Below are 57,671 nucleotides of genomic sequence, written 5' to 3' on the forward strand. Positions count from 1 at the left end.
ATCCCCCAAAGTATTTCAGGATCGGTTATTATAAAATTGTCAATATTATACAAGTCTGTTAGACAAGATCCTTCGTTCTTCAGAAGAATAACAAATAGTTGGAATGACAAAAATCGCTAAAACAATACTCTAGCCTTGTCATTCCGGCGTAGGCCGGAATCCAAAATAGGAGTAGATACTATTCTCGATAGCGCTGCTGAGCTGGTTCTCGATAGTCCTGCTGAGCCCTTCGATAAACTCAGGACAGGCCCTGTCGAAGTACAATTTTTCTCCTGTCATCTCGAGCGTAGTCGAGAGGACATTACGAAAAACCACTACCATTGACGTATTTCATAATGATTTGTTTTTCATAAACTTATATGCTCATAAATTTCATCTAATTTCCTTTGATTTGGCTTTCTGTTCATTTTAGTTCACAAGGTTTTTATTTGATAATATTGTGTTCATGAATCTACGATTTCTTTGCTCGCCCGGCAGCAAACAGAACCAAAAGAAAAGGCGCTTTTTTCAAGGTATTTTTCAGTTTCACTGAAAACCAGATTTATTGTGCTAAAATCTTTCCAAGGCTTCAAGATTTTTTAACGCAAAACAAATCTTATACTGGTGAAAAAAGATAATCAAAGCTCTGCTTTGGAACGTCAGTTCATTCACTGGATAAAATTTTATTGGATGTCTCGAACTGACGCTTTTTTAAACATTTTGGCTTCGGTCGCACTCAGATTATAAAATTGTCAATATTATACAAGCCTGTTAGACAAGATCCTTCGTTCTTTGTAGAAATCAGTTATATATGAAGCATCTTATTGCAATCCTTAGTATCATTCTTCTTTTTTCATGCAAAGCTGAAAAAAAAGATCCGCTATTTGCTATGACCCCCGATCAAATGGAAGAAGATTTTCAACTCTTTCAATCTATCTATGAAAAAGCGAATGCAGGGCTTTATAAATATCGAAAAAAAGAACAGGTAGATAGTGCTTTTGCTGCCAATAAAGCTCAGATTTCTGATACCACATCGTATCGCGAGTTTTACACCCTGCTATGGAATGTAATCGACTATACAGGGAGTTGCCATAACGGTCTAACTTATCCCGAGGCTTTGGACGAGGCATTAAATGAAAAAGACATTTTCTTTCCTATCCCATTAAAATATATCGATGAAAAGCTTTATACGAATTACGCCTATAACGATATTGCTATGGGTAGTGAAGTTTTATCTATAAACAAAATGCCTATAGACGAAGTTGCAAAACGCTGCGGGCATTTTATAAGCACCGATGGGTATAACCAAACCGGTAAGTATGCCGATCTGGATTCTGACTGGTTTGCTTTTTATATGTACCTGGTCTTTGGGGAGCAGCAGCAGTTTACATTGCAGTACAAAAATAAAGCAGGGGCTACATCTGCTACGGTGCAAAGTGTAGATTATAATACCTTTTTTAATACCTATCAAAAGCGTCATTCTGCTACCTATGATAACCGCATTACCAAAGACTATTTCTTTATATACAAAGACAGTATTGGGTATCTAAACATCAACACCTTTGCTATGGGAGGACCCGAATCTGAAGGCCATAAGCAATACGCCACCTTTTTGGATTCGACATTTACGGCGATAAAAGAGAACCATACTCAAAAACTTATCGTAGATGTAAGAGGCAATGGCGGCGGTAATGACCCAAACGACTTATTGCTGTATTCTTATCTCACCCAGCGAAGTTTTAGAGAAAACACAACGGCACATACCCTTTTTCAGGAAATCCCTTTTTCTGATTATTATCTCGATGATGATATCGACGAACTACCCGGGGAATTAAAAGAAGAACATTCGATTTTTAAGGATGGTAAATATTATCAAAACGCTACCTTTAATACTGCCTGGCAACCCAAACCAAATGCTTTTACAGGCAACCTGGTACTTTTGATCGATCCTGCTGTAGCCTCGGCCGGCTCTCTATTTGCCAGTTTGGTAAAAAGCGATGATAATACTACCGTAATCGGCGAAGAAACACTGGGTGGGTACTATGGCCACACGGGACATATCCCTGTACATTATGAGTTGCCCCATTCTAAATTAGAACTTAAATTCTCGATAGTCGATCTGGAGCAGGATGTTCGACAACTACCCGATGAGCAGCATGGCGATGGCATACAACCCGATGATAAAGTGGTACAAACCTACCCCGATTTCCTTACCCATAGAGACACACAACTAGAGTATGCGATCAAAAAGATGAGTTCGAAGTAAAAAATGCCTGTCAGTTCGAGTGATTTTTCGTAATGTAATGGAGAAAAATTGTATCGAGAACCCATCATATTATCGTTTTCAAATCCATCTCGATAGCTCTGCTGAGCTTGCCGAAGTACAACGCTCGTTCCTCACGCACTCGATGTGACATACCCATACTGTACCCTTCGACGTGCCTGTCCTGAGTGTATCGAAGGGCTCAGGACAGGCGTAGCCGAAGGGTACGCCTAACACCTCACACCTCACACCTGATACCTACCACTTCACACACCTAATCCCCCACAATCACATCTCCCTTTTATAAAAATACCCAACACAGGGTATTGAATGCCTCTAGAAGAATTACAACTTTTGAGTGTTCAATAAAAGTAACATCACAGAACCGGTAATGAGGCTAGGCAATTGGCCGAATTAGAATGTTCTGAATAATCATAATTCAAATTATCATATCATGGATATAAATTTAAACACAAGTTTCGACTACCAATCTTTAGAATTTCAACAGTATCTTTTTAAAAATAAAAATGTTTTTAAGCCAAGTCATTCTATTCCTGTAGATTTTGATTTTGATGAAAACGATGCTAGAATAAGTGATGATTCAAAACAAGACAATGTCATTTTTCTTGTAGAAGAAGAATATGTTATTGAAAAAGGAGAGTCCAGAGTTCTTGGTGATAACCCAAGACAATGTATAGCAGATGGAACAATAGAATATCAAGGTACGGTCAAAATCAATATCGTATATAGTCATGACCTAGATATAAAACTTGAATATTTACTTTATTTAAAAAAGAATATTCCACTCAGTGCGGGAAAACTAGCAAAGTCACTTTTTAAGCAATATAATAGAGTTACACACGGTGATAATATAATTAAATGGATTGAAAGTCAGCTTCGAGATGGTTTAACTAAGGATATGTTTATCATTGACACTCATCCTACCTTTGAAAAACTATCAGACAGGATCGAAGTAGACGCAAGCCAAAGAGAATCATTATTTCGACTGTATTGTAGTGACGAGGGAGGTTTGATTTTTGATGAAAATGGAGAAAGAATACTTGGTTATGGTAAATGGGCAAATCAAGAAAATATTGCATGCCGAAAAATTGGTGAAAAACTACTTTTTGGCAGTAATCAACCCGAAGAATCTTTAGAAGTAAGAGAATATCCTTCTAATACTCCTCCATCAAAGCAAGAACTTGATTCTATTACAGAGGCACTAATAAATAGGATCATACCTCCAACTAATAATTGTGGCAAAATGCAAAGGTATAATCAAAAACTATTGCAATTACTAGAATGGCCAGAATTTAAAATCGAATGGAAAACTAAAAGGATTAAAATTGGTTGTTCAAAAATCACAATTTCATATCCAGTTCTAAGAATACGAAAATCTGAAATCGTATTCTACGCATATATTTCTGTACCTCAAAATGTAGGAGTTACAGCTTTTAATATTGCAAAAGCTTGTGCTTTTAGTTCGGCATTAAAGGGAGCAGTTATTGGTGTAGTATTGGGTAACTTACCATTGGCTATATCTACATTCAAAATATCATTTAAAGATTGCATAGAACGTGAAATTAAAAAATGTATTTACCCAGGTCTTTTTACCGTTAAAGAAGTAGGCTCTTGGAAATAATAAATGCTCGTCAGTTCGAGTGGTTTTTCGTAATGTAATGGAGAAAAATTGTATCGAGAACCCATCATATTATCGTTTTCAAATCCATCTCGATACACGCTCGTTCCTCACGCACTCGATGTGACATACCCATACTGTACCCTGAGCCCACCACGTACCCTGAGCCCTTCGACAAACTTGTCCTGAGTGTATCAAAGGGCTCAGGACAGACGTAGCCGAAGGGTACGCCTAACACCTAAAACCTGATACCTGATACCTGATACCCGATATCTGATACCCGATATCTGATACCTGATACCTGACACCTGATACCTGACACCCCAAAACCTAGATCGCATGCAAAAAACTTTCTCCTTCACTATGTGGTTTCCCGCTATTGTATTAAAAAAGGTAGCTGTAATTTTAGGGAACTAAATAATAGACGTGAGTTTTTAATATAAATAGTATTTGGTCAGAAATAGATCACTATCAGAACTGTTTCTTTTTACATAATTTAAGAAAAGCCACACATTTAAAATAAATGACAGACTATTACAAAACACTGGGGATTGAAAAATCAGCTTCTCAAGAAGAGATCAAGAAAGCGTACCGAAAATTATCAATAAAGTTTCATCCAGATAAAAATAACGGAGATGTATTTTTTGAAAATATGTTTAAACAAATTCAAGAGGCGTATGAAACTTTAAGCGATGTTCAAAAAAGAAATGAGTATGATAGCAAAACAAATCATCAGGCTAATCAAGAGAATTCATATTCAGATTTTAAACCAATAATAGATTTTTTCAAATCTAATAAAACTTTATTTTATAGTGGAGACGAAATAAGATTTGAATGGAGAACCTTTAATGCAGACTTGGTTGAAATTAAACCATTTGGAATAGTGAGTGCAAATGGCAGTAAAACATTAAAGCTCAACAACATTAATAAACAATTCATAACGATTGAACTAAAAGCCACAAATACAAATATCTCTAGATATGTATCTAAACAGATTATTCTAGAAAATAATGTATTTAGAGATGCTAAAACACAATCAACTCATAAAAGTGGATTTTCTGGCACCTATAAAAAAACAACTTCATATAGTTCTGCTAATAACATAAAACCAGAAACGTTTTGGTCGGCAAAAGGTAGATTAAGAAGGAAGGATTATCTTATTAGATTAATTTTATTAGGACTACTCTCTGGAATTGTAATGGCAGTTATTGAAAATTCTCGTAATGAAGTAGTTTTGTTTTTTTCTTCAATTATAGCGATTGTTTGTTGGGTAATACTAACAATTCAAGCAATAAAAAGATTACACGACATTAATATGAGTGGTTGGTGGTATTTTATTCTCTTAATTCCTTACATCAATGTAGTTTTCGGGCTATATGTTCTATTTGCAGACGGAACAGAAGGAACTAATAAATATGGAGCCGACCCAAAGAATCGATAAAAACGGTCTATTCTTATCTAATCTCAAAGTAAAGGCAGATTTATAATCCATGCAATCCCTCCACGTACCCTGAGAGCAGCCGAAGGGTACACCTAATACCTAACACCCAAAACCTAAAACCCAAAATCTAGTTCCATATCGTATCCTGAGCCCCGCCGAAGGACATACCTGACACCTGATACCTGACACCTGACACCTGACACCTGATACCTGATACCTGATACCTGATACCTGATACCTGATACCTGACACCTGATACCTAAATCACATACAAAAAACTTTCTCACCCACCATGTGGTTTCCCGTAACCGTATTAAAAAAGGTAGCTGTAGTTTTAGGGGGTTAAAACATAAAAAAGTGTTGATAGGTGAGAGTTTTTATGATAAAATAAATGCTTGTCGATATGTATAAACAGGTGTATGCGTGCTGGTAACATATATCCTTATTAGGTAAAATTTGAAAAATGAAATACACCTCCATAGAACAAATTAAATCCGATTTTGATTTGAATTTGGACTCTATAGACCAAATAAGAAATGAATTAAAATCTAAAATAAAAAAGTGCCATCCTGATAAAGTTGATTCAACTGAATGGGATAATGGATTGAAAAATGAATTCCTAAACTTAACTGAGGCCATTGAATTTATAGACACTTCAAAAAAAGAAAACTCCTCTCTTGTGCCTGTTGATCAAGTTACGGAATTGGTTAAAGTTATAAAGGATATTCTACCTAAAAATGAAATTATTACTCAAGAAACTAAGTTTGAAAACCAACTAGATTCGTTTTTGCAAGAGCGGAAAGATGTAATGAGGTTTCCGAAAATTTCATTATCAGTTATCACTGGACTTATTTCTTTTGTTTGGTTATTTCCACAAACAGTTGCTGACCATCCTGTTCTAAAGAACTATATAAGTTTTGAAAATGGATTTTTTCTCATAGGATGGGTAATAGCATTGTTTTATGCAATAATGTTTTGGGTTCTAATATCGAGAAAGGAAAGACGTGAAAAATCTTTAATAAAATATATAAAAACTGAAAGGGCTCAGAACAAGATATTTCAAAGATTTTTAGATTATAACTCCAATAACAAATTTAATAAAGAAGAATTGATTGAATTTATCCTTGATGAATATGGAAATCGAAGAAGAAAAGCTTCTCCATTTCTTTTATTAGCTCTCGGCTCCTCTGGAATAGATGAAGAAACGGCTGAATCTCTTGCTAATTTATTAATTCAAAAAGCAATACAAAACTCACTTATTGAAAAGGATGAAATTAGAACTTCATACCTAGATTCTTATAAAATAAAAAGCTTTGTTTAACAAAGTATATAGTGCATACCCTACGGGGCACGCACCATCCACGAATCATTATGGGCAAACAAAACGAACCGTAAAAAACAAAATGAAGCCAAATAATATGATACACTATTTAGTTATTCTAGGACTAATTCTAATGCTTTTTAGTGGATATTTAATCCATTTAGGAACTAAGAAAAGTGCAGATAACAGGGCAAAAAATATCATAGATAACATCACTTTAAGCAAAGACCAAGTTCTAGAACAAATAAATTTATTAGATCCGGTTAGTAAGGCAGAAATAATAACCATTTTAACTCCAGAGTTTAAAAAAATTAAAAAAGAAATAGGATATAGTGTTAAAGAAATAAAAATGCATTTTAATCAACTTTCAAAAGAAAACAAAAAAGAGTTTTACCATACTATTTCTCCACAATTCAAGGATTTAAAAAAAGAGGTTAATATCTCTAATGACCAACTCTTTGAAAGAATCAAATTATTAGACAAAGATTCTAAAAATAGAATATTAAAAATTCTTAGACCAAAACTTGAACTAATACCTAGTAAAACTCAAATTATTAAAGAAAGTGATGGATTGACAAAAACAACATTTCGTTTTGAGGTACCGACAAATTATGACGTACCTCAAACTGATATTTTAATTAGGTTTAATAAAGTTATTTCAAAAGCAGAAATGTGGAGAAAGGATCAAAATAGAAATACAATGATTGAGACAAGGTTTCAAATAAAGTCAAATACCGATGGATTAATTCATAAAATTTTTAATTTAGCTATGAATCAATATATTATATTAGAAGTTTGGTCTGACTCCAATTTAGAAATAATTGAATTGGCTATAAAATAAAGACGCCATATAACAAAGACCTATATAAAATATAGCTAGTTCTAGCCTACTTATGAAATACCCTTCCTGATTTTTAACTAGGTATTTATTTGTTAAATTAAGTTATAACCCACGCAACTACTCCTAGCCGAGACCGTTTGCAACAATTAAATAAATGATTGAGAATAATTTTCACATATTTCAAAATATTGCAACAAACGAAAATCAAATAACAGAGGTTCTTTGTAATTTTTTGCATTTTAAAAATTTCAGGAACTCCTTTTTAGAAAAGTTTTTACCTGATATAAATAAGAATTTGGTTAGCAACCAAGACCTACAAACTCAGACAAGAATTGAAGATTTTCAACCTGACTTAATTATGAGTAATGATATTGTTGAATTATTTTTTGAAATAAAAGTTGGTGATGCTCCTTTACAAGAAACTCAAACAAACAATTATCATAAATATATCAAAAAATTAAACAAGATAACATCTCTCTGTTTTATCATTCCAAAAGAATACCATAAAATCAATGAGATAAAAGCATTAGTATCTTCGAATGAAAAAGTAAGTATCATATATTGGCCTGAGATTATCACCCTTATAGAAGAGCAAGAATTAAATAATTCAAGTCAACTTTTTAATGAGTTTAATAAACTTTTGAAAGATTGGTTTGAACACAAAAAAATATCATTCACCTATAATGAAATAAAAACTATGTTTAACAAAGAAGTTCCTAAAATACTCCTTGAATTATTTGAAGTTATTGACCAAGTAAAAAGTAATCTTGGATCTAATAATGAAATTGTAATTAGTAAAGCAAAAACATCATATGAGCACGGGTTTTATGTTAGAGATAAAAAGGGCAAGCAATTATTTTTCTTTGGTATTTGGTATGAATTGTGGAAAGAAAAGGAGAAACCTTTATGTATTGCTAATTTAACAAACCAATCTACAAGAGATTATGCAGAAATATTTGGCAACTATTATAATAATAACATTGATTACAAATCTTGGAATTGCCAGTTACTATCTGAATCTTTGTTCAATCCAGAATTAATAGCAAATATCTCTGATGATCTAAATAACTTAATAGAAAAACAACTAAATAATATATAACGAATAGAATGCTAATTGGTATATGAAAGTTCAGTACTATATACAAACTACACTAATCGTTGATTTGGTTTTAAATAAGAAAAGATAAATCAAAATATAAAAATTCGGTTCTGTGTTTATCCGAAAAGTTAGTGTCTTTTTATACACTACGTTTCATATACAAGACCGTTAGGCACAATTAGTTTACAAGATGAAAATTAGAGATTGGAATAAAATAAAGTTTTTAAAAAAATCCAAAATTGAATGGCCTTGTCCAAACTGTTACAGTTCCTCATTAAAAATTGAGAAGGATAAATTTCATTCTACTGAAACTGCAAATTCTTTAGATTCTCGCAGTCACGAATATTGGGAAATAGAATGGTTGCATCTTATTTTTAGCGGAATTTTAAAATGTAATAGCTGTGGTGAAACTATAACAATGACTGGCTATGGAAACGTAGAACATGTCCATTATTATGATCAAGTTACGGACGAATATGAAGAAGCTTTAATTGAAGAATTTATCCCAACTTTTTTTCACCCAACTTTAAAAGTTTTTCGAATTTCGGATAATTGTCCGGAATTAGTCAAAAATGAAATAATTGACTCCTTTAAACTATTTTGGTTTGACTTACCATCTTGCGCTAATAAAATAAGAACTTCACTTGAATTATTATTAAATGAGCAAAAAGTGAATAAAATAATCACTACTAAAAAAGGTAGGAGAAGGTTAAAACTTCACGAACGAATTATTGAATACAAGAAAAAAAACGAACAAGTTGCCGATTTTCTTTTAGCCATAAAATGGATTGGAAATACAGGTAGTCATGTTGGAAAGTTAGAGCGGAATGACCTTTTAGACGCTTACGAACTATTGAATTTCTCATTGAGCAAACTCTTTGACAACAAGGAAACTGAATTAGAAAAGTTACAAAAAGAAATAAATAAAAGGAAAGGTGTTCGAAAGAAAACTGTGAAAAAAAAAAGAAAATAACTGTGCCTAACACTATAGGACGATTAGTGTTTAATCGAAAGGCCATTATCTAATTGCTAAGATCGCTAAATATAAAATTTGACGTTTATAAAAGAAAAGATAAAAGCAAAATATTTATATTTAGCTAAGTAATAAACCGAAACGATAGTGCTTATCTCCTGCCCTACGTTTTTTAGACAAACTGACGTTGTATAGCATTAGAAAAAACATATGAAATACATATTTTTAGATACTAACATTTTTTTACATTTTCAAGATTTTGAAAAAATTGACTGGTTATCTGAATCATTTTCTAAAGCCTGTAAATTGATTATTCCACCTGTAGTAATTGATGAATTAGACGAAAAAAAAATAGGTACCAACAAAATCGGAAATCGTGCGAGAAACATACTCAATCGATTTGAGCAACTAGCTGAAATAGAAGATGTTAAAATCAAAGAAAATATTGAGTTTGAAATTCTTTTATCAAAACCAAATCGCGAAATTTACGAAACAAACAATTTAAACTTCGACGAGAAAGACCATCGACTTATAGCTAGTCTAATTCAGTTTAGCCAAGAAAATGATTTAAAGGAAATTCTATTATGCTCAAATGACATTGGTCCAAGATTAAGAGCAAAAATGTATGGAATTAAATCGTTAAAATTAGATTCTAAATACTTAATACCAAATCAAGTATCTGAAGAAGAAAAAAAGATTAAGAAACTTGAAAGAGAAAATCAAATATTAAAAACAAGAATCCCCAAGCTAGATGTTTTATTTTTAAATGAAAATAAATATCAAAAAATAAAAGTTCCTAAAAGAGATTATTCAAATTTTGAAGACTTTAAAACTCAAAAGTTAAAAGAAATCAAGATAGAAAACCCTTATATGGAACATAATGAGCATATAGGGAATCTATTAACTCAACTAGGTCCTTTATTCTCTTCTAAAATTAATGAATACAACAATAATCTAGATGAATTCTATTCTGAATACGAAAACACATTAGACAAAATATTTGAATATGAAAAGAAAGAGTTATTGTCTTTCAATATTCAACTAATAATCAAAAATTCTGGAAATATTCCAGCAGAAGATATTGATTTACATCTTCATTTTCCGGACGGTTTTGAGTTAATTGAAAGTTCAGAAAAAGAAGAATACCCATCTTTACCAGAACCACCATACAAACCAAAAAATGCTTTTGATTTTGGACATTCAGCATTTCCGATGTCAACATCTTTTCACAATCAGATAACACCAATCACATCATTGAATTTAAATTCACCAAGTATAAAAAAGACGAATAGTTATGATGTTGATTTTAGTAGAAAAAACTTAAAACACGGATATTCAGAGCAGTTAGAGGAATTAACAATCATCTTTGATTCTAATTCTAGCATTAATAATTTTCAAATTGATTACGAATTGAGTTCTGCAAATATGCCAGAGAAATTGATTGGAAAATTAAATGTTCTATTCGAAAAATAACGCTCTACAACAAAGATGTGTATAAAACATAGCTAGTAATTGCTAAATAGAAAGATTTATGCTTATTTGCAAAGACAGCCAATTTTTTAAATTTGGATTTTAAGAATGATATGTTAAAAACAAAATATAAAAATTCGGCTCGAGTTCAATCGAATGGACAGTGCTCTTTTTTTACGCTACTTTTCATATACTCGACCGTTACTTGAATAAAATTGACTAAAATTAAATATGATTTTTGAACATAGAAATCATTGCCAACCACAAGATGTATTTGATGACCCAAATCAAAGACAATGCATTTATTGTAAAGAAAATTTACTAGTTATAGATTTAAAACAAGATTATTGGTATATCGATGATAACGAAATATTGAATTCTCATTATTCCAATAAAGTGGAATTTATTAAAGAAACTGGTATAGATGAAGAGCATTACAATTTAGACTTAGCTTCAAAAGAATTTTATACTTGGCTAGAATATTGTAATACTTGTGGATGGTGGAGAATATTAAAGCAACTATTAGTAAATGCAGAAGCACATCAAATGTGGACAATGTTTTTTGGATCTAGTGGAACTTTAAGAAATCTGGATATTAGTGATATAAATACTCCTATTCAAGAAGCTACGAAATACTTAATAGCTAAATATGATAGTAGATTTGATATCAATCCTAAATTATTTGAAGATGTAGTAGGAAATGTATTCAAAGGCATAGGATATAATGTACACGTTACTGGTTATAGTAATGATGGCGGAATAGATATTGTTCTTGGTAATTCTTCAGAAAAAATGATTGGCGTACAAGTAAAGAGATATAAAAACAAAATCAAAGTAGAACAGATTAGAGCATTCGCTGGGGCATTACTACTTAATGGATATAAAGATGGAATCTTTGTAACAACATCCGACTACCAACCTGGTGCAATTAAAGCATCAGAGGTATTCAAAACAAAAACATTTCCTATAAAATTAATGAATTCGGACAAGTTTTATGATGCCTTAAAAATTTCCCAAAAATCAAATTCTGACCCTCAATATATTATAGAAATGATTAATGAAAATAAAATTGATAGTTTAAAATATTATGGATGGAGTCAACCAAACGCAAGTCTTTAGTTGAACCTAAATAAAAACACCTTGTCAACTTTTTGTATGACAAGAATGTGGTGTGATTGGCTGATATTTGTTTTGTCATAAAAACAGATACCATGCACCAAAACAATGAGCAGCTTATCATCGATTTGATACAACAAGATCTAAAACATTGCCAATTGGTATACGGCTTAGCGCAATTGGGATTAGAGGGATCAAATACACATCATCTAGAGATATTAGAAATCATTTACCAGCTTATGCATATCCCCAGTGAGAAAAAAAACGATTACCTGGCCGAGACCTATGCCGCTTTTATGAGTATGGCTACCGATTATGACATCACCCCTCTGGGAGAATCCCTGCGCCCCCTGGCAAAACAGTGTTATCATCGGTTAAAGTATCTTATAGAATTGGTGTGATTGTACCCTTCGAGAGCCCATCATATTATCGTTTTCAAATGCATCTCGATACACGCTCGTTCCTCACGCACTCGATGTGACGTAGCGTGTTTGCCCGTCAGTTCGAGTGGTTTTTCGTAATGTAATGGAGAAAAATTGTATCGAGAACCAGTTCAGCAGAACTATCGAGAACCTTTTTAATCAAAAACTCTTTTTAGCAAGGTTAGGAAGAGCATCATAATCATTGTTTATTAAAGCTTCTTTCTTTGCTCTTGACCATTTTTTAATCTGTTTTTCTGTATCTATTGCCATAGTGATATTTGTAAACTCACATTTAAAAACTAATTCAACAGGTCTTCTTTTATATGTATAACAATCTTTATAAAAGCCTGATGAGTGCTGAAACAGTCGTAGATTTAAATTTGATGTAACTCCTGTATAATAGGAGCCATCAGAGCATTTTAAGATATAGACATAAGATAATTTCATTGTCATAAATATATGGTTTTTCGTATAGCATTGCATCTCGATACATTTTTTATACGCTATGCTTCAAAAAAACACTCGATCCCGAGGAAAATTCGGGATAAACTATGACGTAGCGTTTGTGTTGTGACGTAGCGTGTTTACCCGTCAGTTCGAGTGGTTTTTCGTAATGTAATGAAGAAAAATTGTACTTCGGCAAGCTCAGCAGGACTATCAAGAACTCATCATATTATCGTCTTTAAAAATGGATCCCAGCCTACGCTGGGATGACAAGTTGTGGTGTACCCTGAGGTATCATACTAAGCTGTCGAAGCGTACCCTTCGAGTGTCTCAGGGTACGTGAGTACGTGTTTTTGATTACTCATACCGTGCCCTGAGCGTAGCCGAAGGGCACAATCCTAACAAAATCAAAAAGTTAGCTAAACCTTTCTTAAAAAAATCCCAGTTCCGAAAAATGAAACTGGCATCCTATATTCTTGTGTTATAAATATTTATAAACCATAAAATATAGTAAACATGGCATTAGAAAATTTAATTAGTGTAACCTTTACAGAAGACGAATTAAACAAATTAACCCAGGGGATCCATACCATAAAAGAGGTACTCTTGGGTAAAACGGTAAATCTTACTCCCGAGCAACGGGCACAATACGGGCGTATCGCCAATCAAAACAAACTTATCGTAGATAAAGCCAAAAACTATATGGAGCAACATCCTACCTGGATTCCTAATTTTTTGGATAAAGAAGAGTTTGATCGCGATTATACCACTCGTAAACAAATAGAATCGCATGTACAGCAGTTAGAATACCTGGCACAACAACTACTAGACACCAAAACTTTGCTAGATCACGATAACTACTCTAATGCATTAAGTTTTTATCGTATGATGCGATACCTGGCTGGTGAAAATGAACCGGGTGCCAAACCGGTTTACGAGGATATGAAAGTACTTTTTAAGAGAAACGGAGCGACTCCTAAAGAAACCGATACAGAAGTATAACTCGAAGCCTTATCAAGGTGCTTGTAAGGATCATTTAGATACATCAACGTATTAAAATCATAGCTCGAACTACCACACAAGGTGACTCGAAGAGGTACCGAAGTGCTTCGAAGGATTAAAAAGGTAGTTCGAGCTACCTTTTTTTGGATCATCACCCATCGATGTATCAAAAAAAAGCCTTAAAGTATCGCTTTTAGTCTGTAATCTATCGCTTCGAAAGATCAATGTACGGCTTCGAAGCGCTATTGTATCAACTCGAAGCATTACAATATCAACTCGAACTACCTTTTGATACATTCGACCCCATGTCGACAAGGGGGTACCTCCCTTGGTAGAGGTTGTGTACTCTTCGAGAACCTCAGGGTACATACCTGTCAGTTCGAAGGGTACAACCTTAAAAATAAAAAAGCATCTACTGTAACGGTCACCTTTCTAATGTGTCCAAATGATAAAGCAGGTACTATTATTAACAAATAAAGAAACTTTATCATGTACAAAACACATTTCAAATTACTAATGATCATACTAGTATGTATGACCTCGACGATTATTAACGCTCAAACAAAAAAGGAAAAAAAGATGACAACAGCACAGAAAAATGTAGTAAAAACTATCGAAAAAATGACAGAAGCCTTTCAAAACAAAGATATCCCCGCAGTTATGGCCAGTTATGAGCCAAATGCAGTAGTGGTATTTGAGCCCGAGACTCCCATATCTGATGCAAGGGTTTTACAAGAAATGTTTACCAAAATGTCTATGGTAAATCCTATTTTTACGTATAGTGGACACGAGGTCTTTATCACCGGAAATATCGCTACCCATATTGCTCCCTGGCAAATGACCGCAAAAGCACCAGACGGCACAGAAATCAAACAAAGTGGATTATCTGTTGCTATTTTAAGAAAGCAAAAAGATGGACAATGGTTAATGATATTAGATAATCCGCACGGTCAATATCTAATGGAAAAATAGTATATTTCTCATAAAATGCTGTCCTTGTGAATGCAAGGACAGCATTTTATATTGAAAGCAGTGTAAACTTTTTTCAAAAAACACAAAATGACAAAAAAATCATATACTATAAAAACTTCGGATTCTGAGTTGATAGCACAATCACTTGCTGGTCATAAGATCGCCCTCGAAAATCTAATTAAAAAACATCAGGATTGGATTTATAATGTTGCCTTATCATTTGTAGGAGATAAAGATGAAGCAGCAGACTTGACACAAGAGGTATTAATAAAAATTGTGACAAAATTAGACTCATTTAAACAAAAGAGCCTTTTTAAAACATGGGTATATCGTATTGTAAAAAATCACTTCTTAAATATGAAAAGAGGAAAATACGAAATCAATTCTCCCACATTTGAAGAATTTGGGCAAGGACTTGATCAATTACCAAATGAGTCCCTTTCTGACTATTCGTTTGAGGTCGAAAACAAACTTTTGGTAAAAGAAGCAAAAATAAGTTGCATGAAAGGAATGCTATTATGCCTTGATCGTGAGCAACGAATGATTTACATCATAGGGGAATTGTTTGAATTTACAGACACTATAGGTAGTGAAATCATGGAAATCTCTAAAGAAAATTTTAGAGTTAAACTACATAGAGCAAAAAAGAATCTATATAGTTTTATGGATAACAAATGTGGGCTTATAAAAAAAAGTAATCCATGCCGTTGTGCGAGAAAAACGGCAGGGTTTATAAAAATGGGATTTGTTGATCCCGTACATCTACATTTTCAGAAAAATACCATTACTACCATCAATACTGTAATTGATAAGAAACTAGAAACTTATGATGATGAGGTATTAGTACAGTATAAAGACCTGTTTCAAGAACATCCGTTTTTACAAAGCCCCGACAAGCTAAAATCTATAAAGAATTTACTTTCTTCAAAAACCATAAAAGAAACCTTTAATCTCGAATAAGCCTGTTTTAATATGTCTGCAAAGACAGTGAAGTACCCTTCATCTACGTCTGTCCTGAGCCCTTCGATAAACTCAGGACAGGTTTATCGAAGGGCTCAGAGTACATGCCCGTCTGTTCGAGTGGTTTTTCGTAATGTCCTCTCGACTACGCTCGAGATGACAGGAGAAAAATTATATCGAGAACCAGCTTAGCAGAGCTATCGAGAATTCATCATATCATCGTTTTTCAAATGCATCTCGATAGGTCTGCTGAGTCCTTGCCGAAGTATCGAATCACTCGATCCTGAGGAAAATTCGAGACACGTTATGATGTAGCCTGGCTACCTGGCCAGTAGTTCTGGTTCTTATTTCTTTTTTGGGGGGAGTTCGACTTCTCCGTTTGGGTGAATCCTACAAATAACTTTACTTAATTGATCAATTAAGTTTATAACAAATACTACAGGACCATCTTTAGGTAACTTTTGAAATTCGTCGCTATTGGAAATTGATGTAAGTGCTGCTAAAACTGCAGAGCCAGCTTTTTCGATACACTTCTCAATATACTCTTCATCGTCACTGGCAAAATATTCGCCTTTGTCATCTAGAGGAAAAAATGATTCTAAATTTATGCCTCCGCAAGCACTAAATGACTCCCCTTCTGATCCTCCGCCATATCCCATAAATTCTAAATCAGGAGGAGAGGTAATTTCTCCCTGAGCAGAAAAAATAATTTTCGAAACTGGTCGTAAAGGATCATATCCAGTGTATTCTGAATTTCCAAATAAACTTAAAGATTCCAAAAGTTCGTTTTTTAATTGCTCATGTATTTCATTAGCATGATTATTCTCCATAATTTTAGTAGTACCTTTTTTGAATTTAATATTAGTGTGCTCTCTTGATTGTCCAAAATAACTTATAAATTTTATTTCTTATTACACTGTTTTCAGTGAAATTTGGGGATCGTTATGTATCAAAACAGCCTTTACAAATTGGTATGTATAAACTTAGCATACTGCATTTATACGGTAGTTATAATGCATCAAAATGATTTCCCTAATTAAAAGTATGGTTTCACTCAATACTATTGTCGAAGGGTACAAAATATAAAAATCCGACTCTGTGTTTAATCAAAAATGTAGTACTTTTAATTCTTATGCTAATCATGACCTATACATTAACGGTAATTAAAGAATGACAGAACAATTTCACATATTAAACGGAGACTCCCTTAAAGAACAATTTCCTGAAAGTATTAAGGGAAGCATCATTATAGCCAGAGAGTGCCTGGTTGATGGAAATGTAAAAGGAAAAACCCTAGACAAACTACTTGACTCGCGAGCTAAATTTCTTAGTCAGAATTATGGCGGAACCGAACAGGGATATTATCAAAAGGTAGTTCCCGAATTTCATAAAATCATAGCCATTAATAGCAACTCTGATATTAATCTCTGGTTCGAGGATGATTTGTTTTGCCAGGTGAATTTTTGGTTTGTAATTAACCTCTTGTATAAAGAAGGTAAAAGTTCTAGAATTTTTCTTGTGAGACCTCGAACACATACACAATATGGCTTTGCTGGACTAAAGAAATCCGAACTTATATCGATTTATGAGGACAGGGTGATGCTAACAGAATTAGATAAAATCTCAAGCCTTTGGGAATCCTATCAGGACAATGATACCAAAGCACTACTTAGCACGGCACTACAGCTTAAAGACAACTACCCATTTATACTTGCTGCAGTAAACGCTCATATAGAACGAATACCATCTAATGAGAATATGGGCAGACCGACCCAATCTCTTATTGCAATAATGAAAGATATAGGAACAACCGAATTTGGCCCTGTGTTTAGGGAATTTAACAAAAGAGAAAGTATTTACGGATTTGGAGACTTACAGGTAAAAAGACTTTATGACGAAATACTAAACAAACACTTATAAATACCTACAAACGGATATATGTGTACAAGTATGCATATACTATGGATGTAACTAATTTGAGAAACTAAATAATGAAAATAGATAAAGTAAAAAATTATAATCAAAAATTACTTGCTGTTTTAGGAACAATTGGAGCGATATTTTTAGTGGTCGCTTTAATTGCTTTTATTTCAATTCTAATTCAAGAATATAGCAGATCTAACTATCATGATCCTGAAACAGGCATCTTATCTAACGAAAAAATTGAAAAACTACAAAAGGAGAATAAAAGAGAACAAGTAATCTCTTACGAAACCCCTAAATTAATAGATACTTTAAATTCTATTTATATTATTCCTGTTTCCCACAAAACCTTGAATGAAAAAGAAAACATCAACGGGCTTCTAAATGCATTTTCTTACTCTGATGAATTTTATGAAAAACCAGATAGTAGATATTCAGGTGAGTTTTATGGGGCATTTAACAATGTCATTGTTTACAATCCAAATAATGGAAAAAACAACAAATTATTTGACGAAAGAGTAAACTTCAATGATATTAAAACGGAATATTTTGACAAAGAAATACTATTGTTAATAAAAGCATCTGAAAAAGACACTTATAAAGATGGAGTGATAAATTTAATGGATTTTAAATCACTTTATGTTTATTCATTTAGTCAAAAGAAAATGCAAAAAATCGGAATTGACGGAATGGATGTTTACAATTATAAATTCATTAATAATAGTAAAGATTTGATTATCAGATTCGGAATTGATAAAAATAATGATGGCCTATATGAGGAGTATAATGAGCCAACTTTAATCAAAAATTACGATTTTGAAAGTGGCCAATTAACAGACATAATTGACGAAAAAACAAGTTCAGATTTACAAAAAACCTTAGAAGGAACACAGAAATAATGAACGACAACAAAACCCAACAAGCAGATATATGTATACCCGTATGCATATATCATTATTCTGAATAATTATGATCAAAATGAAAAGAAAATATCCATATTTTGCTTTTTGCATTGTAGTATTGATAGCCATAGGATGTGCAAAAAAAGAAGTCAACAATATGCAAATAGATCATATTATACTGGCCATAAATGACCTTGATTTGGGCATTAAGCAATTTGAGGAATTAACCGGGGTAAAAGCTATATACGGAGGAGGGCACCCAAACAGTTATACGCATAATGCTATAATACCAATGAGCGATATGATTTATATTGAAATCCTGGCACCAAAGAATGAATTGGACACAATCCCCGAGTTTTTTAAAGACATGAATGTTTTAAAACCTATTGGTTTTGCCATAGCTACCGATACCATAGAATTTCTGGAAAAAACAATAGTAGACGCTCAATTTGAAACCAAAGGAATTGAAAATTGGTCAAGAAATAAACCCAACGGAGAGGAATTGAAATGGAAGCTATTACGGATAAGTAATCCAGGGGTAAACATTAATCCTTTCTTTATAAGTTGGTCTGATAAAACAACGCATCCTTCGGTTCAAAAGAACACGCTTTGTGTTTTAAAAGAATTTCAAATTAAAACTCCGCATAAGAAAGATATAACAGACATTTTATTAAGAAACAAATCAACGATTCCATTCATGAAGATGGAAGATAGCGATACAACGCAACTTAAAGTAACCATTAAAACCCCAAAAGGAGAGGTAATATTTAAATAAATTGCTTGTAAACAACAACAAAACCCAACAACACAGATTCACAATCTGTTAACGATAGTCATGCAAAAAAGTTCTCCTCCTTCTATATACATTACCATTGCCATATCAAAAAGATAATGGTAGCTTTGGGTGATTAAATAAATAAAACGCTTGTAAGCAATTACAAACACTTATAAGTGGGTATAAGTGAATTGGTTTGCATATACTATTGTTGGCAACAATTAAAAAAAATGAATAAAACAATACTAATATTACTGACTTTAATAACGATTCTATCTTGTGAAAAAGAAAAAACGACTGAAATAATTCTCATTGGAACTCTACATAATCCAGAACCCAACTTTAATTCAGAAATCCTCTTTGATATACTAGAAGACATAAAGCCGGATTTAATATTACTAGAAGGGGATTCCTCATTTTTCACCACTGATTTTAGGTTAAAAAAAGCCTTAAATAGTAATGAAACTATGGCATCTACAAAATATGCTGAAAAATACCCTATGACCAAATTAAGGCCCTATGGTTTTGAAGGTAGAATTCAACACAGAATAAATATTGGTTCTCGTCCCACTGATGGATTAACCACAAAACTTCTAGACAGTTTAAATAAAGCCAATTTATTATCTGCTTCAGAAGCTAATATTTTTAATAAATGGCAAGCTCTTATAGAACCGCTAAAAGTACTAGCCTCTAAATCTCCTGAAAATTTTAATAACCCAACAACAGATAGTATTTGTGCAGAAAGACAATATTATCAGTATAAGATGTTGACAAAAATAACAAATACAAGAGATGAGTTTGCAAACCGTTTTCATACTAAACCAAATGGACAAAAAATCAGTTATCGTGATGGATATCAATTAGCTGATGAGTTTTGGGATTTAAGAAATCAAACTATGGCTAAAAACATTATGAGAATGGCTGAACTAAACAAAGGAAAAAGAATTATCGTCACTAATGGGTTCATGCACCGTTATTATCTTATAAAAGAATTAAAAAGGTTGACCAAAGGAAAAAATATTATTTTAAAAGAGTTTTACGAAAAATAAAAAACTGTTGCCAACACCATATATGTGACCATAGCAGATGAGTGACCAATCGAATGGTTGTTGTATTTTTGGTAAGGTGCAATGCTTGCAGAAATGAAAATTCGCAACCAATGCGCAGAAAAACTCAACGCAAAGTAACAATTTACTCTACTACGACACATATATTAAACGTTATGCATAATAATTATGAAAAAACTATTATTTATAATTTTTATATGTTCAATAATTTCATGTTCTAACGGAATTCCAAAAATAATGGACGGAAATTGGATTATTACTGAAATGGAATTTAATGGAAAAAAGATATATCCAGAATCAATCTCTAATGGAATAGAAATAACATTTAATGTAACAGGATTTGAAAATGCTGAGAAAATCAAATTCCGAAATAATCGTTCTGAGGTTATCCTTCCGGGATTTAAAAGCGACAGAATGCATGTTGATTACATCAAAAATAACCAAGAAATTGAATTCAAATTAAGTGATAGTAACTACAATGATGAGATATTCAATTTTTCGAAAAAGGTTTTTCTTAATAGTTATAAGATACAAAAGGGTGAAAATGAAGGTGAGTTAATTTTGAAATCCAAAACGACGCTCTTAAAAATAATAAGCGAAGATGTTTTATTAGAGAACCAGGTTCAAAACATCTTCGATGGAATATAAACCATTAAAAAAATAAAATAAAATTAACTTTATCGATATCAATCAACATTTTATGAGAAACCAAATTATACTAGTAGCTTGTTCATTTATTTTTATTGCTTGCAACAAAAACGAAACCGCCCTAACCCTATCAAAACCTAAAGAGGTCAAAAAAATAGAAGGAGCATGGAAAATGGTATATGGAGAGATTAGAGAAGGAGATTCTGTAAAAATTAAAGACATGACTACCTCAGATTTTATAAAAATCATCGGTAAGGATCATTTTGCATTTTTTAATCAAGATCATACCAACCCAGATGGTTTTTATGGCGGCGGAGGCACTTATACTCTAGAAGGAAATACCTATACAGAAACATTACAATATTGCGCGGTAGAAGCCGTAAGAGGTCACAAATTTCCGTTTACCATAGAAATAAAAGGAGATACTCTTATTCAACATGGGCTGGAAGAGGTAAAAAAAGCCAACATAAAAAGGTATATTGTAGAAAAATATATTAGAAAGAATAAATAGTATCCTCTTTTTTGGGTCAATTACATGCTCTATAACCCGACAGCATGATAGCTTTGTGAGTAAATAAATCACTTGTAAACAACTATTAATAATTATAAACAGATATATGTGTACTGCCACATATGTAGTATTGTTAGGCAACATAAAAAAAAGAACATTGACATATCGCAAAACTAACCTTAAAACCATATGGCAACGCGCCAAGATTAGACCAATTTTATTACTTATTTCATTTCAAGGAATTGCATTTACATTGTTCCTTTTCATTCCCTTAGCTCTGATTGTGAACTCATTTAAAAGTGATTTACCTTATGTTGATAATGTAGAGAAAATAGAATCTAATGGGATTAAAGAAAATGCTATTTTAATCAATATAGAGTCAGTTAATAATATCACTATTAATGGTGATAATCCTCAAATTTTGACTTATGAATTTGAATTAAACGGAGAAAAAGAACAATCTAAGTTTAATGTTTTCGATCCTGAGAAAACTAATGAACTAAAGAAAGGTGATATAATTTCAATTAAGCATTTGGATGGAAAATCTATTCCAACCGAATTCGAACAATATTCCTTCGGTTTCGATTTTGTCTATTATGTCGCTTTGGTATTTTTATTAGTCGGGTTAGTTTTTTGCTATCTTCTATACTCTCGGATTAAGAAGGAAATTTATCTTTACAAAACTGGAAAAATTAAAGAGGGTAAAATAATTTCAATAAGCCACAATAAAGGATTTACATTTTCAAAATTTGGAATGTCGATGGATGTACATTATGAATATAAAAATAATGTCTCCAAATCGAGGTCTAATAATTTTGCCTTAACTAATAACAAATCAATTGGAGATACAATTAAAATTTTGGTTTCACAAGACGGAAAAACATCTTGCTTATATCCAGAATTAATTGCTAAAACCAATGGTTGGAAAGAAAATTATGTTGCCTAACACGGTGTATAAAACATAGTTAATAATTGTAAATCAAAACATAAAATTTGGCTCTGTGCTTATCTGAAATATAGTACTTTTAAAATTGCTACGTTTCATACACAAAAGTTAACAATAATTAAGATGGAAGAAAAGTTAAGTAAAGCTATCCTTTCTAGTGATATAGAATTTTTGAGATCTTATATAAATGAAGGAGGGCATTTTAATAAAATGACTCTTAAAGCCCCAGACGGATATGGAAAAAAACCACTTGAATTAGCTGTTTTATCACAAATTGACCATAATGGATTGGCTCAAATCACTACACTAATCATAGAAAACTCTGATATTGAAGAGCAAGCAGAGGTATTAGTTGCTCTCGCTTCTGAAGATAAAGGGTTGAAAGGAGTAAACATACTTTTAGAGAGTGGAGTATTTGTCGATGTATTACATAATGATCAATCAGCTCTTCAAAGGGCAACAGGCAATAGTAATGTAAAGATGGTGCATCTTCTATTACTTCATGGTGCCGATCCTAATAAAAAAGGAGAATATGGAACTGCTTTAGAACTTGCAGAGGAAATGTACTATGAACCCGCATATTTGGGTATGATGGAAGCCTTTTTAAAAGGTCAGCCAAAATCTCCATTCGATTTCATTGATAAAGATAAAGTAAAAAAACGATTGACTACCTGGGCTATTTGCTTAGAAAATTTTGGAAAAAACCACAAGGATCAAACGTTTTACGTTTTAGCAATTAATGGTGGTAAATTAATAGCCAATTCTGAAGAAGCTTTTCAAGCTACTCTTAAAACGTATCAAGATCAATTTCCTAGTTATAGCCAACAAGAAAAGATCTATTCTTTAAAGTATAGCCCTGGAGATTTTTCTTTTCATCAAATTGAAAAAGAAATAGAAAATGCTATAGAAGACCATAAAGTGGCTATAGATTTTTCATTTATGGAGCCACTAGAAAATGATAATAGAACCGAAGAAGATCTACTAATAGAGGGGTTATTAAAAAATAAGCAAGTATATACTCAAAATATAAATATAACCAATGATTTTAGGATTATTGCTCCTGGTCATTCTTATTAAGAAAACAATTGCTAACATTATATAAGCAAAAAGAAAACCAGGCAACGTGGATTTGAAATCTGTGCACTACAATAACACATCATCTAAATAAAAATCTTGGCAGGTATAAGTTTTATGATATGTATGTACCGCATTGGTATACCACATTTGATAAAAACCGTATACCTATTAAAAGTCGACGTTTGATATTTAAAATTGGACACTTACTAATTTAGAATTTGAGACTACATCAGTAACCAATAGATTTGAGAAATAATCTAAACCGATTGAAAATATGAAAACCAAAAAAACCCTTTCGACCCTACTAACCTGGTTACCTTCATTAATCATAGTATTGTTTTTTATCCCGAACGCTTTAGATAAAATCCTTAATTCGAATCAAACAGAAAAAATTGTTTCGAATACTGCTGTAATGATAATTGCAGGAATATATCTACTAATTGCGGTAGTCCTGTTTTTATATAACAAAACCGTTCTTATCGGCACTACCCTTTTAGCATTTTATATGACGTGTATAGTATGTATTCATATGTATAAAGGGAAACAGTATGAGGTTACCATCCTAATTGTTATGGCCACAATATTTGCATCGTATATTAGAAAACCACAACTATTTCATCAAAAATAAAATGATCTAATAGATAAAAACGAATGCTTAATTTAAAGCACAGAATTGATAATTGAAAACTAGCAAATCAGGCACAAAAAAAACGTAGTACAATAACGTATTCTCATTGCTTTAATTTTCCTCACAGAAAATCAAAGGGAGTGAGTTTTACAAGTTTATTTCCAAGTAACGAAACCATATACAAATACCTTGGGTGTAATCAACCAGTTCAAACTTGAAAGCCAAAAAATAAGAGTGCTTGATTTTTAGATAATTAAATCATTACAAGCGTTAATTAAATCACAAAATCACTTGTTTTCTCTAAATGACAAGTAACACATCTAAAATTAATGACATCAATTAATAGTATTAATAATTTAAATTAAAAATTATGTTAAAAAACATTTCAAGTTTAGGTGTAGTCTTAAAAAAATCAGAACAACAATCTATCAGTGGTGGATTTGGAGGACCGGTATCATGTAGTGCCACTCCAACCTTTTATAATGGACAATGCTGGCTCTGTGGTATACCAACTAATCCTAATGAATGTAATTAAACTTAATTTAAAAGCGGGCTTTGTTCCGCTTTTTTATTTTTTATCACTGTCCAGCTCTAAACCCGACAGCGCTGATTTGCAATCCGTATAATATAACACTCAACATCTAAATAAAAACCTTAAAACTTCACCAATTGCGGTAATGATATCACAAAAAAGTTCTTCCCCTGCCATATACATTACCATTGCTATATTAAAAAGATAATAGTAGCTTTGGGTAATTAAACAAATAAAGTACCTGTAAACAATTGATAAACAAACACAAACCAGTATACATGTACTGGTATACACATACTATTTGTTGTAACTCATGTAACTAATAGATTAAAAATGGATAAAGCATTACAAACTATGATTGACAACATGCCTGAAAAAACAGGTAAGTCATTAGATGAATGGAAAGCAATTCTTAAAGAAAAATCCTTTACTAAACATTCTGAAGGAGTTAAGTTTTTAAAGACAGAACATAATGTGACGCATGGGTTTGCTAATACAATTGTAACTTTATCCAAAGAAGAAAATAACTCTCCTGATGATTTAGTGGGCGCCCAATATAAAGGGAAAGAAAATCTGATTCCGATTTATAAGAAACTAATTGACTATGTTACATCATTAGGTTCTGATATAACCATTACCCCGAAAAAAGGAAGTGTTAGTATTATTAGAAAAAGACAATTCGTTTTAATTAAGCCGGCTACCAAAACAAGAATTGACTTGGGGTTTAAACTAAAAGACAAACCAACTACAGATAGACTTGAAAACTCTGGGCCATTCGGAACAATGTGCACGCATAGAGTTCGGTTATCCGAAGAGTCAGAAATTGACAAAGAATTAAAAAACTGGATCTCTGAAGCTTATGAAAAATCGATATAAAGCTGGATACAACAATACCTATAAAGCATAGGCCTAACCCGACAGCGCAGATTTGCAATCTGCGCAATACAAGGCATCTATGTACTGGTGCATACACCAATGTTATGTTCAATTTAAATCAGCTTAAAACAATCCTATGAATAAGATTTTATTGACAATATTGACAATTGCTTTAGCTGGGTTTTATACCTCTTCAAATGCACAGTTGCGAGAAGGAAATGATCTTCAAACTATAATTAACGAATTTACAGACAGAATAAAAAAAGACCTAGAGGATGATAATGTTAAGGGGAATATCTCAATTGCAATAGTAAAAGGAGATTCAATTATTTGGTCTGGTGCTTATGGATTAGTAGACATTAATACTAATACAAAGGCTGATTCCACTACCATTTATCGTATAGGTTCAATCTCTAAATCTTTTACTGCCTTTCTTATGATGCAATTGGTTCAAGAAGGGACAATTGAATTAGATGAGCAGATAGAAAAATATTTACCCGAAATAAGTGAATTAAATGGTTATTCAGATTCAACAAAAATCACTTTCTTACAACTAGCTAGTCATACTTCGGGCTTAATTAGAGAACCCAATTTAGAAAAAGCTGCTTCTGGCCCCATTGAGGAATGGGAAAGTAAAGTTTTAAAGTCTATTCCAAAAACATCATTTCAATCAAAACCAGGAGAGAAATATAGTTATTCGAATATTGGTTTTGGAATATTGGGATTAGCACTATCCCGTGCAGCAAAAAAGTCTTTCATCGAATTGGTTAAGGATAAAATATTCAACCCTCTCAACATGAACAACAGCTATTTTATTGTACCCAAAAATAAGATTGTTAATCTAGCAAAAGGCATGAAGCATAAATCAATAGGTGAAATTAATACTCAATCCAAATTAGAACATAAGGGTCGAGGATATAAAGTACCCAATGGCGGTATTTATTCAACTCCAAATGATTTGGCAAAATTTATTGCTTGCAATATGGGGCTTGTAGAAATACTAAGCCAAAAAAATTTGGCTATAATGCAAAGAAACCACACTCCAAATGGGAATTACGGCTTAGGCTTTTTCCTGTATCAGGATAATACAATTTCAACAGTTGGACATGGTGGAGGAGTTGCCGGGTACACTTGCTCACTTCAATTTGAAAAAGAAAGTCAATATGGGGTGATCCTGATGAGAAATTACAATCGTGGTAATACTAAGCTAAATGCATCATCATTAGAGTTGATTAGAAAATTGAAAAACAATTAAGAAACAAACCACAAGATTAAAAACTATTTTAGTGTAAACACTTAATCTTTAACTTGTGTAAACCATATATCTTAGCGAACATTTGTGCTTCGCTATCGTTAATTTCAAACTTAATCTTACATTATGAAGATAAACAGATTACAATTTTCAATAGATATTAAGGCAGAGAAAACGAAGATTTGGGACGCATTATGGAAGGATAACTACTACCGTGATTGGACTAGTGTATTTTTTGAAGGTTCTTATGCTATTACCGATAATTGGAAAGAAGGCAGCAAGGTAGTATTCCTTTCTCCTGATCAAAATGGTATCTACAGCATCATCGAAACACACATTCCTAATAAAATCATGAGGTTTAAGCATATCGGAAATGTCATAAAGGGAGAGGAACAACCTATTGATGATGAAACAAAAGCCTGGTCGGGCGCTACAGAAATTTATACCCTTACCAGTGGAGCAGACAGTAACACCCTTAATGTTGAAATAGATGTCCTTGATGAGCATCTGGACTTTATGAAAACCACATTTCCAAAAGCACTGGAAAAGGTAAAGGAGAACTGCAGTTAAAAACGTGTATAATACATTGCAACTCGTTTTGTATATACCGAGATGTATACACCCTCAAAAGCATTCTACTTGATTCAGACAACGTATATTTGTAATTCATGCAATACATGTCTAGATATATTTAATTACTTCGATTCGTATACTTGGCGATATCATATCCTCTATGAAATTCAAAATCTCAAATAATAGAAAGGCTGGACTTTTCCGATTAACGCAGTGGGAGATTTATGATAGGTTAGTAGAAGGTGTTCCTACTCAAAGTTATAATAACAGAGAAATAGAAAGGATAAAAACAGATTTGAGAAAAAGGTGGAAAAAAATACCTGTTCATGTTATAGAACCTAAACAAGAAATCAAATCAGAATGGATCAATAAAAAGGGAGAAAGGCATCAAGAATTACCCAAAATCGTATGTATTGGTTGGTTTAGATATGAAGAAATTAATGATCTAGAAAATAGTTCAACACTAGTAATTGTTTGGTTTCAGAATAATTATGCTTTACCTATTAGCAGAGAAAATCTCAATGCAATTACCAATTTGGATTGGGATCGCCTATCTATCCCCTATTCACATTAATAATAACAAACCAAAAAAAACGACAACGTGCATTTGCAATCCGTGTAACACAATACTCAGCGCCTACATAAAATGATAAATGTGAGCGCTATATTATATAAAAACACAGATTTGTCTATGGTTTTGTAACTTTACTCTGTTACGACATAAATATTAAACGTAATGCACAAGCCCGACTTAGAATGAAGATATTAACTAAGGGAAAATATTATGGAATAAAGGATTCTGAAAAATCATTTGGTGGGATTCTGCTATCGCAATACGATTATAAAAAAGATAGAACAGACTGGCACTACCACGAAAACCCATATTTCTGGTATGTTCTAAATGGTCATATGATGGATTGTAATAAGAAAGTGAAGACCTTGTGCCCATCAGGAAGTTTAATGTTTAATAATTGGCAAGAAGTTCATTATGGCTCTAAACATTCTAAAAATGCTAATGGTTTTCATTTAGAATTTCAAAAAAAATGGTTGGATACTAATGGAATAGATTTGGATTTACTTGAAGGGAGTCTATTAATTCAAAACCCGCAAGTACATTTTCTTTTTGCAAAATTATATTATGAATTTATAAACTCTGATCAATACAGCGAAGTTTCAGTAGAAGTTCTATTATTACAAATTTGTGAAGCATTAAGTGGGTTAATAGAAACCAATCTCAAAAATATTCCTAACTGGATAAATGATCTAAAAGAATTACTTCATTTCGATAATTCAAACCTTAGCTTGCAATACCTTTCGGATCAACTAGGAGTACATCCCGTTCATATCTCAAGGGCAGCCCCAAAATATCTCTCTACAAGTCTTGGAGAGTATGTAAGGCAACATAAATTAAAGAAAGCTATACCTCTACTGCTCGACCCAAATAACTCGTTGACTAAAATTGCATATCAAACAGGTTTTTCTGATCAAAGCCATTTTAACCGCGTCTTTAACTCCTATTTTAATATGAATCCCAGTTTCTACCGAAAAGAATTACATAAAAAATAGCAATGTTAATCTGATACAATTTTTGTAAATACCGATATGTTACTTTTGAACCCAATTAAAACTTAAATTATGTTTAAAAATTTAACGTTATCACTCTTGTTATGTTTCTCATTTTTCACAAGCTGTGCTCAACAAAATATAGTAGATTTTATAGGAGAATGGGAAGGAAAAACAACGAACAAAGACGCCCTTAATCTAGACATAATCGTTAAAAAACTGAGTGAAGAAGATGCCGTTTTTACACTTTCAAATAACAAAGAAATTATAACGAAAAAATTCAAATTTGATAATAGAATCAATCTTGCATTAGGTGATAACCTTATTTTTAGTGGAATAGTTAATGACGGGCAATCAGAAATAAACGGTTTTATGAAATCAAAGAGATATTTGTACCCTGCTAAACTCTATAAAAAAGGAAACCACTTTGAAGGGAAATGGAATCTATCAGTAATTCATTATCTACAGCCTCAATCTTTGCGTTTAACGATAAAAGAAGGTGGTGGATCTGATGATGAATATCGAGCTTATCCAATCCTTGGAAGTCTCTGGTGCAATAATTTTAAGAAAAAGAATAATTCTATTTCATTTACAGATTCTAATACAGGCCTTGAATTTGAAGGGCTATTAAAACCCTCTGAAGTTGTATTAAATATTAGTCTAGAAGGGAATTTTATTACAAAAACATCATTTAAAAAAATCACAAAGCATAAAAAGACTGCTTCAATAGATAAGAATTCTCAAATAAATGACGGCTGGGAGTTATCAAAAAATGGATTAGTACTACAAAAAATGGAAGAAGGTATTCGTAACGATAGTCTAGTCGGAATAGAGGGAGTACTCATTGCAAAAAATGGTAAAATCACTTATGAAAAATATTTTGGAGGTTTCAATGTTAATATTCCGCATGGTATGCGTTCTGCCTCAAAGAGTATCTCATCTGCCATCATCGGTATAGCTATTGATGATAAAATTATAGAGAGTGTCGACAAAAAACTATATGATTTTATCCCTCAAGAATATCAGTATACAAAAGATGCCTTAAAATCCAAAATTACCATCAAAGACTTATTGACGATGAGTTCTGGATTAGATGTAAATAACAAAGCATATGAAGAGTACTACCAAGAATCAAATAATTGGTTAAAAACAGTACTTGAAGCACCTATGGTAAAAGATCCTGGAACTTATGCCGATTATGGGTCTGCAAACCCATTTTTACTTGGCGTTTATTTAAGTAATCGATTAGATGTACCCTTAGAATTTTATATGGCTGATAAGCTTTTCTCACCTCTGGGAATTACAAATTACATATTGAATACCGACGATACAAAAGCCATACCTTATTTTGGAGGTGGGTATCATTTAACCCCAAGGGATATGCTTAAGTTTGGGCAACTTTATCTAAATGAAGGTGTATGGAATAGCAAACGAATTATTTCAGAAAATTGGATAAGAGAGTCTTTCAAGAAACATACAAGATTGCAGGATAGAAGAGATAAAAATGAATATGGTTATCTATGGTGGCATGACACTTATATCATCAATGAAGAAGCAATTATATCTATTGAAGCACGAGGCGCAGGAGGGCAATTCATTTTTATAGTTCCAGCGCTGGAATCCGTAGTTGTGATAACAGCAGGAAATTATAGGAATAGGAAAGGTAATCAATCACGTGAGATATTTGAAAAGTATATTCTTCCTGCGTTGTTGAATTAAAAAACCAGTACATAATAAAGTATTAATTAATTGAGCATAGTATTTAAAATGCATTTCGACCTATGTACCGAAGTGTACACGCACTCGATCCCGAGAGAATATCTTTAACGTACCCTGAGCCCTTCGATAAACTCAGGACAGGCACGCCGAAGGGTATATGTTTATTAGCTCGGATGTGATATACCGTACTATAGATATCCTGTAATTCTAAACTTGATCCGGAATCCAGAATCCCGCATTTCAAAAAGTGGACCCCAGATCAAGTCTGGAGTGACAAGTTATACTGTACCCTGAGGTTCTCGAAGGGTACGATATAGGTTTTTAAAGATATAAACGACAACAAAATTCATAACAAATTCACAATTAACAGAGGTTACACCCTTTACCAATCTACCTTTAACCTTACTTTCACATATGCCGGTTGCTTATTTTATTACCTTCCGCCGATTAAAAATTCTTCACATGCTCAAAAATACATTTAGATTGCTTCTATGCTTAGTAGTAATCACCACTAGTGGTTGTTCTGTTCTTCAACCCAAAAAAGGAAAAACCCCTACGGCCGATGCCAAAAAACTTGGCAAAGACAAAGATAAGATTAAGCCTTATAGCGAAGTCATTACCGAAAAGGCCAAAACCGACAAAGGTTTATTTACCGTTCATAATATAGACAGTAAATACTATTATGAGATCCCGGATTCGTTGTTTAATCGGGAGATGCTTATGGTAACGCGTATTGCCAAAACCGCTACGGGGATTGGTTTTGGTGGCGGAAAACAAAATACCCAAGTATTGCGTTGGCAACGAAAAAACAAGCAGATATTACTTCGCGTCGTATCACATCAGATCTTTGCTTCAGATTCTTTACCGATTCATGAAGCTGTAGAGAATTCTAATTTCGAACCGGTGTTATATGCATTTCCGATTAAAGCATTTTATAAAGATTCTACTAATGCAGTAAAGAATGCAACAGTGATCGAGGTTACCGATCTGTTTAAAACAGACGTAAAACCTCTAGGATTTCCTGGTAGTAGACGAAAGCAGTATAAGATTTCAAAGTTAGATGCCGCCCGATCGTATATCGATACAATTAGAAGTTACCCATTAAATATTGAAACTCGTCATGTAAAAACCTATAGTGCTGCCGAGCCACCTTCTAACACCAGTACAGAATCTATCTCATTAGAAATGAGTAATTCTATGATCCTGCTTCCTAAAACACCTATGAGACGTCGATATTTTGACCAGCGTGTTGGATGGTTTGCCCGCGGACAAACCGATTATGGATTAGCAGCACAAGAAAGTAAAACCGTACGTTACCTGGATCGATGGAGGTTAGAGGTAAAAGATGAAGATCTTGCAAAATTTAAACGAGGCGAACTGGTAGTACCCAAAAAGCAAATCGTATACTATATCGACCGTGCGACCCCAAAAAAATGGAGAACCTATATTAAGCAAGGGATCGAAGACTGGCAGGTTGCCTTCGAAGAGGCTGGGTTTAAAGACGCTATTATCGCCAAAGACCCTCCCACAGTAGAAGAAGATCCCGATTGGAGCCCAGAGGATGTGCGCTACTCTGTAGTGCGCTACCTGGCCTCTCCTATCCCAAATGCCAATGGACCTCATGTGAGTGATCCCAGATCGGGAGAGATCCTGGAAAGTGATATCAACTGGTATCATAATGTAATGACCTTATTACGCAATTGGTTTTTTGTACAAACCGCAGCAATCAATCCAGAGGCACAAAATGTGGCCTTTAAGGATGAAGTGATGGGAAGATTAATTCGGTTTGTATCTGCTCATGAGGTAGGTCACACCTTGGGATTACCACATAATATGGGAAGCAGTGTTGCCTATCCTGTAGAGTCCCTAAGAGATCCTGTGTTTACTAAAAAATATGGTACAGCACCATCGATAATGGACTATGCAAGATTTAATTATGTTGCTCAACCGGGAGATGGCGATGTCGCCTTAATGCCTAATATTGGTATCTATGATAAGCATGCTATACGATGGGGATATCGACCAATACTTACCCCAACTGCCGAAGAAGAGAAGAAGACACTCGACAGCTGGATACTCAAACATCAAAATGATCCTATGTATCGATTCGGGAAACAACAGTTTGGAGTTATTGATCCAAGCTCGCAAACTGAAGATCTTGGTGATGATGCCGTACTGGCCAGTACCTACGGAATCAAAAACTTAAAAAGAATTGTACCCAACCTCATCACATGGACTGCCGAAGATGGTAAAAACTATGATGATCTGGGTACTATGTACAGACAGGTATTAGGGCAGTTTAATCGATATATGGGTCATGTATCTTCTAATATTGGTGGGGTATATGAATACTATAAAACCTATGATCAAAAAGGAGCGGTATATTCTCATGTGACCAAAGCGAATCAGAAGCGTGCCATGAAATTTTTACACGAACAATTGTTTACCACTCCGAATTGGTTACTCGACAAGACTATTTTTGATAAAATAGAATCTGCAGGAAATGTAGAGCGTATTCGTAATTTCCAGGTGAGAACCTTAAACAATCTATTGGATCACGGGCGTATGGCACGATTAATCGAGAATGAAGCCTTAAACAATAAAGAAGCTTATACCCTACTCGATATGATGACCGAACTGCGATCAGGTCTATGGAGCGAATTGCGAAGCGGTCGTATCATCGATGTATATCGCCGTAATCTACAGAGAGCGTATATCGATCGTTTGGAATTTTTAATGACCAAAGAGCAACCTAAGATCCCAGAGAATATAAGACGCTTTGTAGTACGAACTAATGTAAATGCCTCGCAAAGTGATATCAGAGCAGTAGTACGTGCAGAATTAAATACACTACGCAGAGCAGTTAGAAATGCCATCGGCAGAACATCAGATAGGATGACGCAATATCACCTGCAGGATATCGCAGAACGTATCACCGCCATTCTTGATCCTAAGAAATAAGATAATACCCCTGTACTATAACAACCCCTTGTTTGAATCATCAAGCAAGGGGTTCTTTTAATAAGTACTTGTCTGATCTAATGAATAGTTTGTGGTAATACTAATGGAAACTATAGTACTTCGGCCGGCCTGTCCTGAGTGTATCGAAGGGTACGGTATAAGCACCTCGGTCGAGTCATTGTAGTATCCTTATCCTGTTATTCTGCATTTAATCCGAAAATTAAAAGAAAAGATCATACGAGAATAGAACGCATAAAAGAAAGATAAGTACCTTAGTAATAATTCATACCCTCATTATTAACATCAACACTAGAATAAACAACATGAAAAAATTAATTTCAGAATTTATTGGAACCCTATGGTTAGTATTAGGTGGGTGTGGAAGTGCTGTATTAGCGGCAGCATACCCAGAGTTAGGCATTGGATTTGCGGGGGTTGCCCTTGCATTTGGTTTAACCGTTGTAACCATGGCCTATGCCATTGGACATATTTCGGGTTGTCATCTTAATCCTGCAGTATCTATTGGGTTATGGATAGGCGGTCGTTTTGACAAAAAAGAACTGCTCCCGTATATTGTTGCTCAGGTATTGGGCGGTATTGCCGGTGCCGGAATTTTATACCTTATTGCTACAGGAAAATCAGGATTCGAAATCGGTGGATTCGCTGCCAATGGATATGAAGAACATTCTCCGGGTGGCTATTCTATGCTTGCGGCTTTAGTAACCGAAATCGTAATGACATTTATGTTTTTGATTATCATTTTGGGTGCTACGCATTCTAAAGCTCCCAAAGGTTTTGCAGGTCTTGCCATAGGATTAGGACTAACCCTTATTCATCTTATAAGTATACCAGTAACCAATACTTCGGTAAATCCTGCCAGAAGTACAAGTCAGGCATTATTTGCAGGAGGTTGGGCAATAGAGCAACTATGGTTATTTTGGGTAGCCCCTATCATAGGAGCTATTTTAGCCGGACTGGTATACAAATTTATTTCTCCCGAAGAAGCATAATAAAACACACCATAAACCTATAATAAAACCCTTGTATGATGATTCGTGCAGGGGTTTATTATGATATGTGCGACTCGATCCAGAAGGAATGTCTTTCATGTACCCTTCGGCGTGCTTGTCCTGAGTTTATCGAAGGGCTCAGGGTACATGCTCTTTGGTTCAGATAATGTACTGTACTATAATTATCCTGTCATTATGGACTTGATCCAGAATCCAGAATCACATTTCTGAAAATGGATTCCAGCCGTTAATTTATTCTGAATCCATTAAACTTTCGACGCAATTGTAAGTCTAATAAGTTGTCAACCAAAATTTATACATAATGAAGAGTTTTATAGAAAAGATTAGTTTTTTTATCGTGATCTGTTTAATCCCATTATCAGGATGTGATAAGAATGAGGTTGACTCTCAAGATGTAGAAGGTATAGAAGAAATAATACAGCCCTCTTCAAACTCTCCTAATATTTTGTTGATAATAGCAGATGACATGGGAAAAGACGCCACGTTTGGATTTTCAGAAGGAAATATCAAACCCAATACACCTCATATAAACAACATAAAAAGTTCGGGAATAACCTTTAATAACTGTTGGGTATATCCTACCTGTTCGCCTACCAGAGCTTCTATCATTACAGGAAAATATGGGTATCGTACGGGTGTTACAGCGGTTAATGACAACCTTAGCAGCACAGAAACCATTTTGCATAACTACATCAAACAACAAACTAATGATACATATGCTACTGCACTTATTGGCAAGTGGCACTTGTCTGGTAATAGAACTTTGGGGGTTAATCCAGAAAATTTCGGAATGGACTATTATGCCGGATTGCTTGGTGGAGGCGTTCAAAGTTATAGCCAATGGGTGCTTACCGAAAATGGGCAACAAATAAACCAAACCGATTATATAACAGAAAAATTCACGGACTTATCGATAGACTGGATAGGTTCTCAAAAAAAGCCCTGGTTTTTATGGTTGGCTTATACTGCTCCTCATACTCCTTTCCATACACCTCCGTCTGAGATGCATTCTCAAGGAATCCTACCTAATTATACGCAAGGTATGAATGCATTACCATATTATTTGGCAGCGATAGAAACTATGGATCATCAAATAGGACGTCTTCTGGACGCTGTTCCTGAAGATGAAATAGAAAATACAGTAATCATTTTTATTGGTGATAATGGCACTCCAAACCAGGTCGCACAATCTCCTTTTTCGAATACTACAGCAAAAGGTTCCTTATATCAGGGCGGTATCAATACGCCTCTGTTTGTATCAGGAGCAACGATAAGTAGAATCGGAGAAAGTGATGATAACTTGATTACAGGAACCGATTTGTATGCTACAATTGCAGATATAGCAGGAGTCTCTATTACCGAGATAAACGATAGTAAAAGTTTTGCTCCTTTATTATCGGCAACATCTTCTCATCGTGATTTTCAATATGCCGAAGTCGATGATGGCATCACCAATGTATGGACTATAAGTGATGGTCAATATAAGTTGTTTGTTAATGCTAACGGAGATCAAGAAATGTATGATTTAACCTCTGATAGGTATGAAAACAATAACCTGCTAATCACAACTTTAAATACTAATCAAACAGAAATCAAAACAGTATTAGAAAATGAATTGACACAAATAAGAAATTAAGGTATCTCAAAAACCAATCATCCTTTCTTTTTTAAATATATCTTGATAGTCCTACTAAGCTTCTCGAAATGCATTTTTCCTATACTACTCTTCAAAAATTCCTCCACCTCAAGACAAGTTGTGATGCAGCATTTTCTTGTGAATTAGCTCTTCCATAACCATAGTATAACACGTTTTTGATTACACATATTCGTTAGTTAGAGTGGCTTGTTTAACGATAATGGAAACCAGTTACGTCGAAAACGGATTACTCTTACCTTCTCAAAAATTCATAACCCCAAAATTGACCTGGGATTCACATGTATTAAAACTTTTTTCCTAACATGCGGTTTTCCACATTTATATTAAAAAAGGTAGAGGTAGTTTTAGAGTATTAAAAACATGTAATTAATACCATAGTAATTGTCATTATATCATTATCAGTAAGTACAAATAACTCAAAATGAATCAAGAAATATTAAAGTTTTTAATCTCCAAAATTACTTTCCTCTTGACAGGAGTTGTTATTACCTATCTGACTCTTAAATCCTCAAAATTAAAAATTTCAATAATAAGTTAAAAAGCTAAATCTATATTTAATGTTTTACCTAATAGTAATAAGTAAGCAATCATAACAGATCGTATGATTCGTAACTAGAATAGAAACAATTAAAACTAAATAAAATATAATCATGGAAGAGACAGGGTTAATAATTGACAAACCAGAAGTACCACAGACATTTCATCAACTTGGGATTTTAGTATTGGATGGCAGTGGTTCAATGGCAGGAACAGGAAGACAAGGGTTAACAAAAGCTCAAGAAGTAGAACTAGGAATGAAAGAAATGTTTTCTAGGTTTGATGCAAGTAGAGTGAAAAATAATTTCTCTTTTGCCTGTATTAAGTTCGACACTTCTGCTTCAACTTCATTACATCCCACACTTTTTAAGGATTTAGACTATTTTAATGAAGATTTTAATCCTATGGATACGAAAGGTGGAGGAACACATATTTTTGATGGATTAACTGAAGCTAAAAAAATTGCAGATGATTTTTTAAATAATGCGCCAATAGATGGAGTAAAGCATAGTGTTGTTATACTATTAATGTCAGACGGGATGTGTTTTGAACCAGATATAACTAAAACTATAGCAACAGATATTAAACAAAGCGACAATATTGACATTGCTTGTGCATATTTGGCTGAAGTTGGAAACAATGATAACGAAGCTAATGAGACTAAAAATTTAATGCAGGAAGTCGCAACAAATCCAGTCTCTTATTATGCTACGGTCTATGATGGAGAAACTCTAAGAAAGTTTTTTGAACGCTCAATTAGTCAATCATCTGGAATTGGAAAAATTGGTTAATATGGATGGTAACGGTTCATTATTATCGATTAATACCATTACAGAAAAAAAAGTCAATGAAGATTATATTTCTTGTTTTCAGAATGAAACATTAAATATGAAAGGAATTGTACTTGGTGATGGTATTGGTTCTCATTACAAACCTGAATTAGGTGCAAAATTTTGTGTTAATACATTAACCAGGTTATTAGAAGAGTGTAAATCTCTACAAGGCTTAGATTTTAATCTTTTCTTCAACAATGTTTCTAATAGTCTAAAAAAAGAATTTAACCTAGAAACTAATGAGTTACACGAAATAGATGCAAATAAAGCATATGGAACAACTCTTATCTGTATCATCGAATTTGAACATAAATTCGTTATTGCTTATATCGGAAATGGTTCAGTTTGGCATTTAAGAGGAAACTACCCAACACTTATTAATCAGCAAAGATACCTTCCTTGGAATGCTTTGAATGTGCTAAATCCACATACAGTTGATGAAGGAGGGAAAGAGGCCTTATATAAGTTTTTTGCTTTAGAATCTACTTCTGAACAAATAGAACCAAGTGTAGTAACTATTATTAAGGATAATTCTCTATTCGGAGATGTTCTAATTGCATCAACAGATGGTTTATATAGTAATGATCATATCCCTGTGGCTAAAGATGGGGAAGGTGGCTTGTGGATTGGAGGAGAAAAGAAAATAGAGCTCCTCTTTAATAGCTTAAAAGAATTTGCAGAAAGTGAGAATCTTAGCAATGAGCATTTGAATAATACACTCAATTCTTATACTGATTTAATTAAAGAGAAGAAATTGTTAGATGATGATACAACTTATGGTATACTATATTCTAAAAAAGCGGTAGAGTATCAAAAATTAAAGAATGAAAAAAATCAAAGTACATAGTTTTCTTTCTACAAATATTCATAACGAATTTTCGCAAGTAACTACAATTGAAATTGACAACAATCCAATTGCTGAAGGAGCTTTTGGTGCTGTTTATTTATGTATCTCGATCAATAACAGATCTATTTTACTTCCTCAAGTAATAAAAATTTTTAAAGAAGATAAAAACAATAAACAAGATCATAATTTTGAAACAATTCAAAAATTTCAAAACAAACTATCATCTGAAAATGCAACACTCAAAAATCTAATTACAGATGAATATCCTTCTTTAAAAGGGATTCCCCAGTTTAGTTTTATAGGTAACCTAAATGGTAAAAAAGTAAGAGGTTTTTCATCAACTAACTTAAAAAAGATAGGTTTTAACGAATTTATTGATACTCTAGAAAACCCAAACCTTCTTTCCTCTTATCAAAAATTAAGTATTGATAAGAAAATGCTAATAGCCTATCATCTAGCATCTGGTTTCAAAGTTTTGCAAAAAATGTTTTTCATACATGCAGATTTAAAACCAGAAGCTTTATTTATTAATACTTCTACAAATGAATGTGCAATAATTGATTTTGATAGCGGTGCAATCACAGAAAATCTTAATGACGAACCTAACGTTTGGGGATCTCCAAATGATTGGATAGCACCCGAAATATGGGAACAACTAAAGCAAACAAGTTCAACTGGATTACAAAAAGTAAAAGTGAATCTACTTTCTGATTTATGGTCGGTAACTATAGGTATTCACTATATATTGACAACAACACATCCATTATTTTATTTAACAGAACTGAGTCCAAGAGTTACCAATCAATACTTTTCTAACTATAAATGGCCCGATATTAATGATGTAGAGAACTATTTTAATAATAATAATAAATCTATTTACCAGCCAGTAAAAAAGTGGCTTCAAAATACATTACAACATTCAATCTATAATCAATTAGAGAAAACTATAAACTATGGTTATAACAACCCTATTCATCGAACAACCTATAATGAATGGGAAAATGTTTTAAAATCAGTACAAACTCCTCCAGTAATAGACATATTCGAAAGTGACCGAAAAACCCTTATAAAAGGAATTCCTATACATATTAAATGGGAAGTTAGAAATGCTTACCAGGTTTTGCTAAATAATGGAATTGGCCCCGTACCTCTAAATGGGAAAAAACAATTGAATCTTAGTGACAATACCGTTTTAAAGTTAACCGCTGTTGGATATTTTGGTTCGATAAGTGAAGAGTTAACAATTTCGGTATTCCCTACCCCTGTTATTAAATCACTTACTGTACCAAGTCCTCATTTCAAACAGAATATTGTTTTGCAAATCAATACTCCCAAATTTAATATGATAAATCAAAGTTCTATTAATATCAATAACTCTATACATATTGATGAGTTATTGCATACACCAATTCAATATACACAGGATATTGTTTTTCCAATTAAAGAAATTAAGAGAATAAAAAAAGAACTTGATCAACAAACTTTAAAATATAAACTAGTATCTATATATGAAAAAATCAAAGCTAGATTCGCACAACTTAACAGATAGTACATTTAAATTAAACCTAATCAAAAAGTTTTTGGTTTTTAGTTCAGGTGCCAATTTTAGTATTCTAAAGTACTGTCCAGAGGAAACAAATAAATTTATTAGCATTGGAGTAACAATTCTTCTTACAGCATTACTGGCTTCGATGAGTGGTGGATATGCCTTCAATTTTGTTTTTGACAATATATTTGTTTCGACTGTTTTCGGAATATTTTGGGGCATTGTTATTTATAACTTAGATCGGTATATCGTTATGAGTTTAAGGAAGAGTAATTCTGAAAAAATATCAGCAATCATTAAAGAAACTGACAGTGTTACGAGAAAATCCATGATCTATAGTAAAATCAGTAGTTCTCTAAATATATTTCTAATGGCACTACCAAGAATCATAATTGCTCTAATCATTGCATTAACGGTTTCAAAACCCATCGAACTCAGACTATTCAATAAAACTGTAGAAAAAGAACTTGGAAGCATCGAAACAAATGATATATCAGAATTTGAAACAAAATTTAAAAATGAAATTACAGATCTTAATCAAAAAATTAATCAATTAAATAATAATGAAACCAAAGAAAAACAAGATGTCTATAAAAACAATCCTATTTATCAAAATAAGTTAGACACCAATAATAATATAGACACTGAAATTAAAACTATTGACAGTACTGTTGAGCGTAATAAAGGCATCATAAAAAAAAATAAATATTTGGCTACAGGGTATCGAAATATAACCAAATATAATACCGACGGCACACCATATACCAAAAGAGAATCTTACAAATATTGGGCAAAGAATAATACTGCTAAGATCAAAGTAGCAGAAAATAAATTTTTAAATAAAAGGAAAAAAGAGCTTTATTCTGAAAAGAAAACGATCAAGGAAGAATTGCAAAAGATCGAAGGTAATTTTAAAAGCAATATAGACAAAATAACTACTACTTATGATGCCAATAGAAAACCAATATTAGAACAAATAAGTAATAAGAATAGCAGTTATGCTAGCGACTTAGCCGAATGGAAATTAAAAGTTCGTGCTAGTACCGATTTACTTTCAAGACTTGAAGCATTGAGTAATATCACCGGAGAAAAAACACCAGCAGGAAAGAAAAATTCTGCTTATTGGTCAAGTTTATTAATTACATTGCTTTTTATCTCATTAGAAACTGCCCCTGTTATAGTGAAATTACTTACCAAAAGAGGCCCATATGATGAAATATTAGATCGAATAGAGTATGAATATTTTATCAATCAACAAGAAGCAATTTCTATAATGAACTCAAAAGTTAATACCACGCTTGAAAAAATAAAAGAAGTATCAAAATTAGAAGGGGAAATGCTTTTACAAGTAGAACAGCAAAAACTAGATGCTGAGTTAAAAAGTAACGAATCTCTTCTCGATGATATCGCTAAAAAACAAGCATATTTAGCAAAATTAAACATTGATAAGTGGTATAATGAAGAGCTTAAAAAACTTAACCTAAACAATAAAACAATCGTATAAAACCATAAGTCATATACCATTAGAGGTAACGAATTATTCAAAAATCATAAAAGAACATCTTTACTATGATTACTGACAACTCTAACTAAGCTCTACCTCTAGTTAATTGAGGTGTTTTTTATTGTGCTTGTTAATTCAGCAATTTACCTACTACAATTTGTTATCCTGTTGAAGACAGGGACTGGAATTCACCGTCTAGATAAAAACAAATCCCCTCATCATGAGGTTTCCCGTAACTTTTTTACAAAAGGTAGTTGTACTTTTATAAAAGAGATACTAAGATATTGTTACACTAATAGCTTTATCTAATCGCATTTAAAACATCCTTATTTAGCTAATCACAACTAATAAATTGTAAAATGGGCTACGAAAAAAAAACAAAAACTATAGAACAGTTTGATGGGCATGATACCGAAATTAATATCAAAGGAATACTTATTTTAGTCCTTAACATATTCATTATTGTTAGCATCATAACCCTCATAGGAGAATTAGCAACATTAGTCTCTCCATTGCATCTTTCTCCGCTAAAAGTGATCACAAGTTTAATACTTCTTTTTTCGATTTTTTCGATACTTATTACGGTATACACCATCACCCCACATTTAAATTCTTCTAAAAAATCTTTTTCGTTTTTTAACGGCATCGCGAATAACCATAAAAAAGAGGATGTAAAACAAGATATCAAAAGTCAAATCAATGATTTAGAAAAAGGCTTAAAAAGAAAGCATCTGATCGTTAAAATGGCGTTACTTATTAATGTTATTCAATTACTTTTTTTAACCTACATCACGTATATCACTGTATTGTAAATACAACATTCTGGATAGTATAAGAAAAGAAGTATTGATTTATAAATAAGTACGTAATACACACAAGTATAAAAAGTATATTTACCAATAGAAGTTCTATTAAATACATGAAAATACTCCTAACAGGTGCTACAGGCTACATCGGTAAACGAATTCTCCCTTTATTAGTAAATAAAGGATATCATGTGGTATGTTGCGTTAGGGATACCTCTAGATTTCATCCTCCCCAGTCGTTAAGCGCAAGTATTTCTGTACTAGAAATTGATTTGTTAGATGCTCCTTCGCTCTCAAAAATCCCTGATGATATTGATGTAGCCTATTATCTGGTGCACTCGATGTCGACATCTGACAATTACAAATCATTAGAACAAAAATCTGCTGTCAATTTTAGAAATGCGCTATCTAATACAACTGTCAAACAAGTGATATACTTAAGTGGTATCGTTAATGAATCTAACCTATCTAAACATCTGTTATCAAGAAAAACCGTTGAAGAAGAACTAGGAAAAGGCAATTACAACCTAACGTGTTTCAGAGCCGGAATCATTGTTGGCTCTGGCAGTGCATCCTTTGAGATTATGCGTGATTTGGTAGAAAAGCTTCCTATTATGATTACACCAAAATGGCTTCTTACCAAATGTCAACCCATAGGGATTGCAGATGTACAACGTTTTTTAATCGAATGTATCCTTAAAGAGAAAACCTACAACAGGGATTTTGATATTGGCTGTGATGATATTCTATCGTATAAAGAAATGCTTCTTGGTTTTGCTAAAGTTCGAAATTTAAAAAGAAGAATCTGGACTGTTCCTGTAATGACCCCGAGACTTTCTTCGTATTGGTTATATTTTGTAACCTCTACTTCATACAAACTGGCTAGATCCCTGGTCGATAGCATGAAAGTCGAAGTTGTATGTAGAGATCATGAAATCAATACCCTACTAAACATACACCCCATATCCTACAAAGAAGCTCTATTAAGAGCATTTGATAATATTAAGAATAATGAGATTGCTTCTAGCTGGAAAGATTCTTATGCTAGTAGCGAGATAACCAGTAACATATCAGAGTTTATAGCAGTTCCAGAATTTGGATGTTTTAAAGACAAACGTATTCGACAAATTAAAAACTACGAATCATCACTAGAGAAAATCTGGAGTATTGGAGGCGAGAATGGATGGTATTACGGGAATTGGCTTTGGAGAATTCGTGGTTTTTTAGACAAATTATTTGGAGGGGTCGGACTAAGAAGAGGCCGCACCAATCAATCTACTATATCTGTAGGAGACTCATTAGACTTCTGGCGAGTGCTTTATGCGAATAAACAAGAAGGAAGATTGTTACTTTTTGCAGAAATGAAACTCCCGGGAGAAGCATGGCTCGAATTTAAAATAGTAGATAACGATGTGATCCAAACTGCAACATTTAGACCTTTAGGCTTGGCAGGTAGATTATACTGGTATGCAGTATACCCGTTTCATGGTTTCATTTTTACAGGATTAATTAACAAAATAAGTACCCATAACAACACCTAACTAACTGCAATAATAACACTTCTAAAACCCTCACACCTAAAATCCAACATCTCATACCTCACACCCAACGCCTACTTTCTATATACAAAAAATTTCCTCCTGCTATCATGTGGTTTCCCGTAACCCATTTAAAAAAGGTAGTGGTAACTTTAAAAGACTAAAAAAAGTGCTGCCATACATAAGTATCGCAATACGAAGAAACGTGCAAATACATATACAATAAGTATAAAGGATATATATTCATTATATAACTATAGCAATCCCCCCACAGATCCTATTCTGAGCCCTTCGATAAACTAAAAATAGACGTATCGAAGGCTCAGAACGAATTAAGAATAATTATACAAATTTCGATTTAACAACAGTAAATGAAGAAACATGACACAAACTAAAAACACAATTATTATTCACGACGGAGCTACAGATGAATTAATGTCAATTCTTTTTGCCGCATCAATGCCTAATATTAGTATCAAAGGAATCATGGTACTTAATGCCGACTGCCAGGGCTATCCAACCGCAAAAGTTAGCAGTAAACTTCTCGACCTCATCAACATTAAGGATGTACATGTAGCTGTATCGGGTGCAAGAGGGTGGAATCCATTTCCCTGGACATATCGCCAATACTCTCTAATGGTAGATCTTTTCCCTGTGGTGAATCAATACAAAGAGAATGTAGTCGTCCCAGAACCTCAAATGGACTTTCCTCTGGAGACTATGGTTGATACAGTATATCGCGAAAATAATAACTCACCTGTAACCTTGCTTTGCCTTTCTCCGGTCACCGATATCGCCAATGCACTAAAGAACGATCCAAATTTTGCAGGTAAAGTTTCAGAAATAGTTTGGATGGGAGGAGTTTATATTACAAAAGAAACACCCTTTGGAAATATTGATACCGGAATAGCTCCAGGAGCAAACCCTAATGCAGAATGGAATGTGTACTGGGATCCACAAGCAACTCAAGAAGTACTAAATTCGGGTATTAACATCAAAATGTTTCCTCTTAATGTTACCAATAGCGTTACACTATCCGGAGAAATTATCCGAAAGTATTTTTTACCAGAAAGCAACACCTTCCCTGCTCTATCACTTGCTGCACAAATGTATGCATTAGTAGCTTTTCAATATGGGTTTAGCTTTTGGGATACCGCAGCAACATCTTTTCTTGGCAAGCCCGATCTGTTCACCTTTAAAAATGCTTTTGTTGAAGTAGATACCTCCCCCGACCCCGTAAAGCAAGGAACGATGAAAGTTGAGTTTATTTCGGATATAGAACCGCTTGAATCTACTATCGAGATCGCATCAAGCATTAACGTAAATATGTTTTATGACTATTACGTAGCACAGCTTAAAACCTTAATTTTTAAATAACTATCACTATGTCTATTACACAAGAAAACAAGTCTGCCAGCATCACTTCATATGCTTACCAACAAGCCTATGACCTTAAACCAGGAACCAGCCAGGTTACTATCACACTTATTTCTAAGGGAGCTTCATTTAGTAACACCGAAAGCACCAAAACATTCAATACAGGTACAATCGGTAATAAGAATCCTAATGAAAATTTTACCGTCTATTCGAACGGAGAATTTGTGTATGCTTTAATCGAAACTCAATATAAACCGGTAACCAGAACAGGACATAAGCCGATTGATCCACCATCTTATTGCCACATCTATTTTAAGCCTGGTGGTACAAACTGGTTGTGGTCGACAGATGCTCAAACGGCTGATAACGACAGTATTTTCCCTGGCGGACAGGGTGAACGTACTGGCTCGACCATTACAATTCAATCTCCAACCGATCAGAATCCTTCTAGCCTGCCCAGTACATTACCAAATTTAAATAGCGAACTTGTATTTTTACTCGATAAGAATGTAAATGGAAATATGTTGTTTCGTGGGAATGAACCATTGAAACCAGGGTTAAAGTGCCAGGATATTGATTTTCATACCTTGCATAATTGCCTTAAAACAAAGTATCAACTACAAACGGGCTTAGATAATTTTCCAGAAATGGGAAAATATATTCTTCGTGATATTGCATTCTTAGGTCATAATATAAATGGTGAATTACCAATACTACTTGCCGAAGTAGGCACCTTTGGTGCATTAGAATTAAGCCAGGTAGATCAAAAATGGTACCCGGCATCCCCAAAAAACTTCTCAAGTGGTATGAAAGCACAAGTATCAAATTGGAATGTCGAACCCGCAGAGACTTCTACAGCATTAGATGTAGAAATGATAAAAAACCTGAGCACCTGGATGAACACCGATTCGCCGTATAAAGATGCGAACCATAATCCCATCCCTGTGATTTATTATATTCACTGCTCTAGTGGGCATGACCGTACCGGTATGATTTCTTCGGGGTATTTAATGCATCATTACGGTTTAGGACTAACCGATGCATTTATTTTGGGTACTACTATTCATAAATTAAACGCTTCTTATGGAGGAAACTTAGTAACCAATTGTAAAGACTTTGTAAGTAAAGAAATAGATTCAAATCGATCACGTTGTTTTGTTGCCGGTACCCAGGCGAATCCTACATACAATAACGGGATTCTTAATATTTACAATACATTACACAGCACCGCAGTAACAGAGCTACCATCAAAAGCAGTCTCTGGTGATCCGGCAATTAACAATACAGGACAAGCTTATGTATTTTCGCACTATCCCTGGGATTTTATAGCTCAAGGCTATGCAACCATGGTAGCAGGAGTGGTAGTAGAAATTGGTGTATTGGTAGGAGGTTGTGGATATACCGAGCCACCAGTAGTTACCATCGAAGCTCCATCAAATGGCGGAATGACAGCTACAGCTACTGCCGAAATCACTAATGGGATTGTAACAGACGTGACAATAACTAACCAGGGAAGTGGGTATGATTTTTCGCCACAGGTTTCTTTTTCTTCTCCAACAAAGTGAGTATATAGATGTCATACCCCTTTTTAATAGATATCACTAATTCGTTAACTGATTTTCAAAAGGAATGAGATGTGAAGTTTAACCATACCAAATAAAACTAAATTAATTCTGGTAATGGTTCTTTTAAAAACTCACATCTCACTCCTAATATCTTACTTCTCCTTCCTACAAAAAACTTTCTTGCCCAATTATTCTTTTCCTGCTAAAATTGAAGCCCGTATTCTACATCTTTTTTATTCCTCTTATAAAAAATTCCTACTAAGACAACATACCATAATAGTCATAAAGTTTATCTAAAAAACCTGTCACACCCAACAGGTTTTGTTGTATAACAACTATATAAAAGAATAAAAATGAATAAAAAACAAACAAGAAAACTTATCAAAGTTACTCTAGGTATTGCTCTAGGATATACAGTTATGAGTTTTTTTATTAACGAAGCAAACCTATTGGCTAATCAACAACAAAAAATTATGAACGAAGTCATTAAGAAATCAAATATAGATCCATTTTTAAAAGCTCCAACCAACTATTCTTTTTCCTGTACACCCACAAGTAAAGGAAAAGTACTGTATGCCAAACTTTTACAAGATGGAACTTTAATTATCCATTATGAATCCTTTTGGGAAGGAGATGGGGATCATTCTGGTGTGTTAACTGGTAAATACAATGCCAGCAAAAACCGTTTTGATGGTTTTTATAAAACGAACGATAATCGATTTTATGGAGAGCAAAATTTAATATTTGAAAAAAATGGAGAAGCTCAAGGCACCTGGGATAATGGCTATGGCACAACTCATATTCGATTAAAAAAATAATAGTTAACCGTCACACATGGCAATTCTAATTGTACAAACAGTATATATTAATTAAAAATAAATAAAAATGAAGAATGTAATAGTAAAACTAAGGTTTTCAACTGCTCTAATATTACTTATAGGTTTGAGTATTATGATGTACTCTTTTACTACCGCAAAAGAAAAAGGTAATTCTAACACTAAAGAAAATTGCTATTTCACTGAAGTAAGTGAAAAAAAATCATCAGAGAGAAAGGAAAATTTTCTTGCTACATGGCAAGTTTCCAAAACCTATACTTTGCAAGTAATTGATGCTATGCCTTCTAGCAAATTTAATTACAAACCTGTAAAGGTAGACAGTGTAAGAACATTTGCACAACAGTTTAAACATCTAGGTGGTATTCTTCAAGGCATGAACAGTATTTTTTTAAATGATCAGCCACCAGTAGCTCCTCCATCCGATTTTGAAAAAACAGGATTAACTAAATCAGAGATAAAAGAGTTTGTGAGCGCATCTTTTGACGCCGTAACAAAAACTGTAAAAGGGATGTCTGATAATGACTTGAAAGAAAAGAGAACCATGATATTTATGCCAAACAAACCTGATTATTCTAAATATGCGTATTTGGATTTTATGAGAGAACATACAGCACATCATCGTGCCCAAACATTAGTATATCTACGTCTAAATCGTATTACACCTCCTGCTCAACAGTATTTTCCAATAAAATAAATAAAAATGAATTGTACAATAGAAATTAAGCATAAATATAATACGTCCAGCAACAATATTTGGGACATTCTAAAAACTGGAAATAATGTGGACAAATGGTTTCCATTTATTGCTAGCTGTGACTTAACGGGAGAAGGTGTTGGTGCTAAAAGAATCTGCAAAACTCAAGAAGGACATACCATAGCAGAATCTATCATTACCATCGACGAAGATGATAAAATCTTTACATACATCATAGACCATCACAACTTAGACACACCCACAAAAAATATATGGGGAAGAATGCAGGTTTTAAACGAAAACGATGAAACTTATGTGCATTGGAAACTAAATTTTGATCTTACACAAAAATTGGATGACCAACTCTATATAGAATTAGAAGATGGAATGAAAGATCTGTTACAATCTGGATTAATACAACTAGAAATGGTTGCTACATCATAAAATAACAGGTAAAAGGGGCGAGTTATTCTTACTCCTTTTACTTATTTTTATACTCACACACGCTACTTATGGAAAATCCTTTAAAACTTGCCAATTATAATGATTCTACTGATGAAAAATTAATAACTAACTCAAAAAAAGGAGACAAGAAAAGCTTAAATAAACTTTTAAATAGGCATCAAAATTACATTTTCAATATTGCTTTAAAAATGTTGAACAATGTTACAGACGCCGAAGATGCCACCCAAGAAGTATTGATTAAATTGATTACAAATTTAGCAAAATACGATAGTTCAAAATCTCGTTTTAGAACATGGCTTTATAGAATTACATTCAATCATATTTTAAACTTAAAGAAAAGTGCTCCAGAAAAAAAAGAGCTAACATTCACTAAATTTTTTGGGTTTATGGATTCGGTCCCAGATATCTTTATTGCCGAGGAAGAGAATACAAATGAAGTTATGGGGCAATCCATTCAAGAGGCAAGAATTGCTTGTACTGCCGGCATGCTTATGTGCTTGGATAGAGGTCAGCGATTAATATATATAGTCGGAGAAATTTTTAAAATAGATCATAATCTAGCTTCCGAAATTTTTGATATTACCCCAGTTAATTTTAGAAAAAAACTTTCTAGAACGCGTAAAGATTTACACCAATGGATGCATAAAAAATGTGGTTTAGTAAACGAAAATAATCCTTGTAGATGCAGAAATAAAACCAAAAAGTTTATTGAGTTGGGTATCGTTAATCCTGAAAATCCAAAATGGCTATCAAATTATAAAAATAAAATTTTTGAGCATGTCGAAAGTAAATTAGATGAAACCGCCATTACTACTGATGAAATATATTCAAAAATATATCAACAAGACCCATTTAAAACCAATATGAAAGCAAAGCAAGTATATGAAGAGATTCTGAATAATAAGAATTTTGCTAGATTCATGGATTTGTAGCTATTATTACTGATAACCACCACCAACAATTTCTCCTATAGAATAAGTGTAAAGCCAATAGTTTATTCTATAGACAAAAACCACGACAACAAGTATAAGTTCATAACAGCGAAAATTTCTACAGGATTTCGTACATGTTTGCTATCTTTAGGACAATGTGAACTATAACTTTTTGCTTTCCCACTTCGAAACCATACATTAAACATTGTAAAAAGCACTAGTGAAATATGGAAAATATATTACAAATTTTAGGAGCATCTGTCCTAAGTCTTGGAGGAGCGGGTGCAATTATTTTAGGGTTATCTAAATGGTTTGGAAATTTATTTGCAAAAAAACTTTTAGCAAAAGACAGTGCTAAATATTCTCTAGAACTAGAAACTCTTAAAAGTAATTTTCTAACCGAATTAGAAACTCAAAAAGCCTTTCAGAATGAGAAATTAGAAATTTTAAGACAGAAATATCAATCAGAACTTGAATCCACCAAAATCGAATTAGAAAAATCTAAGATCTTGTTTCTAAAGTATAGAGAAAATCAGTTTCAAATCTATAACGACTTATGGCAAAGCTTATGTGATTTAAAGCTTAACGGAGCCGACTTATGGGAAGTAGCCTCAAAAGAAAGATTAAAAAAATTTTCGATTCAACTCAAATCGACAAGAGAATCGTTAGAAAAGAATGCTTTGTTAATTGAAGAAAGTCATTATAAAAACCTAATGAGTAGCCTAGATGATTTTGAGAACTTTGAAATTGGTAAACAGAGATTAATTGAACTGCGAAATACAGACTTCGACCATTTAAATGAAATTGGAGGAGGTGAAGATGAAATTAGATTTAGGATTAGTCAGAACAGAGAAGTGAAAAATCGGTTTGAGAAAGAAATGAATAAGATGGCAAAATATCTTAGAAAACAAATAAAAGGAGAATAAATAACATGCTACAACAAGATGTAACACATCAAAATGTACCATAAACTAAGCTATAAGCAATGCTTAAACAATTCTAGTAATATCATGACTCAGAATCACATATCTCAAAATGAATCACGGTGTTGTTATATATCAATAAAAAAGCTAAAAGGATAAAACTTTACTATTTTAGTTATTTTATAAAAATATGTGTAGGGTGTAATAAATATGATTTTTTATCACTAACTAAATAAAACATTCTTAGTGAGTACAGATTTTTATATTACATCAATTCTTCCTTATGCGAATATCATCATTAAAATTTGCAGGGCATATAGTAATTCGCAAGAAGATTTTGAAGATTACTATCAAGAAGTTTGTTTACAGATTTGGCGTAGCAAAGATAATTTTAAAGGTAAATCTAATTGGTCTACTTGGATTTATCGCCTGTCTCTAAATGTTTGTATGACCTTGGCAAAAAAAGAAAGGAAAAGAAAGGAACGATCTTTCTACCCTAATGCTATAGATCAGGAAAGCACCGAAGAGAACAATGTCTTTTCTGATAAATCTCTAAATCAACTTTATGATGCTATCAGAAAACTCTCAGAAGTAGACCGAGCCATTATCTTACTCTATTTGGATGAACTATCTTATCAAGAAATAGCTAAGGTAATCGGGACTAATACCAATAATATAGGAGTAAAGATAAAACGAATTAAAAACAGATTAAAAAAACTATTAGATGGAAAAAACAATTGAAACAACTTGGAAAGAAGGTTTTCTCAAAAAACCTGAACTTGCAGTTCCTCAGATAACAATACTATATAATCAAAAATCAAAACATATTGTTGAAAAGCTATTCAGCAACTTTCAGAATAGTTTATATTTTTTAATCATTCTGAGTATTTTAATTCCAATTGTAATGGTATCAGTCAATATTAGTTTTTGGTGGTCTATCACGCCTTCTCTATTCTGTCTATTATATTTTTATACCGGTAGGAAGCAATTCTTATCATTAAAAAAAATAGAGTATAATACCAACTGCTACGATTATTTAAAGTCGATTAATAGCAAACTCAAAGCTATAAACAGAATTAACCTCAGAAATACTGTGTTGGGTGTGGGATTCATGTTATCTCCTTTAGTCATTTACACTTATTTCAATAACAAAGACACAAACCTAGGAAACATATTAGGGATTGGATATATTGATTTACCTAATGAATTGTTATTTATAATTTTGCCAATCACTATGATGATAACAATTCCTTTTTATAAAATTATGGTTAAAGCTGAAAATAAAAACGAAAGAAAGATTGTAAAGCTGATAAAAAGTATAGAAGAACTAAACCAGGTATAATGACCAAATGAATCAATATTTAACTGAAATAAATGGGATTGGCTGGGAATTAAAATATAACAAGGAAATTGATTCTCTGATTAAAATAAGGCAACGTGAGTGGAGTAAAAAAATAAAGTAAAACGTATTTTGTACTCAATATTGTAGTCAACATAAAAATGACCGGTAGTAAAACAAATATAAGGAAGAAAATAGATCATCTGTTCAGACATGAATATGGTAAATTAGTTGCTGTACTCACAAAAACATTTGGAACTTCGAATATAGAGCTTGCCGAAGATGTAGTACAGGAGGCTATGCTCGAAGCCCTAAATAAATGGTCGTATGAAGGAATTCCTGATAACCCTACCGGATGGATATATAAAGTTGCTAAGTATAAAGCTGTAAATATTGTTAATAGAGAACAATACAAGCGAGAACATGCATCAGAAGTTGCCCGTCACTTACAATCAGAATGGACGGTAGCAGCTGCTCTAAAACATATATTTACCGATAAAGAAATTGCAGATGACCAATTACGAATGATATTTACCTGCTGTCATCCTTCTATTTCTACCGACTCACAAATAGCGCTAACCCTAAAAACACTATGTGGATTTAGTATACCCGAAATCGCAAAAGCATTTCTGACAACTAATGAAAATATCAACAAAAGATTAGTTAGAGCAAGAAAAACGATTAAGGAAGCCAATATCCCATTCGAAGTACCCGTTGGAAAAAAACTAGAGCACAGGTTATCAAGTGTTCTGGAAACTATTTATCTTTTGTTTAACGAAGGCTACAATGCTACTTCTGGAGATACTATAATTCGTTTTGAATTATGTGAAGAAGCCATAAGACTTGCTGAGATTATTGCCTCTAATGCTAATATAAATTCGTCTCAAACCTATGCCCTATTGGCCTTAATGTCTTTAAACACATCTCGTTTCGATTCTAGAATAGACAAATCTAACAATCTCTTAAACTTAGAACATCAAGACAGAAATAAATGGGATAAAGCTTTAATCAAAAAAGGACTTTATTATCTAGAATTTTCGGCAAAACAAAACGAAATTTCTATTTACCATATACTTGCTACCATATCTGCTCATCATTGTACAGCCAAAACCTACGAATCTACAGACTGGGAAAGTATTTTGGCTCTTTATGATTTGCTGGTAGATATTGATAATTCGCCACTTGTTCTACTTAATAGAGTTGTTGTTATTGCCAAATTAACCAATAGTCAAGAAGCGCTTGAGCAACTCAATAACATAGAGGGTGATTCTATCTTTCTCTCTTATTTACCGTATTACACCACCAAGGCAGAGCTTCATTTTAAAAATAATGAACCAAAAATCGCTATCGAATTATTAAACAATGCTTTAAAGCTACCGCTTAACAAAAACTCAAAAGCATTGATTAACAACAGATTAAAAGAATATTCTAAAAAAATTTAATTTTTTTAAGGTTTCAATGTCCCTTTTACCTCCTTTCGTTTGACTTAAGGGTATAAGACAATAATTATTAATTAGTCAAAAAATTAAACTATGCAAGAATTTATGATTTTTATCAAAACCAAAGGAGACCATTTAGAAGGGCTCTCGCCAGAGCAACAACAAGCTCATGTTCAAAAAATAGGAATGTACATTGGAGGACTAATGGAAGCTGGAAAATTAAAAGGAGCACAACCTTTGGAAATGAAAGGTGCTATTATTCATGGAAACAAAGGCGTTTTTAAAGATGGCCCTTTTAATGAGTCTAAAGAAGTAATTGTAGGCTATTTCCATATAGTAGCAAAGAACTTAGAAGAAGCTATCGAAATTGCAAAAGCAAACCCAATGTTTGAAGACGCAGAAGGTACTATAGAAGTTAGAGCTATTAAACAAATGGAAGGTATAAATTAAAATGCAAAGCAATGAAAAATCTAGAATATAACGGAAACTGTGCATTTGCCGTAAGCACAGGAAAAACAACGGTTAAGACAAGTACTAAATATGTTTTAACTAAAAATGGAAAACATTATGCTTTTTCTAATGGTGTAGCAAAATTTTTATTCAAACTATTACCCAATCGAATCCAAAAGGCAGATACCGCCTGGAATTCTAAAGACTTATAGTAATGAAGATATTTAAAAAAATAGGTTTAGGAATACTACTACTAATTCTTTTGATAAGTGTGGTATCGCTATTCTTTTCTACACAAAAAGAAGTAAGCAGATCTACTGTAATTCATGCGCCGGTAGAACATGTTTTTAATCATGTAAATGCTATGGAAAACTGGAAAAAATGGGGCGGGCCATGGCACGAAGAAGGAATGGACTATACTAAAGTAATTAAAAAAACACTGGGGGCAACTGCTGGTGTTGGTTCAAAATTGATTTATAATCAAGGAAAAGGAAATGGAAGTGTTGAAATCATTGAAAGTGATTTGAATAAACGCATTAAGACACTAATTACTTTTGAAGATGGCGGTTTTGCAAATGGTAACTGGTTGTTTAATAAGGATCATAACACAACCACAGTTACATGGACGGTTAAAGTAAATTTAGGATACAATCCTTTAAAAAGAATTATGGGTAATTTAATGATGGAAGGTAAAGTAGGATCTGTCTTTGAGAAAGGGTTAGCCAATCTTAAAAAAGTTTCTGAATAATACTAGCTGCAAAAACATATCTAATAAAAGCGGTTCGGGTTGACGCCTATACCGCTTTTATCTTTAAATTAGTTTTTTTTCTGAAAAATTAGTGCTTATGAATGTAACCCTTGGTATAAAAACAGCTATAGTTTAAAAACTATACAATGTAGTTGTAATAACCCCTCGATGATCATTTAAAGTAATAGATACCAATTGTTTTTCTTCTTTTACCTTAACATTAAATGGTGGTGCTAATATGTTTAAACCACTTTGTTTTTTTAGTCTAATCCCTTGTCCAGAAATAATATTTTTATTAGGTACAAAATCGCCTTCAGGTAAATGCTCTGTTAAAATAACATATTTAAAATCGGTTAACTTACTCACTACACTTTGTACTTCTGCATTCGATAGATGTTGTAACACTTGTCTTACTATAGCGCAATCCCCAGAAGGCAGATCATCTACTGCAATATCCAGACAATGAAATTCTAAATTTTCTGCTTTAAAATTTTCTTTATTATATGTTATAAGATCTGTTACTATATCTACCGCAACATACCGTTTCGTATGCTTTACCAATTCTTTTCCTACATTAAAATCTCCACAACCTAAATCACATACTGTAAGAGGGCATTTAAAAGATGTTAAAAATGAAGTCACAACGTTTATATATGGATCTACAATCTCGGGTTGATGTGACCCTGCACCCGAATAAAAATCAGATGTATTACCTCCCCAAAGTTTCATTTTATAAACCTGCTCCATAGCATCTTTAGTTGGCCAGGGCTTTTTTATTCTATTGGCTCTATCTTCTTTCTTTTTCATAAACACTCTATTGATCCTATATACACTATAAAAGCATAGTTATATATTTAAACGTAATTGTATAACAAACCTACAAATCATATCATGACATATCTTATAAATGAACTCATTTAACCTAAGTTCTACATAAGAAAAATCACTCAATTTGACGGCTTTTTAAAACTAAATCCTTACATCGAATTCACGTTCATTTAATAAAAAAACATTTTGTAACCATTTTCACTGAAAACAGTGAGAGATAAAAATATACCTAAATTTATCTTTGTTCTAAATTAAGAATTCATATAGAGAAGTTTATCAAATAAATATTAGAATTGAAAATTTTATGTAAATAACAAATGATTACGCTACATACGAAAAAAAACATTCTCTTCTTAATACTATTGTTATTGGGAACTCAATATGCAATAGCACAACATTGTGGGTGGGGTTTTATGTGTCACAAAATTTTAATTTTGAAAAAAGAATCTATACACCCTAACCACGAATATGCAATACAATTATTAGATAGCACCTATGCTCCTGTAAAAGATAGTAATAATAGGATTGTTTCTTTTTATCAGCAAAAAAAGAATAGTACATTATTATCGCATACGATGTATGATGTTTCGCAAAACTTAGAAGAGTTTAGCCTTAAAAATTTTTCGAGCCCTAACTATTTTGTTACATTATTTCAGTCTTGTAGCAATAAAAATTATCATTTAAAAATTGAAAATAAAACAGTGAATCAAAAACAAATCATAGCTCTAGAACCGAAACATTTTCAGGCCATATGTAGTTCGTATATAAACGTTAATCTAAAGGATAAAACATTAGAAATCTATGATACTATTGAAAAATGCAAAGACGCAATAATTAAAATAAAATAATACTTTTGGTTTTGTATTCTCTTGCTAATTAATAGTTTTTACATCATATATAAAACAAATCATGAATATTCAATTAATACGCTTACCCCATATAAAACAATTGATGCTAATTTTTCTTTGTGTATTTTTCACTTCCTGCTTAGAGCAAAAAACAAAAGAAAAAAGTGAAATAGTAGTTCGACATGAAACAAAATTAGAACAAGAATCTAATTTTACACAACAGAAGATAACAGATAACCTTTATGTCATAAAATCTAATAATTACCATACAAACGTTGGTGTTTTTATAGGAAATAAAGAAATAATTTTAATTGATCCTATGACAGGCTCTAATAATCACCAGGCCTTATTAGAAAAAATAAAAGAGTTTTCTAATAAACCTATTAAATATGTAATCAACACACATGATCATGAAGATCATACCGGGGCAAATTCATTCTTTGCAGAATTAGGGGCAACAATCATTTCTCAAGAAAACATTAAATATACCGGTGCAAAATATGATCTTACTTTTAAAAACGAGTATACACTCGATTTAGAAAATGAAAGAATTGAGCTTTATCATATTACTTCACACACTTTTGACGACGTGCTTATTTATTTCACTAAAAATAACACCATTTTTATGGGAGATACCTATATGACTAATTTCTTTCCGCATTTTTATTACGGAGGTGGTAGTAATGGTCATATAAATTTTGTAGATAAAGCATTATCTCTTGGAAACGAAAATACTGTTATCGTAGCCGGTCATGGTAAATTATCTTCTGATAAAACAGAACTTAATGCGTATAGAAAAAATTCAATACAATGGATCGAAAGAATCAAAGAACTATCACTTGCCGGTAAAGCTCCGGATGAAATAACTCAAGATGAAGAAATTAAAAAATTAGCTTTGGCTTTTAGCGGAAACAATACCGTACATGCTCAAACCATTGAAAAAACAATTTCTGTTGACTACAATGCTAGTACTCCGCTTCCAGAGAATGCAAAAAATTACGAAGGAATGTACCAATATAAAAATGAGGAAATT

Annotated in this window: 57 protein-coding genes (2 of these 57 cut by a window edge); 54 read left to right on the forward strand and 3 right to left on the reverse strand. The window is 32.9% G+C overall.

Annotated elements, in window-relative coordinates; genetic code table 11:
- The 11 genes from NNL09_RS01940 to NNL09_RS01990 form a co-directional block, all read left to right on the forward strand.
- Positions 1-34, forward strand: the end of a protein-coding gene (locus tag NNL09_RS01940) for an AraC family transcriptional regulator (RefSeq protein ID WP_196908935.1). It extends 728 nt beyond the left edge of the window; the window shows 34 of its 762 coding nt (coding positions 729-762); its start codon lies off the left edge, out of view; its stop codon occupies positions 32-34.
- Positions 35-790: 756 nt separating this feature from the next.
- Positions 791-2,245 (forward strand): S41 family peptidase, encoded by a 1,455-nt coding sequence (locus NNL09_RS01945; protein WP_196908936.1) that lies wholly within the window; start codon positions 791-793, stop codon positions 2,243-2,245.
- A gap of 451 nt (positions 2,246-2,696) precedes the next feature.
- The gene (locus NNL09_RS01950; RefSeq protein ID WP_196908937.1) at positions 2,697-3,884 is read left to right on the forward strand and encodes a hypothetical protein; all 1,188 of its coding nucleotides are present in this window, start codon (positions 2,697-2,699) and stop codon (positions 3,882-3,884) included.
- 520 nt (positions 3,885-4,404) lie between these two features.
- Positions 4,405-5,322, forward strand: coding sequence for a DnaJ domain-containing protein (locus tag NNL09_RS01955; RefSeq protein ID WP_196908938.1), 918 nt, complete (start codon positions 4,405-4,407; stop codon positions 5,320-5,322).
- A gap of 463 nt (positions 5,323-5,785) precedes the next feature.
- A complete protein-coding gene (locus NNL09_RS01960) occupies positions 5,786-6,643 on the forward strand; it encodes a hypothetical protein (protein ID WP_196908939.1) in 858 nt (285 codons plus the stop codon).
- Between the two features lie 82 nt (positions 6,644-6,725).
- Positions 6,726-7,484, forward strand: coding sequence for a hypothetical protein (locus tag NNL09_RS01965; RefSeq protein ID WP_196908940.1), 759 nt, complete (start codon positions 6,726-6,728; stop codon positions 7,482-7,484).
- A gap of 154 nt (positions 7,485-7,638) precedes the next feature.
- Positions 7,639-8,583 (forward strand): hypothetical protein, encoded by a 945-nt coding sequence (locus NNL09_RS01970; RefSeq protein WP_196908941.1) that lies wholly within the window; start codon positions 7,639-7,641, stop codon positions 8,581-8,583.
- Positions 8,584-8,773: 190 nt separating this feature from the next.
- Positions 8,774-9,556, forward strand: coding sequence for a DUF4145 domain-containing protein (locus tag NNL09_RS01975; RefSeq protein WP_196908942.1), 783 nt, complete (start codon positions 8,774-8,776; stop codon positions 9,554-9,556).
- Positions 9,557-9,766: 210 nt separating this feature from the next.
- Complete coding sequence (locus NNL09_RS01980) at positions 9,767-11,029, forward strand: PIN domain-containing protein (RefSeq protein ID WP_196908943.1); 1,263 nt, start codon at positions 9,767-9,769, stop codon at positions 11,027-11,029.
- 393 nt (positions 11,030-11,422) lie between these two features.
- Complete coding sequence (locus NNL09_RS01985; protein ID WP_196908944.1) at positions 11,423-12,145, forward strand: restriction endonuclease; 723 nt, start codon at positions 11,423-11,425, stop codon at positions 12,143-12,145.
- A gap of 92 nt (positions 12,146-12,237) precedes the next feature.
- Positions 12,238-12,543 carry a hypothetical protein gene (locus NNL09_RS01990; protein ID WP_034242586.1) on the forward strand — a complete coding sequence of 102 codons (306 nt, stop codon included), beginning with the start codon at positions 12,238-12,240 and terminating at the stop codon, positions 12,541-12,543.
- A 180-nt stretch (positions 12,544-12,723) separates the two neighbouring features.
- Here NNL09_RS01990 and NNL09_RS01995 read toward each other — a convergent pair whose 3' ends face one another.
- Positions 12,724-13,011, reverse strand: a complete 288-nt coding sequence (locus NNL09_RS01995; protein ID WP_196909465.1) for a GIY-YIG nuclease family protein — start codon at positions 13,009-13,011, stop codon at positions 12,724-12,726.
- Positions 13,012-13,524: 513 nt separating this feature from the next.
- Here NNL09_RS01995 and NNL09_RS02000 point away from each other — a divergent pair.
- The 3 genes from NNL09_RS02000 to NNL09_RS02010 all read left to right on the forward strand — a co-directional run bounded on the left by NNL09_RS02000 (position 13,525) and on the right by NNL09_RS02010 (position 15,942).
- Positions 13,525-14,010 (forward strand): hypothetical protein, encoded by a 486-nt coding sequence (locus NNL09_RS02000; protein WP_196908945.1) that lies wholly within the window; start codon positions 13,525-13,527, stop codon positions 14,008-14,010.
- A 579-nt stretch (positions 14,011-14,589) separates the two neighbouring features.
- Entirely contained in the window at positions 14,590-14,982 is a 393-nt protein-coding gene (locus tag NNL09_RS02005) for a DUF4440 domain-containing protein (protein WP_196908946.1), read from the forward strand.
- Between the two features lie 87 nt (positions 14,983-15,069).
- Complete coding sequence (locus NNL09_RS02010) at positions 15,070-15,942, forward strand: RNA polymerase sigma factor (RefSeq protein WP_196908947.1); 873 nt, start codon at positions 15,070-15,072, stop codon at positions 15,940-15,942.
- Positions 15,943-16,286: 344 nt separating this feature from the next.
- Here NNL09_RS02010 and NNL09_RS02015 read toward each other — a convergent pair whose 3' ends face one another.
- Positions 16,287-16,772, reverse strand: coding sequence for a hypothetical protein (locus NNL09_RS02015; protein WP_196908948.1), 486 nt, complete (start codon positions 16,770-16,772; stop codon positions 16,287-16,289).
- Positions 16,773-17,112: 340 nt separating this feature from the next.
- On the opposite strand from NNL09_RS02015, the gene NNL09_RS02020 reads away from it, so the two are divergent.
- The 38 genes from NNL09_RS02020 (at position 17,113) to NNL09_RS02205 (ending at position 54,962) form a co-directional block, all read left to right on the forward strand.
- The gene (locus NNL09_RS02020; protein WP_196908949.1) at positions 17,113-17,862 is read left to right on the forward strand and encodes a DUF1835 domain-containing protein; all 750 of its coding nucleotides are present in this window, start codon (positions 17,113-17,115) and stop codon (positions 17,860-17,862) included.
- Between the two features lie 71 nt (positions 17,863-17,933).
- Positions 17,934-18,764: a hypothetical protein gene (locus NNL09_RS02025; RefSeq protein WP_196908950.1), complete on the forward strand. Its 831-nt coding sequence runs from the start codon at positions 17,934-17,936 to the stop codon at positions 18,762-18,764.
- 79 nt (positions 18,765-18,843) lie between these two features.
- Positions 18,844-19,542, forward strand: coding sequence for a VOC family protein (locus NNL09_RS02030; RefSeq protein WP_196908951.1), 699 nt, complete (start codon positions 18,844-18,846; stop codon positions 19,540-19,542).
- A gap of 230 nt (positions 19,543-19,772) precedes the next feature.
- Positions 19,773-20,591 (forward strand): hypothetical protein, encoded by an 819-nt coding sequence (locus NNL09_RS02035; protein ID WP_109098526.1) that lies wholly within the window; start codon positions 19,773-19,775, stop codon positions 20,589-20,591.
- 186 nt (positions 20,592-20,777) lie between these two features.
- Entirely contained in the window at positions 20,778-21,257 is a 480-nt protein-coding gene (locus NNL09_RS02040; protein ID WP_196908952.1) for a hypothetical protein, read from the forward strand.
- Between the two features lie 52 nt (positions 21,258-21,309).
- Positions 21,310-21,768, forward strand: a complete 459-nt coding sequence (locus tag NNL09_RS02045; protein ID WP_196908953.1) for a hypothetical protein — start codon at positions 21,310-21,312, stop codon at positions 21,766-21,768.
- A gap of 157 nt (positions 21,769-21,925) precedes the next feature.
- Entirely contained in the window at positions 21,926-22,714 is a 789-nt protein-coding gene (locus tag NNL09_RS02050; protein ID WP_196908954.1) for a hypothetical protein, read from the forward strand.
- Positions 22,715-22,837: 123 nt separating this feature from the next.
- Positions 22,838-23,791: a DUF4303 domain-containing protein gene (locus NNL09_RS02055; RefSeq protein WP_196908955.1), complete on the forward strand. Its 954-nt coding sequence runs from the start codon at positions 22,838-22,840 to the stop codon at positions 23,789-23,791.
- A 274-nt stretch (positions 23,792-24,065) separates the two neighbouring features.
- Positions 24,066-24,419, forward strand: coding sequence for a hypothetical protein (locus NNL09_RS02060; RefSeq protein ID WP_196908956.1), 354 nt, complete (start codon positions 24,066-24,068; stop codon positions 24,417-24,419).
- Between the two features lie 370 nt (positions 24,420-24,789).
- The gene (locus NNL09_RS02065; protein WP_196908957.1) at positions 24,790-24,954 is read left to right on the forward strand and encodes a hypothetical protein; all 165 of its coding nucleotides are present in this window, start codon (positions 24,790-24,792) and stop codon (positions 24,952-24,954) included.
- Between the two features lie 330 nt (positions 24,955-25,284).
- A complete protein-coding gene (locus tag NNL09_RS02070) occupies positions 25,285-25,827 on the forward strand; it encodes a DUF4287 domain-containing protein (RefSeq protein WP_196908958.1) in 543 nt (180 codons plus the stop codon).
- Positions 25,828-25,963: 136 nt separating this feature from the next.
- A complete protein-coding gene (locus NNL09_RS02075; protein ID WP_196908959.1) occupies positions 25,964-27,082 on the forward strand; it encodes a serine hydrolase in 1,119 nt (372 codons plus the stop codon).
- A 123-nt stretch (positions 27,083-27,205) separates the two neighbouring features.
- Positions 27,206-27,649, forward strand: a complete 444-nt coding sequence (locus NNL09_RS02080) for a hypothetical protein (RefSeq protein WP_196908960.1) — start codon at positions 27,206-27,208, stop codon at positions 27,647-27,649.
- 163 nt (positions 27,650-27,812) lie between these two features.
- Complete coding sequence (locus NNL09_RS02085) at positions 27,813-28,226, forward strand: hypothetical protein (RefSeq protein WP_025667085.1); 414 nt, start codon at positions 27,813-27,815, stop codon at positions 28,224-28,226.
- 182 nt (positions 28,227-28,408) lie between these two features.
- On the forward strand, positions 28,409-29,218 hold the full coding sequence (locus tag NNL09_RS02090) for an AraC family transcriptional regulator (RefSeq protein WP_196908961.1): 810 nt from the start codon (positions 28,409-28,411) through the stop codon (positions 29,216-29,218).
- A 69-nt stretch (positions 29,219-29,287) separates the two neighbouring features.
- Positions 29,288-30,934: a serine hydrolase gene (locus NNL09_RS02095; protein WP_196908962.1), complete on the forward strand. Its 1,647-nt coding sequence runs from the start codon at positions 29,288-29,290 to the stop codon at positions 30,932-30,934.
- 462 nt (positions 30,935-31,396) lie between these two features.
- Positions 31,397-33,895 carry a zinc-dependent metalloprotease gene (locus NNL09_RS02100; RefSeq protein ID WP_196908963.1) on the forward strand — a complete coding sequence of 833 codons (2,499 nt, stop codon included), beginning with the start codon at positions 31,397-31,399 and terminating at the stop codon, positions 33,893-33,895.
- 323 nt (positions 33,896-34,218) lie between these two features.
- The gene (aqpZ, locus tag NNL09_RS02105; RefSeq protein WP_024771865.1) at positions 34,219-34,905 is read left to right on the forward strand and encodes an aquaporin Z; all 687 of its coding nucleotides are present in this window, start codon (positions 34,219-34,221) and stop codon (positions 34,903-34,905) included.
- 322 nt (positions 34,906-35,227) lie between these two features.
- On the forward strand, positions 35,228-36,562 hold the full coding sequence (locus NNL09_RS02110; protein WP_196908964.1) for a sulfatase-like hydrolase/transferase: 1,335 nt from the start codon (positions 35,228-35,230) through the stop codon (positions 36,560-36,562).
- Positions 36,563-37,233: 671 nt separating this feature from the next.
- Positions 37,234-37,911, forward strand: coding sequence for a VWA domain-containing protein (locus NNL09_RS02115; protein WP_196908965.1), 678 nt, complete (start codon positions 37,234-37,236; stop codon positions 37,909-37,911).
- 1 nt (position 37,912) lies between these two features.
- Entirely contained in the window at positions 37,913-38,800 is an 888-nt protein-coding gene (locus tag NNL09_RS02120; RefSeq protein ID WP_196908966.1) for a protein phosphatase 2C domain-containing protein, read from the forward strand.
- On the forward strand, positions 38,778-40,349 hold the full coding sequence (locus NNL09_RS02125; RefSeq protein WP_196908967.1) for a protein kinase: 1,572 nt from the start codon (positions 38,778-38,780) through the stop codon (positions 40,347-40,349). Before NNL09_RS02120 ends, NNL09_RS02125 begins: the two co-directional genes overlap by 23 nt.
- Positions 40,309-41,850: a DUF4407 domain-containing protein gene (locus NNL09_RS02130; RefSeq protein WP_196908968.1), complete on the forward strand. Its 1,542-nt coding sequence runs from the start codon at positions 40,309-40,311 to the stop codon at positions 41,848-41,850. Before NNL09_RS02125 ends, NNL09_RS02130 begins: the two co-directional genes overlap by 41 nt.
- 359 nt (positions 41,851-42,209) lie before the next feature.
- The gene (locus tag NNL09_RS02135; protein ID WP_196908969.1) at positions 42,210-42,662 is read left to right on the forward strand and encodes a hypothetical protein; all 453 of its coding nucleotides are present in this window, start codon (positions 42,210-42,212) and stop codon (positions 42,660-42,662) included.
- A gap of 107 nt (positions 42,663-42,769) precedes the next feature.
- Positions 42,770-44,197 (forward strand): SDR family oxidoreductase, encoded by a 1,428-nt coding sequence (locus NNL09_RS02140; RefSeq protein ID WP_025667090.1) that lies wholly within the window; start codon positions 42,770-42,772, stop codon positions 44,195-44,197.
- Between the two features lie 378 nt (positions 44,198-44,575).
- On the forward strand, positions 44,576-45,571 hold the full coding sequence (locus NNL09_RS02145; RefSeq protein ID WP_025667091.1) for a nucleoside hydrolase: 996 nt from the start codon (positions 44,576-44,578) through the stop codon (positions 45,569-45,571).
- 8 nt (positions 45,572-45,579) lie between these two features.
- A complete protein-coding gene (locus NNL09_RS02150) occupies positions 45,580-47,136 on the forward strand; it encodes a hypothetical protein (RefSeq protein ID WP_196908970.1) in 1,557 nt (518 codons plus the stop codon).
- A 353-nt stretch (positions 47,137-47,489) separates the two neighbouring features.
- Positions 47,490-47,954 carry a hypothetical protein gene (locus NNL09_RS02155; RefSeq protein ID WP_025667093.1) on the forward strand — a complete coding sequence of 155 codons (465 nt, stop codon included), beginning with the start codon at positions 47,490-47,492 and terminating at the stop codon, positions 47,952-47,954.
- A gap of 67 nt (positions 47,955-48,021) precedes the next feature.
- Positions 48,022-48,666, forward strand: a complete 645-nt coding sequence (locus tag NNL09_RS02160) for a DinB family protein (protein ID WP_196908971.1) — start codon at positions 48,022-48,024, stop codon at positions 48,664-48,666.
- Between the two features lie 6 nt (positions 48,667-48,672).
- Entirely contained in the window at positions 48,673-49,110 is a 438-nt protein-coding gene (locus NNL09_RS02165; protein WP_196908972.1) for an SRPBCC family protein, read from the forward strand.
- 68 nt (positions 49,111-49,178) lie between these two features.
- Positions 49,179-50,063: an RNA polymerase sigma factor gene (locus tag NNL09_RS02170; protein ID WP_196908973.1), complete on the forward strand. Its 885-nt coding sequence runs from the start codon at positions 49,179-49,181 to the stop codon at positions 50,061-50,063.
- A 227-nt stretch (positions 50,064-50,290) separates the two neighbouring features.
- Positions 50,291-50,989, forward strand: coding sequence for a hypothetical protein (locus NNL09_RS02175; RefSeq protein WP_025667097.1), 699 nt, complete (start codon positions 50,291-50,293; stop codon positions 50,987-50,989).
- Positions 50,990-51,232: 243 nt separating this feature from the next.
- Positions 51,233-51,727 (forward strand): RNA polymerase sigma factor, encoded by a 495-nt coding sequence (locus NNL09_RS02180; RefSeq protein WP_196908974.1) that lies wholly within the window; start codon positions 51,233-51,235, stop codon positions 51,725-51,727.
- Entirely contained in the window at positions 51,711-52,328 is a 618-nt protein-coding gene (locus NNL09_RS02185) for a hypothetical protein (RefSeq protein ID WP_025667099.1), read from the forward strand. The genes NNL09_RS02180 and NNL09_RS02185 overlap by 17 nt, the downstream gene beginning before the upstream one ends.
- A 158-nt stretch (positions 52,329-52,486) precedes the next feature.
- Positions 52,487-53,767 carry an RNA polymerase sigma factor gene (locus NNL09_RS02190; RefSeq protein ID WP_196908975.1) on the forward strand — a complete coding sequence of 427 codons (1,281 nt, stop codon included), beginning with the start codon at positions 52,487-52,489 and terminating at the stop codon, positions 53,765-53,767.
- A 90-nt stretch (positions 53,768-53,857) separates the two neighbouring features.
- Positions 53,858-54,214, forward strand: a complete 357-nt coding sequence (locus NNL09_RS02195) for a YciI family protein (protein WP_025667101.1) — start codon at positions 53,858-53,860, stop codon at positions 54,212-54,214.
- 11 nt (positions 54,215-54,225) lie between these two features.
- Positions 54,226-54,426 carry a hypothetical protein gene (locus NNL09_RS02200; RefSeq protein ID WP_025667102.1) on the forward strand — a complete coding sequence of 67 codons (201 nt, stop codon included), beginning with the start codon at positions 54,226-54,228 and terminating at the stop codon, positions 54,424-54,426.
- A 2-nt stretch (positions 54,427-54,428) separates the two neighbouring features.
- The gene (locus tag NNL09_RS02205; protein ID WP_196908976.1) at positions 54,429-54,962 is read left to right on the forward strand and encodes an SRPBCC family protein; all 534 of its coding nucleotides are present in this window, start codon (positions 54,429-54,431) and stop codon (positions 54,960-54,962) included.
- A 132-nt stretch (positions 54,963-55,094) separates the two neighbouring features.
- On the opposite strand, the gene NNL09_RS02210 is transcribed toward NNL09_RS02205, so the two are convergent.
- Entirely contained in the window at positions 55,095-55,769 is a 675-nt protein-coding gene (locus NNL09_RS02210) for a class I SAM-dependent methyltransferase (protein ID WP_196908977.1), read from the reverse strand.
- A gap of 455 nt (positions 55,770-56,224) precedes the next feature.
- Between NNL09_RS02210 and NNL09_RS02215 the strand changes: the two genes are divergently transcribed.
- On the forward strand, positions 56,225-56,638 hold the full coding sequence (locus NNL09_RS02215; protein ID WP_196908978.1) for a hypothetical protein: 414 nt from the start codon (positions 56,225-56,227) through the stop codon (positions 56,636-56,638).
- Between the two features lie 61 nt (positions 56,639-56,699).
- A protein-coding gene (locus NNL09_RS02220; RefSeq protein ID WP_196908979.1) for an MBL fold metallo-hydrolase crosses the window boundary here: on the forward strand, positions 56,700-57,671 show its 5' portion. The gene runs 195 nt beyond the window's last position; only the first 972 of its 1,167 coding nucleotides appear in the window; its start codon is at positions 56,700-56,702; its stop codon lies beyond the right edge, outside the window.

Source organism: Aquimarina sp. EL_43 (assembly GCF_943422735.1).
GTDB lineage: Bacteria > Bacteroidota > Bacteroidia > Flavobacteriales > Flavobacteriaceae > Aquimarina > Aquimarina megaterium.

Excerpts from the sequence above, each read along its gene's own strand:
- NNL09_RS02030 (WP_196908951.1), top strand. The coding sequence starts at position 18,844 with ATGAAAAGAAAATATCCATATTTTGCTTTTTGCATTGTAGTATTGATA.
- NNL09_RS02135 (WP_196908969.1), top strand. The coding sequence starts at position 42,210 with ATGGGCTACGAAAAAAAAACAAAAACTATAGAACAGTTTGATGGGCAT.
- NNL09_RS02155 (WP_025667093.1), top strand. The coding sequence starts at position 47,490 with ATGAATAAAAAACAAACAAGAAAACTTATCAAAGTTACTCTAGGTATT.
- NNL09_RS02100 (WP_196908963.1), top strand. The coding sequence starts at position 31,397 with ATGCTCAAAAATACATTTAGATTGCTTCTATGCTTAGTAGTAATCACC.
- NNL09_RS02085 (WP_025667085.1), top strand. The coding sequence starts at position 27,813 with ATGAAATTCAAAATCTCAAATAATAGAAAGGCTGGACTTTTCCGATTA.
- NNL09_RS02125 (WP_196908967.1), top strand. The coding sequence starts at position 38,778 with ATGAAAAAAATCAAAGTACATAGTTTTCTTTCTACAAATATTCATAAC.
- NNL09_RS02060 (WP_196908956.1), top strand. The coding sequence starts at position 24,066 with ATGAAAACCAAAAAAACCCTTTCGACCCTACTAACCTGGTTACCTTCA.
- NNL09_RS01960 (WP_196908939.1), top strand. The coding sequence starts at position 5,786 with ATGAAATACACCTCCATAGAACAAATTAAATCCGATTTTGATTTGAAT.
- NNL09_RS01990 (WP_034242586.1), top strand. The coding sequence starts at position 12,238 with ATGCACCAAAACAATGAGCAGCTTATCATCGATTTGATACAACAAGAT.
- NNL09_RS02000 (WP_196908945.1), top strand. The coding sequence starts at position 13,525 with ATGGCATTAGAAAATTTAATTAGTGTAACCTTTACAGAAGACGAATTA.
- NNL09_RS02080 (WP_196908960.1), top strand. The coding sequence starts at position 27,206 with ATGAAGATAAACAGATTACAATTTTCAATAGATATTAAGGCAGAGAAA.
- NNL09_RS02045 (WP_196908953.1), top strand. The coding sequence starts at position 21,310 with ATGAGAAACCAAATTATACTAGTAGCTTGTTCATTTATTTTTATTGCT.
- NNL09_RS02070 (WP_196908958.1), top strand. The coding sequence starts at position 25,285 with ATGGATAAAGCATTACAAACTATGATTGACAACATGCCTGAAAAAACA.
- NNL09_RS02075 (WP_196908959.1), top strand. The coding sequence starts at position 25,964 with ATGAATAAGATTTTATTGACAATATTGACAATTGCTTTAGCTGGGTTT.
- NNL09_RS02040 (WP_196908952.1), top strand. The coding sequence starts at position 20,778 with ATGAAAAAACTATTATTTATAATTTTTATATGTTCAATAATTTCATGT.
- NNL09_RS01995 (WP_196909465.1), bottom strand. The coding sequence starts at position 13,011 with ATGAAATTATCTTATGTCTATATCTTAAAATGCTCTGATGGCTCCTAT.
- NNL09_RS02160 (WP_196908971.1), top strand. The coding sequence starts at position 48,022 with ATGAAGAATGTAATAGTAAAACTAAGGTTTTCAACTGCTCTAATATTA.
- NNL09_RS01950 (WP_196908937.1), top strand. The coding sequence starts at position 2,697 with ATGGATATAAATTTAAACACAAGTTTCGACTACCAATCTTTAGAATTT.
- NNL09_RS02110 (WP_196908964.1), top strand. The coding sequence starts at position 35,228 with ATGAAGAGTTTTATAGAAAAGATTAGTTTTTTTATCGTGATCTGTTTA.
- aqpZ (WP_024771865.1), top strand. The coding sequence starts at position 34,219 with ATGAAAAAATTAATTTCAGAATTTATTGGAACCCTATGGTTAGTATTA.
- NNL09_RS01965 (WP_196908940.1), top strand. The coding sequence starts at position 6,726 with ATGAAGCCAAATAATATGATACACTATTTAGTTATTCTAGGACTAATT.
- NNL09_RS02005 (WP_196908946.1), top strand. The coding sequence starts at position 14,590 with ATGACAACAGCACAGAAAAATGTAGTAAAAACTATCGAAAAAATGACA.
- NNL09_RS02035 (WP_109098526.1), top strand. The coding sequence starts at position 19,773 with ATGAATAAAACAATACTAATATTACTGACTTTAATAACGATTCTATCT.
- NNL09_RS02195 (WP_025667101.1), top strand. The coding sequence starts at position 53,858 with ATGCAAGAATTTATGATTTTTATCAAAACCAAAGGAGACCATTTAGAA.
- NNL09_RS02170 (WP_196908973.1), top strand. The coding sequence starts at position 49,179 with ATGGAAAATCCTTTAAAACTTGCCAATTATAATGATTCTACTGATGAA.
- NNL09_RS01945 (WP_196908936.1), top strand. The coding sequence starts at position 791 with ATGAAGCATCTTATTGCAATCCTTAGTATCATTCTTCTTTTTTCATGC.
- NNL09_RS02120 (WP_196908966.1), top strand. The coding sequence starts at position 37,913 with ATGGATGGTAACGGTTCATTATTATCGATTAATACCATTACAGAAAAA.
- NNL09_RS01975 (WP_196908942.1), top strand. The coding sequence starts at position 8,774 with ATGAAAATTAGAGATTGGAATAAAATAAAGTTTTTAAAAAAATCCAAA.
- NNL09_RS01955 (WP_196908938.1), top strand. The coding sequence starts at position 4,405 with ATGACAGACTATTACAAAACACTGGGGATTGAAAAATCAGCTTCTCAA.
- NNL09_RS02185 (WP_025667099.1), top strand. The coding sequence starts at position 51,711 with ATGGAAAAAACAATTGAAACAACTTGGAAAGAAGGTTTTCTCAAAAAA.
- NNL09_RS02190 (WP_196908975.1), top strand. The coding sequence starts at position 52,487 with ATGACCGGTAGTAAAACAAATATAAGGAAGAAAATAGATCATCTGTTC.
- NNL09_RS02205 (WP_196908976.1), top strand. The coding sequence starts at position 54,429 with ATGAAGATATTTAAAAAAATAGGTTTAGGAATACTACTACTAATTCTT.
- NNL09_RS02210 (WP_196908977.1), bottom strand. The coding sequence starts at position 55,769 with ATGAAAAAGAAAGAAGATAGAGCCAATAGAATAAAAAAGCCCTGGCCA.
- NNL09_RS02140 (WP_025667090.1), top strand. The coding sequence starts at position 42,770 with ATGAAAATACTCCTAACAGGTGCTACAGGCTACATCGGTAAACGAATT.
- NNL09_RS02145 (WP_025667091.1), top strand. The coding sequence starts at position 44,576 with ATGACACAAACTAAAAACACAATTATTATTCACGACGGAGCTACAGAT.
- NNL09_RS02130 (WP_196908968.1), top strand. The coding sequence starts at position 40,309 with ATGAAAAAATCAAAGCTAGATTCGCACAACTTAACAGATAGTACATTT.
- NNL09_RS02025 (WP_196908950.1), top strand. The coding sequence starts at position 17,934 with ATGAAAATAGATAAAGTAAAAAATTATAATCAAAAATTACTTGCTGTT.
- NNL09_RS02165 (WP_196908972.1), top strand. The coding sequence starts at position 48,673 with ATGAATTGTACAATAGAAATTAAGCATAAATATAATACGTCCAGCAAC.
- NNL09_RS02175 (WP_025667097.1), top strand. The coding sequence starts at position 50,291 with ATGGAAAATATATTACAAATTTTAGGAGCATCTGTCCTAAGTCTTGGA.
- NNL09_RS01980 (WP_196908943.1), top strand. The coding sequence starts at position 9,767 with ATGAAATACATATTTTTAGATACTAACATTTTTTTACATTTTCAAGAT.
- NNL09_RS01970 (WP_196908941.1), top strand. The coding sequence starts at position 7,639 with ATGATTGAGAATAATTTTCACATATTTCAAAATATTGCAACAAACGAA.
- NNL09_RS02150 (WP_196908970.1), top strand. The coding sequence starts at position 45,580 with ATGTCTATTACACAAGAAAACAAGTCTGCCAGCATCACTTCATATGCT.
- NNL09_RS02015 (WP_196908948.1), bottom strand. The coding sequence starts at position 16,772 with ATGGAGAATAATCATGCTAATGAAATACATGAGCAATTAAAAAACGAA.
- NNL09_RS02115 (WP_196908965.1), top strand. The coding sequence starts at position 37,234 with ATGGAAGAGACAGGGTTAATAATTGACAAACCAGAAGTACCACAGACA.
- NNL09_RS02065 (WP_196908957.1), top strand. The coding sequence starts at position 24,790 with ATGTTAAAAAACATTTCAAGTTTAGGTGTAGTCTTAAAAAAATCAGAA.
- NNL09_RS02090 (WP_196908961.1), top strand. The coding sequence starts at position 28,409 with ATGAAGATATTAACTAAGGGAAAATATTATGGAATAAAGGATTCTGAA.
- NNL09_RS02055 (WP_196908955.1), top strand. The coding sequence starts at position 22,838 with ATGGAAGAAAAGTTAAGTAAAGCTATCCTTTCTAGTGATATAGAATTT.
- NNL09_RS02020 (WP_196908949.1), top strand. The coding sequence starts at position 17,113 with ATGACAGAACAATTTCACATATTAAACGGAGACTCCCTTAAAGAACAA.
- NNL09_RS02010 (WP_196908947.1), top strand. The coding sequence starts at position 15,070 with ATGACAAAAAAATCATATACTATAAAAACTTCGGATTCTGAGTTGATA.
- NNL09_RS02200 (WP_025667102.1), top strand. The coding sequence starts at position 54,226 with ATGAAAAATCTAGAATATAACGGAAACTGTGCATTTGCCGTAAGCACA.
- NNL09_RS02095 (WP_196908962.1), top strand. The coding sequence starts at position 29,288 with ATGTTTAAAAATTTAACGTTATCACTCTTGTTATGTTTCTCATTTTTC.